Source organism: Martinezella lusitana (assembly GCF_900094565.1).
Taxonomy (GTDB): domain Bacteria; phylum Pseudomonadota; class Alphaproteobacteria; order Rhizobiales; family Rhizobiaceae; genus Rhizobium; species Rhizobium lusitanum.
In genome coordinates this window covers 37,444-95,114 of record NZ_FMAF01000009.1, presented here as the reverse complement: position 1 = coordinate 95,114, position 57,671 = coordinate 37,444, and the positions used below count along the sequence as shown (strand labels likewise).

43 protein-coding genes and 3 pseudogenes (1 of these 46 running past the window's edge) are annotated in these 57,671 nt (G+C 58.8%); 27 read left to right on the top strand and 19 right to left on the bottom strand.

Translation table 11 applies throughout. From position 1 onward, the window contains the following. The 8 genes from dhaL to GA0061101_RS19515 all read right to left on the bottom strand — a co-directional run. Nucleotides 1-212 carry the 5' end (the start) of a dihydroxyacetone kinase subunit DhaL gene (dhaL, locus tag GA0061101_RS19550; RefSeq protein ID WP_037198059.1) on the bottom strand. 403 nt of this gene lie to the left of the window's left edge, so only the first 212 of its 615 coding nucleotides appear in the window; the start codon lies at nucleotides 210-212; its stop codon lies beyond the left edge, outside the window. A gap of 27 nt (nucleotides 213-239) precedes the next feature. Beyond that, nucleotides 240-1,877 carry a dihydroxyacetone kinase subunit DhaK gene (locus GA0061101_RS19545; protein ID WP_092574561.1) on the bottom strand — a complete coding sequence of 546 codons (1,638 nt, stop codon included), beginning with the start codon at nucleotides 1,875-1,877 and terminating at the stop codon, nucleotides 240-242. A gap of 48 nt (nucleotides 1,878-1,925) precedes the next feature. Further along, nucleotides 1,926-2,933: an ABC transporter ATP-binding protein gene (locus GA0061101_RS19540; protein WP_037198063.1), complete on the bottom strand. Its 1,008-nt coding sequence runs from the start codon at nucleotides 2,931-2,933 to the stop codon at nucleotides 1,926-1,928. Between the two features lies 1 nt (nucleotide 2,934). Then, complete coding sequence (locus GA0061101_RS19535) at nucleotides 2,935-4,023, bottom strand: ABC transporter ATP-binding protein (RefSeq protein WP_037198065.1); 1,089 nt, start codon at nucleotides 4,021-4,023, stop codon at nucleotides 2,935-2,937. A 3-nt stretch (nucleotides 4,024-4,026) separates the two neighbouring features. Next, complete coding sequence (locus GA0061101_RS19530; RefSeq protein WP_037198067.1) at nucleotides 4,027-4,239, bottom strand: hypothetical protein; 213 nt, start codon at nucleotides 4,237-4,239, stop codon at nucleotides 4,027-4,029. Further along, nucleotides 4,236-5,189, bottom strand: a complete 954-nt coding sequence (locus GA0061101_RS19525) for a carbohydrate ABC transporter permease (protein WP_037198072.1) — start codon at nucleotides 5,187-5,189, stop codon at nucleotides 4,236-4,238. The genes GA0061101_RS19530 and GA0061101_RS19525 overlap by 4 nt, the downstream gene beginning before the upstream one ends. Next, entirely contained in the window at nucleotides 5,186-6,154 is a 969-nt protein-coding gene (locus tag GA0061101_RS19520; RefSeq protein ID WP_037198175.1) for a carbohydrate ABC transporter permease, read from the bottom strand. Before GA0061101_RS19520 ends, GA0061101_RS19525 begins: the two co-directional genes overlap by 4 nt. 101 nt (nucleotides 6,155-6,255) lie before the next feature. Beyond that, complete coding sequence (locus GA0061101_RS19515) at nucleotides 6,256-7,581, bottom strand: ABC transporter substrate-binding protein (RefSeq protein WP_037198074.1); 1,326 nt, start codon at nucleotides 7,579-7,581, stop codon at nucleotides 6,256-6,258. Nucleotides 7,582-8,018: 437 nt separating this feature from the next. On the opposite strand from GA0061101_RS19515, the gene GA0061101_RS19510 reads away from it, so the two are divergent. The 8 genes and pseudogenes from GA0061101_RS19510 (at nucleotide 8,019) to GA0061101_RS19465 (ending at nucleotide 27,971) form a co-directional block, all read left to right on the top strand. Then, nucleotides 8,019-9,008 carry an AraC family transcriptional regulator gene (locus GA0061101_RS19510; protein ID WP_037198076.1) on the top strand — a complete coding sequence of 330 codons (990 nt, stop codon included), beginning with the start codon at nucleotides 8,019-8,021 and terminating at the stop codon, nucleotides 9,006-9,008. A gap of 58 nt (nucleotides 9,009-9,066) precedes the next feature. Beyond that, nucleotides 9,067-10,275 carry an MFS transporter gene (locus tag GA0061101_RS19505; RefSeq protein WP_037198077.1) on the top strand — a complete coding sequence of 403 codons (1,209 nt, stop codon included), beginning with the start codon at nucleotides 9,067-9,069 and terminating at the stop codon, nucleotides 10,273-10,275. Nucleotides 10,276-10,327: 52 nt separating this feature from the next. Beyond that, a pseudogene (locus GA0061101_RS19500) lies at nucleotides 10,328-10,507 on the top strand (type II toxin-antitoxin system TacA family antitoxin); the annotation flags it as partial. Nucleotides 10,508-10,924: 417 nt separating this feature from the next. Further along, entirely contained in the window at nucleotides 10,925-11,602 is a 678-nt protein-coding gene (locus GA0061101_RS19490; RefSeq protein WP_037198078.1) for an invasion associated locus B family protein, read from the top strand. A gap of 20 nt (nucleotides 11,603-11,622) precedes the next feature. Beyond that, nucleotides 11,623-13,401, top strand: a complete 1,779-nt coding sequence (locus GA0061101_RS19485; protein WP_037198079.1) for a ShlB/FhaC/HecB family hemolysin secretion/activation protein — start codon at nucleotides 11,623-11,625, stop codon at nucleotides 13,399-13,401. A gap of 5 nt (nucleotides 13,402-13,406) precedes the next feature. Continuing rightward, complete coding sequence (locus tag GA0061101_RS19480; protein ID WP_051963754.1) at nucleotides 13,407-14,012, top strand: hypothetical protein; 606 nt, start codon at nucleotides 13,407-13,409, stop codon at nucleotides 14,010-14,012. Nucleotides 14,013-14,100: 88 nt separating this feature from the next. Beyond that, nucleotides 14,101-27,498, top strand: a complete 13,398-nt coding sequence (locus tag GA0061101_RS40905) for a hemagglutinin repeat-containing protein (protein WP_037198080.1) — start codon at nucleotides 14,101-14,103, stop codon at nucleotides 27,496-27,498. Beyond that, nucleotides 27,486-27,971: an Imm26 family immunity protein gene (locus tag GA0061101_RS19465; RefSeq protein WP_052212772.1), complete on the top strand. Its 486-nt coding sequence runs from the start codon at nucleotides 27,486-27,488 to the stop codon at nucleotides 27,969-27,971. The genes GA0061101_RS40905 and GA0061101_RS19465 overlap by 13 nt, the downstream gene beginning before the upstream one ends. A gap of 97 nt (nucleotides 27,972-28,068) precedes the next feature. Here GA0061101_RS19465 and GA0061101_RS19460 read toward each other — a convergent pair. Together GA0061101_RS19460 and GA0061101_RS19455 are read right to left on the bottom strand one after the other, a co-directional pair. Then, nucleotides 28,069-28,592, bottom strand: a pseudogene (locus GA0061101_RS19460) (IS6 family transposase); the annotation flags it as partial. A 31-nt stretch (nucleotides 28,593-28,623) separates the two neighbouring features. After that, nucleotides 28,624-29,499: a LysR family transcriptional regulator gene (locus tag GA0061101_RS19455; RefSeq protein WP_037198089.1), complete on the bottom strand. Its 876-nt coding sequence runs from the start codon at nucleotides 29,497-29,499 to the stop codon at nucleotides 28,624-28,626. 106 nt (nucleotides 29,500-29,605) lie between these two features. Here GA0061101_RS19455 and GA0061101_RS19450 point away from each other — a divergent pair, with 106 nt between their 5' ends. From GA0061101_RS19450 to GA0061101_RS19410, 9 genes are all read left to right on the top strand, one after another. Next, the gene (locus GA0061101_RS19450; protein ID WP_037198179.1) at nucleotides 29,606-30,238 is read left to right on the top strand and encodes a glutathione S-transferase family protein; all 633 of its coding nucleotides are present in this window, start codon (nucleotides 29,606-29,608) and stop codon (nucleotides 30,236-30,238) included. Nucleotides 30,239-30,307: 69 nt separating this feature from the next. Continuing rightward, a complete protein-coding gene (locus GA0061101_RS19445) occupies nucleotides 30,308-31,078 on the top strand; it encodes an enoyl-CoA hydratase/isomerase family protein (protein WP_037198092.1) in 771 nt (256 codons plus the stop codon). A gap of 83 nt (nucleotides 31,079-31,161) precedes the next feature. After that, on the top strand, nucleotides 31,162-31,839 hold the full coding sequence (locus GA0061101_RS19440) for a peroxiredoxin-like family protein (RefSeq protein WP_092574559.1): 678 nt from the start codon (nucleotides 31,162-31,164) through the stop codon (nucleotides 31,837-31,839). A 55-nt stretch (nucleotides 31,840-31,894) separates the two neighbouring features. Next, the gene (locus tag GA0061101_RS19435; protein ID WP_037198098.1) at nucleotides 31,895-32,608 is read left to right on the top strand and encodes an SDR family oxidoreductase; all 714 of its coding nucleotides are present in this window, start codon (nucleotides 31,895-31,897) and stop codon (nucleotides 32,606-32,608) included. Between the two features lie 214 nt (nucleotides 32,609-32,822). Continuing rightward, nucleotides 32,823-33,359 carry a dihydrofolate reductase family protein gene (locus GA0061101_RS19430; protein WP_037198100.1) on the top strand — a complete coding sequence of 179 codons (537 nt, stop codon included), beginning with the start codon at nucleotides 32,823-32,825 and terminating at the stop codon, nucleotides 33,357-33,359. A 44-nt stretch (nucleotides 33,360-33,403) separates the two neighbouring features. Continuing rightward, nucleotides 33,404-33,949 carry a TetR/AcrR family transcriptional regulator gene (locus GA0061101_RS19425; protein WP_245297505.1) on the top strand — a complete coding sequence of 182 codons (546 nt, stop codon included), beginning with the start codon at nucleotides 33,404-33,406 and terminating at the stop codon, nucleotides 33,947-33,949. A 261-nt stretch (nucleotides 33,950-34,210) separates the two neighbouring features. Next, nucleotides 34,211-34,429, top strand: coding sequence for a DUF6500 family protein (locus GA0061101_RS19420; RefSeq protein ID WP_037198180.1), 219 nt, complete (start codon nucleotides 34,211-34,213; stop codon nucleotides 34,427-34,429). Nucleotides 34,430-34,735: 306 nt separating this feature from the next. Beyond that, the gene (locus GA0061101_RS19415; protein WP_037198104.1) at nucleotides 34,736-35,032 is read left to right on the top strand and encodes a type II toxin-antitoxin system TacA family antitoxin; all 297 of its coding nucleotides are present in this window, start codon (nucleotides 34,736-34,738) and stop codon (nucleotides 35,030-35,032) included. Then, nucleotides 35,029-35,526, top strand: a complete 498-nt coding sequence (locus GA0061101_RS19410; RefSeq protein ID WP_037198106.1) for a GNAT family N-acetyltransferase — start codon at nucleotides 35,029-35,031, stop codon at nucleotides 35,524-35,526. The genes GA0061101_RS19415 and GA0061101_RS19410 overlap by 4 nt, the downstream gene beginning before the upstream one ends. 565 nt (nucleotides 35,527-36,091) lie before the next feature. Here GA0061101_RS19410 and GA0061101_RS38735 read toward each other — a convergent pair. Further along, nucleotides 36,092-36,328, bottom strand: a complete 237-nt coding sequence (locus GA0061101_RS38735; RefSeq protein WP_037198109.1) for a hypothetical protein — start codon at nucleotides 36,326-36,328, stop codon at nucleotides 36,092-36,094. Between the two features lie 174 nt (nucleotides 36,329-36,502). Further along, nucleotides 36,503-37,846, bottom strand: a complete 1,344-nt coding sequence (locus GA0061101_RS19400) for an aminotransferase-like domain-containing protein (RefSeq protein WP_197072783.1) — start codon at nucleotides 37,844-37,846, stop codon at nucleotides 36,503-36,505. 398 nt (nucleotides 37,847-38,244) lie between these two features. Here GA0061101_RS19400 and GA0061101_RS19395 point away from each other — a divergent pair, with 398 nt between their 5' ends. From GA0061101_RS19395 to GA0061101_RS19385, 3 genes are all read left to right on the top strand, one after another. Next, nucleotides 38,245-38,796, top strand: coding sequence for a nitroreductase family protein (locus GA0061101_RS19395; protein ID WP_037198116.1), 552 nt, complete (start codon nucleotides 38,245-38,247; stop codon nucleotides 38,794-38,796). Between the two features lie 61 nt (nucleotides 38,797-38,857). Beyond that, nucleotides 38,858-39,742, top strand: a complete 885-nt coding sequence (locus GA0061101_RS19390) for an SDR family NAD(P)-dependent oxidoreductase (protein ID WP_037198118.1) — start codon at nucleotides 38,858-38,860, stop codon at nucleotides 39,740-39,742. 178 nt (nucleotides 39,743-39,920) lie between these two features. Continuing rightward, nucleotides 39,921-41,000, top strand: a complete 1,080-nt coding sequence (locus GA0061101_RS19385; protein WP_051963756.1) for a lysylphosphatidylglycerol synthase transmembrane domain-containing protein — start codon at nucleotides 39,921-39,923, stop codon at nucleotides 40,998-41,000. Nucleotides 41,001-41,204: 204 nt separating this feature from the next. Here the strand turns inward: GA0061101_RS19385 and GA0061101_RS19380 are convergent, their stop codons facing one another. After that, entirely contained in the window at nucleotides 41,205-42,290 is a 1,086-nt protein-coding gene (locus tag GA0061101_RS19380; protein WP_092574558.1) for a sensor histidine kinase, read from the bottom strand. Between the two features lie 530 nt (nucleotides 42,291-42,820). On the opposite strand from GA0061101_RS19380, the pseudogene GA0061101_RS41080 reads away from it, so the two are divergent. Continuing rightward, nucleotides 42,821-42,958 (top strand): annotated as a pseudogene (locus GA0061101_RS41080) (universal stress protein); the annotation flags it as partial. A gap of 135 nt (nucleotides 42,959-43,093) precedes the next feature. On the opposite strand, the gene GA0061101_RS19370 reads toward GA0061101_RS41080, so the two are convergent. Further along, nucleotides 43,094-44,131: a fatty acid desaturase gene (locus GA0061101_RS19370; RefSeq protein WP_037198124.1), complete on the bottom strand. Its 1,038-nt coding sequence runs from the start codon at nucleotides 44,129-44,131 to the stop codon at nucleotides 43,094-43,096. Then, nucleotides 44,131-44,361, bottom strand: a complete 231-nt coding sequence (locus GA0061101_RS40145; RefSeq protein ID WP_234903931.1) for a DUF4167 domain-containing protein — start codon at nucleotides 44,359-44,361, stop codon at nucleotides 44,131-44,133. Before GA0061101_RS40145 ends, GA0061101_RS19370 begins: the two co-directional genes overlap by 1 nt. Before the next feature lie 462 nt (nucleotides 44,362-44,823). Here GA0061101_RS40145 and GA0061101_RS19360 point away from each other — a divergent pair, with 462 nt between their 5' ends. Continuing rightward, a complete protein-coding gene (locus GA0061101_RS19360; protein WP_037198129.1) occupies nucleotides 44,824-45,867 on the top strand; it encodes an IS110 family RNA-guided transposase in 1,044 nt (347 codons plus the stop codon). A 166-nt stretch (nucleotides 45,868-46,033) separates the two neighbouring features. Here GA0061101_RS19360 and GA0061101_RS39860 read toward each other — a convergent pair whose 3' ends face one another. Further along, nucleotides 46,034-46,327 (bottom strand): hypothetical protein, encoded by a 294-nt coding sequence (locus tag GA0061101_RS39860; protein ID WP_208865017.1) that lies wholly within the window; start codon nucleotides 46,325-46,327, stop codon nucleotides 46,034-46,036. Between the two features lie 24 nt (nucleotides 46,328-46,351). Beyond that, nucleotides 46,352-46,972, bottom strand: coding sequence for a DUF1684 domain-containing protein (locus GA0061101_RS19350; protein ID WP_244655203.1), 621 nt, complete (start codon nucleotides 46,970-46,972; stop codon nucleotides 46,352-46,354). 979 nt (nucleotides 46,973-47,951) lie between these two features. On the opposite strand from GA0061101_RS19350, the gene GA0061101_RS19345 reads away from it, so the two are divergent. From GA0061101_RS19345 to GA0061101_RS19330, 4 genes are read left to right on the top strand one after another with little or no spacing between them, the layout of a single operon-like run. Continuing rightward, nucleotides 47,952-49,367 carry a TolC family outer membrane protein gene (locus tag GA0061101_RS19345; RefSeq protein WP_092574556.1) on the top strand — a complete coding sequence of 472 codons (1,416 nt, stop codon included), beginning with the start codon at nucleotides 47,952-47,954 and terminating at the stop codon, nucleotides 49,365-49,367. Nucleotides 49,368-49,396: 29 nt separating this feature from the next. After that, nucleotides 49,397-51,550: a type I secretion system permease/ATPase gene (locus GA0061101_RS19340; protein ID WP_037198133.1), complete on the top strand. Its 2,154-nt coding sequence runs from the start codon at nucleotides 49,397-49,399 to the stop codon at nucleotides 51,548-51,550. Further along, nucleotides 51,550-52,851: an HlyD family type I secretion periplasmic adaptor subunit gene (locus tag GA0061101_RS19335; protein WP_037198183.1), complete on the top strand. Its 1,302-nt coding sequence runs from the start codon at nucleotides 51,550-51,552 to the stop codon at nucleotides 52,849-52,851. The genes GA0061101_RS19340 and GA0061101_RS19335 overlap by 1 nt, the downstream gene beginning before the upstream one ends. A 41-nt stretch (nucleotides 52,852-52,892) precedes the next feature. Further along, nucleotides 52,893-53,513 carry a ribbon-helix-helix domain-containing protein gene (locus GA0061101_RS19330; RefSeq protein WP_234903929.1) on the top strand — a complete coding sequence of 207 codons (621 nt, stop codon included), beginning with the start codon at nucleotides 52,893-52,895 and terminating at the stop codon, nucleotides 53,511-53,513. Between the two features lie 59 nt (nucleotides 53,514-53,572). Here the strand turns inward: GA0061101_RS19330 and GA0061101_RS19325 are convergent, their stop codons facing one another. Both GA0061101_RS19325 and GA0061101_RS19320 read right to left on the bottom strand, forming a co-directional pair. After that, a complete protein-coding gene (locus GA0061101_RS19325) occupies nucleotides 53,573-54,439 on the bottom strand; it encodes a transglutaminase-like cysteine peptidase (RefSeq protein WP_245297504.1) in 867 nt (288 codons plus the stop codon). A gap of 342 nt (nucleotides 54,440-54,781) precedes the next feature. Further along, nucleotides 54,782-55,819, bottom strand: coding sequence for a type 1 periplasmic-binding domain-containing protein (locus tag GA0061101_RS19320; protein ID WP_141694093.1), 1,038 nt, complete (start codon nucleotides 55,817-55,819; stop codon nucleotides 54,782-54,784). A gap of 410 nt (nucleotides 55,820-56,229) precedes the next feature. On the opposite strand from GA0061101_RS19320, the gene GA0061101_RS39470 reads away from it, so the two are divergent. Beyond that, nucleotides 56,230-57,671: DUF5801 repeats-in-toxin domain-containing protein (locus tag GA0061101_RS39470; RefSeq protein ID WP_167669576.1), on the top strand; the 1,442-nt coding region annotated here is incomplete at its 3' end.

The window sequence follows — 57,671 nt, the reverse complement described above, 5'->3', positions numbered from 1 at the left end:
GTCAGGCCTATCCTTTCCAGCGCGTCAGGCAGGGGAAGACTTGAAACCGCTGCCTCTTCGGCGCTAACCGCTTCACAGCCGCGCCGCATATTGGTTCCATGATCGCCGTCACCGATTGCGCGATCCAGCGCGCAGAGATGATCGCTATTTGCCGCAATCGTCGCACGGCAAACTTCAATCAATCCCGCAAGAAGAACTGGTTCTGCCTGCACCTGTTGTCCTCCCTACAGCAGCGCCAGCTATGTCAGCGATGCCGCAACTTTAAATACGTTTGCCACAGCCACCGCGCCTGGATCCGGCACTCCCTCCAGATCCTTCTCTCCAACGTATGAGGCGCGGCCGGCCTTTGCCTTTCGCATTGCCTTCGTCGACTCGGCGCCATCCGCTGCAGCCCTTGCCGCGGCCGCGATGTCACCTGACGTCAAGGCAGAGAGCGCTGGCGCCAGTGCATCGACCATCGTGCGGTCGCCGACGCCCGCGCCTCCATAAAACGTCATCCGATCGAGCCCGGCAAGTAGAGCGACAGCTAAATCAGCCTTGTCCGCCATGGCCTTGGACGCGGCCGTAAAGAAGATCGAGAGCAGCACGCCGCTCGAGCCGCCCATGCTCGTACTCAAGATCTCACCGATCGACGCCATGGTGGCAGCAGGATCCTTCAGCTGCAGCGTGTCGATGCGGGAAAGAATGCTGCGCGCTCCCGTCGCCACGGTGGAACCCGTATCGCCGTCGCCGACGCGGCTGTCCAGGCGATTGAGCTCACTCTCGAGGGAAATCAGATGCTCGCACAGCGCCGTCAATAGGCGACGTATCCGATCGTCGTCGCTGGGAGACGTCGCTGCATGCCGCGCGGATACTCGCGGTGCAGGAACAATAGCGATCTCGTGCCGTTCGGTGGCCGGTAGCCAGGCATGCGGCTCGACCGCAGCCTTCAGTGCGGCTTCGCGAGCAGCATCCAACCGGATCAATGAAAGTGAGAAGCCGTTCATATTGAGCGCGGTCATCATCGGTCCCGGGCCGACAATCAGTCGAACACGGCCGGAAAGAGGTGAGGACAGCACGGCATTGGCGATAACGCCCATCTCAAGCGGTGGCACCGCGCCAAGGTTGTTGATCAGCAGTGCATAATTTTCTGCCTCGCTAACCTTGGCCGCCAACCGATTGGTCATCGTGGTCACCAGATCGGCAACCGGCTGTAGCACAATGCGTTCTACCCCTGGCTCGCCGTGGATGCCAAGGCCGAGCTCTCCTTCCTCGGCGCCAAGCCGATCTTCATGCGCCTGGCCGGGCACGCTGCAGGTCGAAAGCGACATGCCGAGCGAAACGATGTCGCGTGCTGTGGCCGCCGCCTGGGCTGCAACGGTCTCTAGGTCAGCGCCGGCTTCTGCGTGATAGCCGGCGATCTTGTGCACGAACAGCGTACCCGCAACGCCACGCGGCTGGTTGATGCCAGGAATTGCGATGTCGTCGGCAACAATCACCATCTCGACGCCGAACCCTTCGGCACGCGCTTTTTCGGCGGCAAGGCCGAAGTTCAGACGATCACCCGTGTAGTTCTTGACGATCAGGAGAGCGCCCTTGGGGCCGGTGACCGCGCGGATGGCTGTCAGCACCGCATCGACGCTGGGGGAGGCAAAAATCTCGCCGGATACAGCCGCAGTGAGCATGCCCTTGCCGACGAATCCGGCGTGCGAAGGCTCGTGACCGGCTCCGCCGCCGGAGATGATTGCGACCTTTGACTTATCCCAGTCCGCGCGCAGGATCACCTTGATCTCGGGGAAGGTATCCAAGCGGGCAAGTCGACCGGCGCTGCTTGTCAGGAGCAGGCCGTCCAGAGCTTCGGTAACGATGGTTTCGCGGCGATTGAAGAAATGTTTCATGGAGTGATACCCGTCTTTTCGTGCCAGTGCTTTCGTTCGTTCCGTTGCTTATCCGAGGCGTTGGCCGCTGGCGTCGAAATAGAGCGGATCGCGCAGCGTCAGGCTTATTCGATCACCTGGCCGGATCGTAAGATGTGGATCGGCGAGCGTGACGAGTTTATGGTCATGCACCTGAATGTGCAGGTGGTTCTGGTCTCCCAGGTGTTCGATCCAGTCGACTTTGGCATTGGCGTTCGCGTCGACAATGATATCGAGATGCTCTGTTCTTGCGCCGATCGTCTTAGTCCCGGGGGGCGGATTGGCGCCAGGCAAAAGATCGGCGGGCAATAGGTTGATGTGCGGCTGGCCAAGACGAGCAGCGACATGAAGACTGGCAGGATTGCCGTAGATTTCGCGGGGCGTCCCGACCTGCAACAGCCTTCCTCCGGCAACAATACCGATCCGATCCGCCATCGTCATGGCTTCGACCTGGTCGTGGGTTACATAGAGCAACGTCGAGCCGAGCTCCTTCTGGATCCGCTTGAGTTCCAGGCGAAGTTCCGCGCGTAGCTTTGCGTCGAGCGACGAGAGGGGCTCGTCCATGAGATAGATGGCGGGACGGCGCACCAGCGCCCGCCCGATCGCAACGCGTTGCATTTCGCCACCCGACAGTCGTGTCGAACGGTTCTCCAGCTTATGGTCGATCCTGACCATGCGCGCAATTTCCCGCACGCGTCGGTCGATTTCTTCGCTGCTGAGCTTGCGCACTGGCGCTCGTAACGGGAAGGCAAGGTTGTCGTAGACCGTCATGTGCGGATAGAGCGAATATTGCTGGAAGACGAATGCGACGTCCCTGTCGGCTGGAGCTTCGCTTGTGACGTTGCGACTGCCTATCTCGATGCGGCCGCTGTCGGGGCGCTCCAGCCCGGCAATCAGGCGCAGTGTCGTCGTCTTCCCGGCACCCGTTGGCCCGAGCAGGACGACGAACTCACCGTCACGGATCGAGAGGTCCAAATCAGCGAGAGCCTGTGTGTCGCCAAACCGCTTGTTGAGGCCTTTAAGAACGACGTCAGCCATGTCATGCCTCCGAATAAAGTGCCGAAGCAATGGCGCGCCCCGACTTGCACTCGAACAGCGCGAGCTTGGCCGGGTTGAACTCAAGACCAACCGTCTCGCCGATACGAAAGTTGCGATTTGCCGGGACGCGAGCCTTGATGACGCCGCTCGACGTCTCGATTGCTACAACCTGATTGGTCCCGAGATATTCGCTGCCGTAGACCGCTCCACGCAAAGGTGAGGCATCGCTGAAGCGAATATGTTCGGGCCTGATCCCAAGCGCCAGTTCGGCTTCCGCCAAGTCCTGGTGTACCTCGGGAACGCTGACATCGACGCCTTGAAGCGATATCGACCGGGCCCCCGTCCGAAGGCCTGAGGTGAAGCGCATGAAATTCATCGGCGGTGAGCCGATGAAATCCGCGACATACATGCTGGCTGGCTTGCTGTAGATTTCCTGCGGCGTGCCGAATTGCTCGATGACACCATGGTTCATGACCGCGATCTTGTCGGCCATCGCCATGGCTTCGTGTTGATCATGCGTCACGTAAACCGTCGTCGCATGGATGCGGTTGTGCAGTTCGCGCAGTTCGTGGACCATGACTTCGCGGAATTCAGCGTCGAGCGTGCCGAGGGGTTCGTCCATCAGGAAGCACTTCGGGCGGCGCACGATCGCCCGGCCGAGAGCCACGCGCTGACGGTCGCCGCCGGCAAGTCCGGAAACGGATCGGTCGAGGATATGATCGATCTGCAGCAATCGCGCAGTTTCCTCGACGCGCTGGCGGATTTCCCGCTTCGGCATGCCTTGGGAGAGCAGGGGAAAGCCGATGTTCTTGCGCACGTTCATATGCGGATAGAGCGCAAAAAGCTGGAACACGAAGGCTATGTCCCGGGCACTGGCGCGATTGAAGGTGACGTCTTCGTTGGCAAGATGGATCTTGCCGCTGGTCGGAAGTTCAAGTCCGGCAATCATACGAAGTGTCGTCGTCTTTCCGCAGCCAGACGGTCCGAGCAATGCCAGGAATTCGCCATCCTGAACGTGGAAGGTCGAATCCTGCACCGCGACGAAGCTGCCGAATTGCTTGCGGAGATTTTCGATTCTGATGTCCGCCATAGCTCACTCCGGGAACTTCGAGACGATGATGAACATGGCCGTGCCTGCGAGCAGCGTTACCAGTGAATAGGTATAGAGAACCAGCAGGAATGGTTGGAAGAGCATGAGAAAACCGATCGCAATCAGTGTGGTTGCGATGTTTTCCATCGGACCGCGGCGCAGGAAGAAGGGACGCTTAGCGGGGGAAGGGCGCGGTGTTTCGATGAGATGCGTCATTTGCGGACCGCTCCGAAGGTAATGCCACGCAAGAGCTGCTTGCGCAGGAGAATAGTGAAGACGAGGATCGGAATGAGAAAGATCGTCGTTCCCGCCGCGACTGCCGGCCAGTCCTGACCGCCCTCGCCGATGATGGTCGGAATGAAGGGTGGCGCCGTCTGAGCTTCGCCCGATGTCAGCAGGGCAGCAAAGGCATACTCGTTCCAGGCGAAAATCAGGCAGAAGATCGCGGTGGCGGCGATACCCGTGGTCGCCTGCGGCAGGACAACCTTCCAGAAGGCCTGCAGCCGGGTATAGCCGTCGATCATTGCGGCTTCCTCGTATTCCCTCGGGATCTCGTCGATGAAGCCCTTGAGCAACCAGACTGCAAGCGAGACGTTGACAGCCGTGTAGAGCAGGATCATGCCCAGCGCCGTATCTGAAAGGCCAAGCTCGCGGTACATGAGATAGATCGGGATGGCGACGGCGATGGGCGGCATCATTCGCGTCGACAGGATGAAGAATAGCAAGTCGTCGGCAAGCGGCACTCTAAAGCGGGAGAAGCCGTAGGCGGCGAGCGTTCCCAGAAAGACCGCCAGGAACGTCGAGCCGAAGGCAATCACCAGCGAGTTGACGAAACGCGGCAGGAAGTTCGAGGGGCCGGCGATCACCATGTTTCGCTTGCGTGTCACCTCGTCGCATGTACCGGTCGGCACGGGTAGGGAGGCGATGTATTCCGGCGTCTGCCGCGTCCTGGTCGTCAGAAGGTTGCAATAGCCTTCCAGCGTCGGCGTAAAAACGATCTTGGGAGGGTAGCTGATGGAATCCGGCGGCGACTTGATGCTGGTCAGGAAAATCCAGACGAGCGGGATCAGGGTAATCAAGGCGTAAAGGATCACGATAACGCCGGCGATGCGTTTGCTGGTTGGGCTCGGTTCTACGACCGAATGGGCTGAGGTAACGGAGCTCATCGTTGCTTCACCCTGTTGAGTGCTTTGACGTAGATGTTGGCGAGGCCGAACACGGCCACGAAGAGGACAATGGCGAAGGCAGAGGCCCGACCTGTTGCCCAGCTCTCGAAGGCAGCACGCTTCAGCGTGATGGAGGCGACTTCGGTGGTTGAACCCGGGCCACCGCCGGTCAACAGCGTGACCATGTCAAACATCTTGAAGTTTTCGATGCCGCGGAAAAGCACGGCGAGCATGATGAAGGGAAGGGCCATTGGCACGGTGATCGACCAGAACTGACGCCATGCGGAGGCGCGATCGACCTCGGCAGCCTCGTAAATGTAGTCCGGAATTGAGCGCAGACCTGCAAGGCATATCAGCATCACGTAGGGGGTCCACATCCAGGTATCGACGATGATGATCGCCCAGGGTGCCAGCGAGACGCTGCCGAGCATCTGGATGTTGGCTGTCGGGATGCCGGTGAGGAGAGAGACGGCGTAGGCGAAGAGGCCGATCTGTGGCTCGTAGAGGAAGCGCCAGAAGTTGCCGACGACGGCCGGAGACAGCATCATCGGGATCAGGATCAGCGTTGTCCAGAACGCGTGGCCGCGAAACTTGCGGTCGATGAGATAGGCGAGCGTGAAGCCAATCACCGTCTGCAGCAGGATCGTCCAGAAGACGAAGTGCGCTGTCGTCTGCATCGCCTGCCAGATGTCGGGGTCGGTCAGGACACGCTCGTAATTGTTCAATCCGACGTTCAGGACCGGCGCATTCGGACGATTGGCGCGATAGTTCGTAAACGAGAGATAGATGGCCCAGATGAGCGGGAAGATGTTGATGGCGAGAAGAAGGATAATGGTGGGGGCGATGAACACCCAGGCGATCGCTCGGTCGGACAGGCCACGGACGCGGTGAGCGACCGAAGTCGGCGTCGCCCTTGCGGTCGCGTCAGCTGCATTCTCGACCACGGATGAAGAGGAAATGTTCAAGATGTCACCTGGTGTTTGCGTATGTGAGACATCAGGCGGCCCGGCAGTCTTGGCGATCCGGGCCGCCGTTCTGGCAAGGATGTTCCGCGTCAACTTGAACACTAGATCTTGCCGTCGTCCTTGAAGACTTCCGACCAGTCCTTCACCAGCCCATCGAGCGCTTCCTGAGCGGTGCCGTTGCCGGCCACGACATAGTTGTGCACGCGCTTCTGCATATCCTGGAGGAGGGTTGCATAGCTCGGCTCGGCCCAGAAATCCTTGACGATCGCCATCGAGTCCAGGAACGCCTGGGCATAGGGCTGGCTGGAGGCAAAGTCCGGCGCGTTCACGACCGATTTCAGGCAGGAGTAGCCGCCAAGTTTCCACCATTTAGCCTGGACTTCAGGCTGGGCGAACCACTTGATGTACTGCAGAGCGGCGTCCCTCTTGTCGGAATAGGAGACGACGGAGATGCCCTGTCCGCCAAGCTGAGCGAAATGCTTCTTTTCGGCAGGATTGGGGAAGAAGCCGATCTTGTCGCCGCCGACCTTCTCGTCCTTGTAGAGGCCTGGCCAGGTAAAGGCGAAGTTCATCTGCATCGCGACTTGGCCGGATTTGAAGGCATCGGCGGACTCGACCATGTAGACGTTGGAGCTACCGGGCGGGGTGCAGCAATCGTAGAGTGCCTTGTAGAATTCCAGACCTTTTACCGCATCGGGCGAATTGACGAAGCCTTGCATTTGATAGGGCTTGTCCGGGTTGTCGTACTGGAAACCCCAGTCGTACAGCACGTTCGTCACGCCCATGGTGATGCCCTCAGAGCCGCGTTCGGTGTAGATCGACGCCCCATAGACGGTTTTGCCGTCGATTTGACGCTTCTGGAAAAATTCGGCAATCTGCTTCAGCTCGTCGTAGGTCTTCGGCGCCGAGAGATCCCAGCCATACTTTTCCTTGAATTCCTTCTTCAGTTCCGGCCGCTCGAACCAGTCCTTGCGGTAGGTCCAGCCGACCACGTCGCCCATGGCAGGCAGCGCCCAGTAGTTCGGCGTATTCTTCGGCCATTCTGAGTAGCCCACCACCGTCGCCGGCACGAAGTCATCCATCTTGATGCCTTCCTTGTCGAAGAAGTCGTTGAGCTTGACGTAGTGACCGTTTTCCGCCGATCCGCCGATCCACTGGCTGTCACCGATGATCAGGTCGCAGAGTTTTCCGTGGGAGTTCAATTCGTTGAGGAAGCGGTCCGCGTAACTCGTCCAGGGCACGAACTCGAATTTCATTTCGGTGCCGGTCTTGGCAGTGAAATCTTTTGAGAGTTCGACAAGCGCGTTCGCCGGGTCCCAAGCAGCCCAGCAGAGTGTCAGTTGGTCGGCTTTTGCGAGATTGGGCAGCGCTGACGACATGATGAATGCCGAGGCCAACCCGATAAGAGCTTTCGATTTCCTTTGCATAAGTTCCTCCCAGAACTAAAGGCCGGCCGGGTTCCCTGCCGACGTGCAAGCTCACCACTTTCAGAGAATGCCTACATGAGGTCCCCAATCTTCATGTTTAGCAATATGTTTAGTGATAGACATTTTTATAAACATTGCAAGTGGCAATCGTTGTTGCAGTGCACATGTGTACGGGACGCACCCGGCCGTCTTCTTCGGCCGGATCCCAATTGTCGTTGCCGGAGGCGTCTCTCTCCCGCTTGGATTGCTTCCGGCCCTACCGGTGCGTGCGCCTGCAACGGTACGCTCGCCTGAGAACAATCGAGCGGTGCGGTTCTCATCTCGGCGCCAGATAAACGACGAATCGGAAGAGTTTCATATGGAGTTCAACAGCAAGGCGGTGGTGCCAAGTGATTGTCTCTCTTGCCTGTCGGACGTTCGGCGTATATATTGGTAAAATGCCTACCAATTCATCCGAAGCATCTTCACATTCACACATTCCGATGGATGCGCTGAGCGAAGTTTTGCAAGACTTTCGCCTAAGCGGAGTCAGCTATGGTCGCTGCGAGCTGCGACATCCGTGGAACATCGCTTTTCCGCAACAAGCGTTTCTTCGCTTTCACTTTGTCAGCCAAGGTCCATGTTGGATCCATACCGAAGCAGAGGGTTGGCAAGAGTTGCGCGAGGGCGATCTGGTGCTGCTTCCGCAAGGCACCGCTCATCGGCTTGCCAGTGCGCCGGATGTTGTCGGGGACTCGCTCGATGGTTGCCAGGTGACCAATCTGGGGAGCAACGTGTGCGAAGTGGTGAGAGAAGGAACTGGCGCGGCAAGCACTCTTTTCTGCGGCTCCATGGCCCTGGGAGCCTGTGCGCTAAACCCTCTGATCACGCTGATGCCAGCGATCATCAAGGGCTGCGACGTGGCCGGCAATGACCCAATTGTGGGACCCTTGCTAGCGGCTATGACGGCGGAGGCGGCGCAGCCACAAATGGGCAGTGCCACCATCTTGTCACGAATGGCCGACCTGCTGACCGCCCGGCTCATCCGCTGTTGGGTCCATTGCACTGGTGCCTCGACCACGGGCTGGCTTGCCGCCATCCGCGACCCTCATATCGGCCGCGTCCTCGCGGCCATGCACCGAGACCCTGGCCATAACTGGACCCTCGAAAGCCTCGCCGGCTTGGCAGGTCAATCACGCTCGATTTTCGCCGAGCGCTTCAGCGCTATATTGGGGGAAGGACCGGCACGTTATCTCGCGCGTCTTCGCATGCAGCTTGCCGGTGAGTTGTTGGGCCAAAATGGTATGTCGGTTGCCGAGGTCGCAGCCCGTTTGGGTTATGAATCCGAAGCATCCTTCGCTCGCGCGTTCAAGCGCATCACGAACGTCTCGCCGGGTGTTGTGCGTCGCACAAATTCCGGACGAATAGACATTAATTTCGGATTCTAAGATACATTTCATCCGAACGGATTGGTCTATGAAGGTATCCAAACCTTGGAGATCTTCAATGACGGATACAACAATACAGCTTGATGGCGCAGCGGAAGACGTTGATGCTATCGCGCCGGTCGCATGGAGCGCGAATACCTGGTTCGCGGTTCTTTCGCTGGCAGCGACCAGCTTTGCGCTGGTGTCAGCCGAATTTTTGCCGGCAGGCCTGTTGACACCGATGGCGCGCGATCTCGGCATCAGCGAGGGAACCGCCGGGCAGGTCGTCACCGCGACGGCCTCCGTAGGCGCCGTGACGGCCTTGTTGAGCAATGTTCTTATCGGCAGATTGAACCGCAAGACAGTGCTGGTTGGTCTCAGCGGCCTGGCAATCGGCTCCAATATCCTGGCGACGGTGGCGACCGATTTCTGGATACTATTATTGGCCAGAGCGGGGCTGGGTATCGCTATCAGCTCTTTCTGGGCACTTTCAGTTGCAGTCGTCGCGAGACTGGTGGGCGCCAATGCAACAGGTCGGGGCATGGCTATCGTCACCCTCGGCGTCTCACTCGCTACCATCGCTGCACCGTCGATGGGGGCGTTGATCAGTGACTGGTTGGGCTGGCGCAGTGCAATGGCGATTACTGCAGGACTGGCCGCGATTGCCATGCTGCTGCAGCTACTCAGCCTGCCGACTTTGCCTGCAACGACAAGCAACAGTCTTGCCGATGTCTTCAGGCTAACTCGGCGTCGTGGGGTTCAGCTCGGTATGCTTGCTATTCTCATGCTGATGACAGGGCATTTTGCCGGCTCGGTTTATGTCCGCCCCTTCCTCGAACATGTGACCCTCCTCACAACTGGCCCAATTGCTCTGGCGTTGCTCGGATTTGGCATCGCTGCGGTCATCGGTAACATCGCAGGCGGTCGCATGGCCGACGCCAATATCCACATGGCTCTCGCAGTCACGTCCGCATTGATGGCATTTGCGGCGCTCGCATTGGTACTTTGGGGTTCCCACATCGGCGTTGCGTTCGGCTTCGCCACGCTTTGGGGTTTTGCCTTTGGCATGGCTCCTGTGGTGCTGCCAACCAACTTATCCCGCGCAGCGACTGATGCGCTGGAAGCAGCGGGCAGTCTGATGGTCGTTTCCTTCCAAGTCGCTATCACCATCGGCGCCGTTGTCGGCGGTTATGTCGTAGACACTTATGGCGCCACTGGACCCTTGGCTCTAACTGCTGCGCTTGGCGCATCGACCCTGGCGCTGGCGCTGCTACAACCCCGCAGTTGAGCTTAGCTTCCGGCGGAGAAACCAGACGCCAATCTGCATGTCGATGCGCTAAACGGACTTCATGCTAGAGGCTTCAGGGCGCCGCAGCGAGGAGGCGCTGCTTAATCCTACCATATTCACGGTCAGCCCCGAAATCTATGCCGAATACCTTGCCCGACTGGATGCGCCCACGCAGCCCAATGAGCGCTTGAAATGCACCATGTCGACCAAAGCGCCGTGGGATGAGGCGTGACTCTCAGCGCACCCATCCCACTGGCCGGTCATCACGAGCTGGCAGAGTTCAATTCCAACGTGCCTGACCTGGATGACTGGCTGCGTCGCCGCGCTCGCACCAATCAGGCAGGTGGCGCGTCGCGTACCTTTGTCGGGTGTGGGGGAAGCCGCGTCATCGTGTATTACGCACTCAAATTTATTCAATTACTGAACGTTCGTGTTGCAGATTCTACACTCATATCGAAAAACGAGCGTGTGAAGAGCCTATGTGGACGCTACTTTTCGCTGTACTTTTTTAGGAATATGCTATTGAGCGGATTAGGCCCATGATCGGCTACACCGCTTTCAGGTGCATCTTCATGAATTTTGACCGACATGCCGATTGAGCAGGGCGCGCCTTGCTCAAGCGAATGGCTTTGACTTTGGGTAGTTTTGTATGTCCCCCGCGAATAAGTCCCTCTCCTTCAAGACCTTGACATCTGTTGTGTTCCTCTCCTCGACGCTGTTTGCATTTTCCGCAATCGCGCAAGAACAGCCTACACCCGCGGCTGCCAATACGCCTTCAAGTACTGGTTCCGCTGAAGGGACCGCTGCCGCAGCGAGCGAACAACAGCCGGCACCTCAAGCGCGGGTTCAGAAATTCGACGACTGGTATTATCGTTGCATTGATGGAAAAGCTGCGGACGGCTCGGCAACGACGAGCTGCGAAGTCGCGCAAATTGCGACGGTCAAGCAGGGCGACCAGGACGTCAACATATTGACGCTGGCGGTCGCCAAGGCGCCGGCTCCCACCGCAACAGACAAGAAGGCAGCGAAGCAGCCTCCAAACGAGCTGGTTCTGACGACGCTTGTACCGCTCAACATGTATCTGCCTGCCGGCATCGGTATCGATGCAAGTGACAAACTGGTCGTGCAACTAGCTTACCGCAACTGCAACCAGGCTGGCTGTTGGGCGCAACAGAAGCTGGACGGCAAGATGGTGTTAGCACTTGCCAAAGCGACTGATGGCACCGGTCACGTGCAGATGATGAATGGCCAGAAGGTCAACATCAAATTCTCGTTGAAGGGATTGTCTGCGGCGTTGGACGCATTGCAGAAGCCCGCCTCGAAGTAAGCGGACGGCGGGAATCGCTTATGACACTGGCTTTAAGGCCGTCTCCTCTGCAGAGCGGCCAAGGCTTTTCGAAGTCGTCTTTCGTTGTGCCGTTTGCCGTCGCATTGCTGTCGGTAGTCCTGGCTTCGTCCCGGGCTGTCGCGCAGCAATCGCCGAATGACGACTTCGCGCGCCGTCAGGCGCAGGAAGCCGAACAACAGCGGTTGGAGACCTTGGGCCGAATGACGCCGAGGCCCACACAGGCCGAAGCTCAACAACCGGCAACATCAGGCGGCCAGAAGGCCGGTCCATGCTTCGCCATCACCCATGTCGAGGTCGAGGGGGTGAAGCAGTTCCCGGCCACCGCTATCGACAAGGTCACCGCATCTTATGCGAACCGCTGCGTCGGCGTTGGCGAGATCAACGGGCTGTTGCGCGACCTGACGCATCTCTACCTCGACAAGGGATTCGTGAGCTCGCGTGTCTACGTGCCGGCCCAGGACATCGCCAAAACCAAGACGCTGCGCCTGGTCGCCGTCGAGGGCACGCTGTCCGACATCTACATCAACGGTAAACCGGCCCCCGGTTCCGGCGTGCTGGCAACGGCCTTTCCCGGCATGAAGGGTGAGATCACCAATCTGCGCGACATCGAACAGGGTCTCGACCAGATCAACCGCCTCTCGTCCAACAACGCCAAGACCGCGATGCTGCCGGGCAAGACCGACGGCACCTCGATCCTCAATGTCGAGAACAAGCCGGACCACCGGTGGCATCTCTCCTTCGGCAACAGCAATCTCGGGCAGGAACAGACGGGGTATTCCAAGTCCTCGGCCACGGTTGGCTATGACAATCTGTTCGGCATCAACGATCAATGGAACTTTTCGTACGAGCATAGCGGCCCGGATTATCCCTGGCGGAACGATGGCGTGGGCAGGAGTAACAGCTATTCCGGCAATGTCAGCGTGCCCTATGGCTACTGGACATTGTCGCTGAATGGTTCCTGGTATGGCTATGACAGTTCGGTTCCCGGCAATTTCGGGCCGCTGAAAACGTCTGGTACCAGCAAACAGGTTGGCATCGGCGCCGATCGCGTGATCTTCCGTGACAAGGATTCGATCACCACCCTGAACACAGGCTTGACCTACAAGGAAACCAACAATTTCCTGCTCGGCAACAGAATAGAGGTCGGCAGCCGCAAGTACACGGTCGGCGATCTCGGCATCTCCCATTCCCGCCGCATGCTGGGCGGGCTTTGGGTCTTCGATCTCTCCTATAGCCAGGGGCTCGATCTCTTTGATGCGGTCGCGCCCGGCGATGTCGGGGCTGGAGACGCCGATCCTCGCTTCTCCAAGTTCACCGGCACGATCACCATGACCCGGCCGTTCGAGCTCGCCAGCCAGCGCTTCGAGATCAACTCGATCGTCACCGGGCAATATTCGCCCGATAATATGTTCGGGGCCGAGCAGATCTCGGTCGGTGGCTATTCCTCTGTGCGCGGCACGCGCGAGACCATGCTTTACGGCAATAACGGCTTCTTCGTCCGCAACGATCTCGTCTGGCGCACGCAACCTTTTTCCGAGAATGCTGAGCTTGCGAAGATCCTCGGCGAGTTCCGCCCCTATCTGGGTCTCGATTATGGGCGGATCGCACGGCAAGCTCGCTACCAGATCGCAGGTGGCGACATGTTCGGTTGGACGGTCGGCGCCAAGCTCGCCGGCGGCAATGTCAACTTCGATATGGGTTATTCGGATGTCTTTGGCGGCACGGTTAACCGCCGCGACTCCGGGCTTCTGTTTGTCAGTACGTCAGTGAGGTGGTGAAGGAGATGGTGAGTCACGTGTCAATAATTGTATTCAAAAATACCCCAAAGCGGTTTGTGCACAACGTGAAGCTGCTTGCGGTTTTCGCGCTGGCGGCGATCGTCAGCGCCTGCCAGACCGCGGATCCTCGGCTGGTGACGGCATTGCGGAGTTCGTCCATCACGCAGATTCAGCTCGAGACTGCTCCAGACGTCAACATGGGCGGATTCTTTGACAAGAAGAAGCCCGATCCGCAGCTGTCGAAAGTGGTGCAGACCCTCGAGGCTTCGCTAAATCGTGAACTTAAAGGTCTGCCCGGTGGAAAAACACCCGGGAAGCTTATCGTGACATTGGGCATGGTCGATCTCGCCAGCAATGCCGGCCGTATCATCCTGGATAACCACAGCAGTATGTCGGGATCAGTCCGCCTTCAGGATGCAAAGACTGGACGTCTCATAGCCGAAACGACTGTCTATGTTTCGGAGAAGGGCGTGCGTGGCGAAGGGAACATCGGCGTCTTTGTCGCCATGGCAATTAACGCGGCACAGGTTTCCCGGCAGAAGGATGCTCTCGCCCATGAGCTCTCCGACAAGTTCGTCAGCAGCGTAAAGACGTGGCTCATGCAGAAGTAGGAAATTCTGTCGTCGCAAGGGACACCCGATAAGGGCAAGACCACAGTGCCAGGAAGTGGACGAGAAGATGAGCAACGGAAGACACGGATTGTCGAAAAAGATTGATCAACCGGGTAGACTCACCCGGCAATCGCTTGCGACGGTGCTGAGTGCGTTGCTTGTCTTCCAGCCGATACTGGCGAATGCCCAGTCTGTCTCTGCGGCTGGATCGGCACCATTAGCCAATCAGCCGAGCGTCGGCGCGGCGCCGAATGGCGTGCCGCTGGTCGATATCGTCGCGCCGAACGCGGCGGGCCTGTCGCACAACAAGTATGACAACTTTAATGTCGGTGCGCCGGGCCTAATCCTAAATAATTTCAACGGTGAAGTTGGCACGTCGAACCTCGGCGGGGCCACGCCCGGAAACCCAAACCTCAACAACTCCAACCCGGCCTCAGTGATCCTGAACGAGGTCACCAGCGGCAATCGCTCGGCGCTGAACGGCCCCACCGAAGTCTTCGGGGGAAAAGCCGACGTCATCATAGCGAACCCCAACGGAATCACATGCGCCGGCTGCGGCTTCATCAACACGCCGCATGCGACGCTGACGACGGGCGTCCCCAATATCGGCGCCGATGGCAGCCTGACCGGCTTTACCGTCAACGGCGGCGATGTAACGTTCGAGGGGGCAGGGGGGAATTTTGCAGCCGCTCCGGGTGCTGTCGACCTCTTCGACGTCGTCTCGCGCAACATTCATGTGAATGCGCCGATCTACGGCAAAACCATCCGGCTGACGGGTGGCGCCAGCCAATATAACTATGCCACCGGCGAGGCCACCGCGCTGACCGCGACCTCTGGCACACCGGAATATGCGATCGACGGCTCAGCCCTCGGTGCTATGCAGGCAGATCGTATCAAGGTCGTCGTCACCGAGAAGGGTGCCGGCGTCAAGATGAGCGGCGACATGGCCGCCAATGCCGGGGAATTGACGCTATCGGCGGATGGCAAGATCTCGATCGGGAATGCGTCCGGTCGCGATGGCGTGAGCATCACCTCGAAGCGCATGGTTACTGCTGCCAAGGTGACGTCGAAGCAAAAGGCGGCGGTCCAGGCCGATCAAGGCATAACGCTGCAATCAGTTGCTGCCGACAGTGACATTGTTCTGACAAGTGGTGCTGGTCTCTTGAGCGTGTCAGGCGACATCAACAGCGGCACCACCGTGCAGATGAGTTCGGGCGGCGGCATTGCGGCTGGCAGCGTGACGGCTGGTAACGGTGCAGCGGCGCTTGTCGCCACCTCCGGTGATATCGCGATAGCGGGCGCGGCCAACAGCACCGGCGACCTCACTCTGACCGCCACGGCCGGTTCGATCTCGGCTGCTTCGCTGCTAAGCAACCAGACGATCACCTTGAATGCCGGCCTCGACATTGCTGTTGCCGGTAACGTACTGGCGCAAGGCAATGTCAGCGCCAGCGGCCGGTCGGTGTCCACCGGCATGGTCGTCGCGGGCATCAATATTGCTGCCACCAGCGCCGACCCGAGCGGCAATGTCGTGCTCGGCTCGGCCGGGAATCTCAGCCTGACGGCGACGGGCGGCAATATTACTACCGGTAATCTGCTGTCGGCTGAAAGACTCAACACGAGTGCGACCGGCAATATGGTGGCCGGTAACATCCAGACTACCGGTGATTTCACGGCGACCGCAGCCTCGCTGACATCAAGCAACATCACGTCGCATGGGGCGATCACTGTCAACGCATCGACCAACGCGAGCGGCCAGATCCTCGGCGCCGGCAATATCCTGATCTCTGGGGCTGCCATTCAGGCAAGCGCCATCGCCTCCGGCGTTGACTTCGCCGCCACCAATGCGGCTGGCGGTACCCTCGCTGTCGGTCCGGTCGGCACGCTCGATTTGACCGCCACGACCGGCAATATCGTCGTCGGCACGCTCCTGTCGGCCGGTGATCTGAATGTTCGGGCAGCACTGCTACAGGCAAACACTCTGACAGGTCACGGGAATGTCGGCGTAGATGGTGGCGTCCGTGTCGCCAACCAATTGCTCGGAGCCGGCAACATCACCATCAACGGCAACGCCAATGGCGTCAGTGCCGGTCTTCTTGCGTCCGGCGTTGACTTTGCAGCGACCAAGGCGGCTGGCGGCAATATCGTGGTGGCGAGTAGCGGCGATCTGAGGATCAACGACAGCGCTGGCGCGATTCAGGCAGGCACCATCTTGGCGGCCGGCGCGATCAATTCCACCGGCCAGACCATCACCGCCGATAGCATCACCGGCCATAAGAACATCACGCTTTCCGGCGCCACTGCCGTTACCGGCCAGATCCTCGGCGCCGGCAACGTCAGCGTCTCCGGCCCGACTATCGCGGCCGACGCCATCGTCTCGGGTGTCGACATCGCTGCCACCGATGCGGCGGGCGGCCGCATTGCCCTTGGCCCGGCGGCAACAGGAACCGGCAATCTGACGCTCGCCGCCTCTGGCCTGCTCAGCGCCGGCACGCTGCTGTCGGCAGGCAATCTAGATGCCAGCGGCGCGACCATCACCGCCGGCAATGTCTCGTCGCATGGTGATCTGACGCTTAAAGGCGCCTCCGGCACGACGACCGCGAGCGGTCGCGTGGATGTCAGTGGCCAGATCCTTGGCGCTGGCAATGTGTTGATCAGCGGCCAGAGCCTGTCGGCCCAGACGGTCGTCGCCGGCCTCGACTTTGATGCCACCAATGCGGCAGGGGGCAATATCGTTCTTGGTCAGTCCGGTGACTTGACCATCGCGGTCAATGGCGCCCTTGCTGTGCCGACCATACAGGCAGCCGGTATCATCGACGCCCATGCGGCATCGATCTCCGCCAACGCGGTCACCGGTCACAAGAACATTGCCCTTTCCGGCGCAACCAGTGGCGTGGACATCGATAGTCAAGTCCTTGGTGGCGGCGATATCAGTGTTTCCGGCTCCAGCATCAAGGCCGGTACCATCGTCTCCGGTGTCGATTTCGACAGAATGGCAGCGGCGAACGGAACCATCGTTCAGGCGTTAAGTGGCGATCTGACACTTGCTTCAAGCGGATCCATCGACGCCCGCACGCTGCTGTCGGCTGGCGATCTCTCTGCCAGCGGTGCGACCGTGGCCGCCAACACTGTCACGTCCCATGGCGATGTCACCCTTGACGGTGCGACCGGCACGACGACCGCAAGCGGTCGCGTGGATGTCAGCGGCCAGATTCTCGGCGCTGGCAATGTGCTGATCACTGGTCAAAGCCTGTCCGCCCAGACGATCGTCTCCGGCATCGACTTCGACGCCACCAATGGGGCCGACGGCAATATTGTTCTCGGCCAATCCGGGGATCTGACTGTGTCAGTGAACGGTGCGGTTACGGCGCCGACCATACAGGCGGCCGGCGCCATTGATATCAGTGGCGCGACCATCACTGCCGATGCCATTACCGGCCATAAGGATGTCACCCTTGCCGGTGCCACGACAATTGATCGCCAGATCCTTGGTGGAGGGGATGTCAACATCTCCGGACCAAGCATCAAGGCTGGGACGATCGTCTCCGGCGTCGATTTCCTCGGCACGGCCGCCGCCAACGGCAACATCGTCCAGACGACAAGCGGCGATGTTTCGTTGACGTCTTCGGGTAATATTACCGTCGGTACGCTTTTGTCGGCCGACGATCTCAGTGCCGCCGGTTCGACCATCAGCGCTGATGGCGTCACGGCCCATGGCGACGTCAGCCTTGATGGTGCAACCAACGTCAGCGGCCAAATCCTTGGGGCCCGGAATGTTCTTATCACGGGCCAGAGCCTGTCCGCCCAGACGGTCGTTGGTGGCATCGACTTCGACGCCACCAACGCGGCCAGTGGCAATATCGTTCTCGGCCAGGCCGGCGACTTGACTGTGTCAGTCAATGGCGCTGTTGCGGCGTCGACCCTGCAGGCAGCTGGTGCCATCGATGTAAAGGCCGGGAATATCTCTGCCAACACCATTTCCGGCCACAAGAATATTGCACTTTCCGGCACCACCGCAGTTGACGGTCAAATTCTCGGTGCAAATGACGTCAGCATCTCCGGCTCGAGCATCAAGGCCGGCGCCGTCGTCTCCGGCGTCGATTTTGCAAGAACAGCCGCAGCCAACGGCAACATCGTACAGACGACAAGCGGCAATGTTTCGTTGACCTCTTCCGGCAAGGTCGATGCTGGCACGCTGCTCTCGGCTGGCGATCTCAGTGCCGCCGGTTCGACTATTAGCGCTGACAGCGTCACGGCGCACGGCGCTGTCACGCTCGATGGCGCGACCACCGTTGCCGGTCAAATTCTCGGTGCGGGGAATGTCCTGATCACCGGTCAGAGCCTGTCCGCCCAGACGGTCGTCTCCGGCATCGACTTTGCCGCCACCAATGCCGCCGGAGGCAATATTGTTCTCGGTCAGGCTGGCGATTTGACGGTATCAGTCAGTGGCGGTGCGGCGGCTTCAAGCTTGCAGGCGGCCGGCAATCTCAATGCCAGCGGGACATCGATCGCCGCAGATGCAGTCACCGGCCATAAGAAGATCACGCTTTCCAGCACGGATGCCGGCGGCGTAGATGTGAGCGGCCAGATTCTTGGCGGTAACGATATTGCCATTTCGGGCCAAAGCATCACCGCCGGCACCATCGTCTCCGGTGTCGACTTTGCCAGAACAGCAGCTGCCAATGGCAACATCGTCCAGACGGTAAGCGGTGACGTCTCGCTGATCTCCACGGGCGATATCACCGTCGGCACACTGCTGTCGGCCGGTGGTCTCACCGCCGAGGGCGCCAATCTCAAGGCGGCCAGCTTGACCGCCCATGGCGCAACTGATCTCAAGGCCAGCGGCCCTGGCGCAAGCGGTCGAGTTGATATCAGTGGCCAGGTGCTTTCGGCCGGCGATCTCGCGATCAACGCAAACAGCCTCAATGCCGGCCTTCTCGTTTCCGGCGTTGATTTTGCGGCGACCGAGGCGAATGGCGGCAATATCAAGCTTGCCAGCTCCGGCGACACGTATCTCACCATCTCCGGCAACACCACTGCCGGCACGATACTGTCGGCGGGCGATGTCACGGCGAAGGCGGCCAATCTCACGGCCGATAGCATCACCAGTCACGGTAACGTCGGCATTACCGGCGACGTCGATGTGACGAGCCAGATCCTGGCTGCAGGCGACCTTACTCTCAATGGCGCCAGCATCAGCGCACCTGTTCTGATCTCGGGCATCGACTTTGCCGCCACCAATGCCGCGGGCGGCAATATCGTGCTCGGCCGGACCGCCGCCCTCAACCTGACCGCCTCCGGCAATATCGTCTCTCAGACGATGCTTTCGGCCGGCGATGTTGCGATCCGCGCGGCTAGTCTGAAGGCTGACAGCCTCACTGGGCATGGCAAAGTCGGCATTATCGGCAATGTCGATGTGAACAATCAGATCCTTGCCGCAGGCAATCTCACGATAAACGGCGGCAGCATCAGTGCGCCTGTCCTGATCTCCGGCATCGACTTTGCCGCGACCAATGCCGCCGGTGGCAGCATCGTGCTCGGATCGTCCGGCGGCATGAACCTTGCCGCCACTGCAGAAATTGCCACGCAGACCCTATTGTCTGCCGGCAGCATCGATGCGCAAGCCGCGACCATCGCAGCCAACGCCGTTACAGCACATGGCGATATCACCCTAGCCGGCAGCAGCAGCGTCAACGTCACGGGCCAGCTCCTCGGCGCCAACGACGTCTCGATCTCCGGCCAGACCGTCCAGGTGGGTCAAGCCATTACCGGTGTCGACTTTGCTGCCACCGCGCAATCATCAAACGGCGCCATCGCCCTTCGAGCAAGCGGCGATCTCGACATCAATGCAGGAAGTGCCACTGCCGGCACTCTGATCGTCGCCGGCAATCTCGATGTGGTGGCAAGTGTGTTCACAGCAGGCAATATTACAGGCCACGGCGCCGTTTCGGTCGGCTCGTCCGCAAATCCCGGCGCGGTTGCGATCAACGGCCAGCTTCTCGGCGCAAGCAATGTCTCGATCACCGGATCGGGTATTAGCGGCAACGTCATCGTCGCCGGCGTCGATTTTGCCGCGACCAGCCAGTCCGCCACCGGTAATATCGTCCTCGGTCAGTCAGGCGATCTCAGTCTCATAGCCACGTCCGGCAACGTGGCCGTCAACAGCCTGATGGCGGCCGGCAGCATCACGGCCAACGCTGCCAACAATGTCAGCTCCAATGCGGTCGCCCATGGCGACCTGACGATCGCCGCCGGCAATGCGATCACGCTTACCGGCCAGTCGCTTGCCAACCGCAATGCCAATCTGTCCGCCCGGTCGATGACGATCGATACGTTGGTTTCCGGCGTCGACTTTGCCGCCACCAATGCCGCGGCTGGCGGAAGCCTGATGCTGCAGCGCTCGGGCACGATGATGCTTGCCGCCTCCAACGGCAGCATCAACGCCAACTCGTTGCTGTCAGGCGGCAATCTTGCCGCCAGTGCAACGCAGAACATCGGCTATTCCAGCCTGCAGAGCCTTGGCAACGCCACGCTCACGGCGCCTGGCGCCATTGCTTACACGAGCACTACCCGCGTCGGCGGTAATCTGACGCTTAACACCGGTGCGCTGGATCTGTCGGGCACCAGAGGCAGCCGCATCGCCGGCGGCGGCACGCTGATCGTCAACGCGTCCTCGGCCAACCTGTCGGGCAGCAATCTCGTCTTCGGCGGCCTGGCGCTCAACCTCTCCGGCAGTGCCGATCTCTCCAACGCGCAAGTCAGCACTGTTACCAATGCGGGTGGTTCCGGCGATATCGCTATCTCCGCCGCTGGATTGACGACAAACGCCAACACCGCATTACTTGCCGCGCATGACCTGACGCTCAGCCTGCCGTCGCTTGCCAATACCGGTCAGCTCGCTGCCAGCAACAGCCTTACCTTCAACGTATCAGGCGATTTCTACAACAGCCCTTCCGGCCTCGTCTTCGCCGGCAACAACGCCAACCTCTTCGTCGGCGGCATACTCACCAACGACCAGGGCGCTATTGTCGCCAATGGTGGGTTGACCATCCAGGGAGCCACCGCCGGTCAGCGCAATGCTGCGGTCACCAATGTGTCCGGTCTCATTCAATCCGGTGGTGACATGTCGATCCTCACCGCGAATCTCACCAACCGGCGGTCGGCCACGCCAAGCTGGGTGACAGGCCAGTTGGTTTCCTCCGGCGCGGTTGTCGGCACCTTCGTGCTGAATCCAGCGATCGCCGGCCAGCCCTTCGCCTATCTGGAATCGACCGATCAGAATATGTTCCAGCTCTATGCGGGCGTCGATCCGGGGCAGTTTTCCGACTACCAGCCGCTGTTGTATTCGGTCGCAACCCTTGCCGACGGCACCTCCTATCACGCCTGGACCTGGGTCAGCGGCAATGGCCCGACAGAGGTGCGGCCGATCTTTGACTGGATCAAGGCTCGCGTACCCAAGGATGCCAACGGCAATCCTATTCTCGATCCCAACAATCCCTCGCGCTATTTCATTGTCGACGAAGTAATCAACGGCGGCTCCGATGCCAGCACTACCTATAGCTGGGACGGCGGCGCCAATATTAGCCAATCTGTATATGAGGATCGGTTCACGGCACCGCTGAGCGCGGAGGCCGTGATCCGGGCCGGCGGCAATCTCACAATCGATGCCAAGAACCTCACGAATTCCTACAGCTCGATCGAGGCCGGCGGTAATGCAACACTGAAGGGATCGACGCTTACCAACGAGGGCGTTGCGCTTTATCGCACGACCACGCTGACCTGCAGCGCCGAAAGCGCGTGCACCGCCTACAATGCCAATGGCTCCGCCGATCCATCGCGCAATATTGCCAATGGCACCTCGATCGTCTCAAGTTCGCAGGTGATTGGCGGCGCGTCGGGCAATATCAAGGCGGCCGGTGCACTCAGTCTCGCGTTCGGTGCAATCAACAACAGCTCCGCATCGGGGTCGGTGTCGGGAGGGGCGGGCTTTGCCGCCCTCAGCAATCCTGGGAATCCGCTTTCGGCACTCAATGGCATGACGGCGGGCGGCGCCCTGTTCGACGTCAATGCCGCGCTGGCGGGGGTCGCGGCCAATGGCGGTGCCAGCGTCGCAAACGGCCTGGCGATCGCAGATGGCACCACAACTATCGGCAACGGACCAACGATCAACGGCAACGGCCTGACGGCAAGTGGCGGCACGTCGATCAGCGGCAATAATTTATCGGCAGCCGTCGGCGCTTCGGTGAGCGGCAACGGCGTGACGCTCGCCAGCGGCCCTTCGATCAGCTCGAATACCCTGACCGCCGGCGGCGCCGTGATCAATCCGAACAGCTTGATGGGCAAGCTCACCGCAGCTCTCGGCAACAGCGGCAATCTTGCCCAGGTGCTGCAGGTCAACGGCGCGGAGCTCGCCTCGCTTGCCAAGCCGCAATCGGGCGGTGTCGGCGGCACGGTGCCGGGCCAGGTCTTCCTGTTCGAGACACGGGCGGCTTTCCTCGACGTATCGAAGTTCTACGGCTCGAGTTATTTCATCGACCGTGTCGGCTATACGCCGGAGACCAAGGTTCCCTTCCTCGGCGACGCCTATTTCGACAATCAGCTCGTCGACGAGCAGATGCGGCAATTGGTCGGCGACGGCCTGGGCGCGGGCTCCTTCATCCCCGGCAACAACGCCACCGACCAGATGAAGACGCTGCTCGACAATGGCGTGGCCTACGCCGAGGCCAATGGTCTTGCTCTCGGGCAGGCACTGACGCCCGAGCAGGCCGCATCGCTGACCCAGTCGATGGTGATTTACCAGACGCAGATCGTCGACGGCGCGCAGGTACTGGTGCCGGTCGTCTATCTCTCGGCCGCCGATAAGGCGAAGGTCAACGCAGGCGGCGCCGTCATCGCCGGCAACAGCGTCAGCATCGATGCCGGCTCCGTCAACAATTCCGGTGCGATTGCCGCTGCGGATGGCATGACCATCAATGCGACCGAGATCAAAGCCAATGGCGGCACCTTCCTGGCCGGTGGCAACATGAATCTCAATGCCACCAATGGCATTACACTTGCCGCACAGACGATGACCATCGGTGGTCAGAATGTCGTCAACACCAATGCCGGCGTGTCGGCTGGCGGCAACCTGCAGATCGCCGCGGGCGGCACGTTGAGTTCACAGGGCGCCAAGATCGCCGCCGGCGGCTCAGCCCAGCTTTCCGGCAACAATGTCACTCTTGCTGCTGTCAAGGTCGACAATGGCAGCCAGCAGAATGCGACTGGCACGCGCGTCACCGCCAGCGGCAATCTTACCATTGCCGCCAACAACGACGTCAACATCATCGGTTCCTCCGCAAAGTCGGGCGGCGATCTCAACGTCAAGGCCTCGAATGGTGCCGTCAACATCGTCTCGATCGATGTCGCCCGACGCACCGATGACGGCTACACCAAGACATCAGGTACCGATCAGCAGGCGTCGCAGCTCTCGGCCGACGGCAACCTTCAGGTCAATGCCAATACCGGTGTTCTGATCTCAGGCTCGGATCTGACAGCCAAGGGTGATGTCGGCCTCACTTCGAACGGTGATATTAACGTCACCACATCGCAGGACCAGTCGAAGTCGAGCTTCGGTAAAAACGCCTCATCCGAGCTGACGCATAATGGCTCGACCATTACGGCCGGTGGCGATCTCGTCGCGAAATCCAAGAACGATATCAACGTCATCGGTTCGACGATGGATGCCGACGGAAAGCTTGGCTTGCAGGCCGGTAAGAACGTCACGATCGCTGAAGCGACCGATAGCGCTACCCTCGACGTCAAGAGCTCCAGCAAGAAGAGCGGGTTCTTTGGTTCGACGAAGGAGAATGCCTCCGGCCATCTGGAAACCACGACGGCGGCTGGCTCGTCCCTCTCCGGCAAGGACGGCGTGACGATCATTTCCGGCGGCGACACTACGGTCTCCGCCTCGAAGGTGACGGCGGGTGACGATACGCATGTCGCAGACCTGAATGTCCAGACCGGCGGCAATCTGATCGTCACCGCTGGTAAGGACACCGAGACCGAGCATGATAGCGCCAAGCGCAAGGGTTTCCTGCGCAGCGGCAGCTCGAGCTATGACGGCTATAACGAGACGACCATCGGGTCGCAGCTTTCAGCCTCGGGCGATGTCAATCTGGATGCCGGCAAGGCGGCAGCCATTGTCGGCTCGAAGGTCAATGCCGATGGCTCGCTGAATGTCTCCGGCGAGAGCGTCAGCATCATCGGCGCGCAGGAAAACCACCAGTCCGACAGTAAGCGCAAGGATTCCGGCCTCTTCGTTGGCTCGGGCGGCGGCTTTATCTCGCTCTACGGCAAGAACGAAAAGCAGGGCCAGCAATCTTCCACGGATAACGTCGGCTCACAGCTTACGGCCGGGAAGGACGTTAACCTGACTGCGAGGGCAACTGATCTCAACATCATGGGATCGTCGGTCAATGCCGATCGCGACATCAATCTCTCGGCGGCGCGAGACGTCAATGTCACCCCGGGCGCTGAAAGCTCGTCACAGTCCGAACAGCAGAAGAAGTCCGGCTTCGGTCTTGCACTTTCCGCCGGCAATGGCGGCTTCTCGATCGGGATTGGCGCGCAGTCGACCAAGGACAGCAAGGCGCAGCAGTCCGATACCAATGCGGTATCGACATTGGTGGCGGGCCGCGATCTCAACATCTCGGCAGGCAACAATGTTAACCTGCAGGCGACCAGCGCTTCTGGCGAGCGCGACGTCAATCTCTTTGCCAAGAACGATATCAATCTGCTCTCGGCCAACGACGTCACCAATTACGAGGAGGTGCATGAGAAGACCTTTGCCGGTGTGACCATCTCGGTGACAAGCCAGATCGGCAAGGCGGCTGAGAGCATCATGAACTCGGCCGAGCGCCTTTCGGACAGCGGCGGAGTCAATGCGGTGACAAATACCGCCATTGCCGGCCTCGGTTTCTACGAGGGCTTCAAGGGGCTGAAGGGCGCATATGAGGGGCTTACCAGCGCGGATCCGAAGGTTGGAACCGGTCTTTCCTTCAGCATCGGCATCAACGCCGGCGTCAGCCATCAGGAAAACAGCTGGTCCTCGTCGTCCTCGACCCCGGTCGTGACGAATATTCGCGCGGGTCGCTCCATTACCATGGAGGCCGAGAAGGGCTCCATCACCAGCGATGGCGCGCAGATCCTCGCCGGCTACGACAAGAACGGCATCCCGACGATCTCGGGCGACCCGCTGACCGGCGATATCTTCCTGTCGGCAGCGAATGGCGACATCAACCTCAATGCCGCCACGGGCACGTCGGATTCGACCAGCTCGAACAAATCTTGGAGCGCCGGCGTCGGCGTCAACTTCGGCTGCACTACAAAAAATGGCTGCGCGGAGACCGGCATCGGGGTCAACGCTTCCTATGGCAAGGGCGGTTCGGAAACCTCCGGCACCAGCCATACGAACACGCATGTGAATGGCACTGGCGATGTCACCATCGTCACCAACGATCTCGCGCTGAAGGGGGCGACGGTTGTCGGCAATTCGGTTGCGATCGACGTCAAGAACCTGACGATCGAAAGCCAGCTGGATACGCAGAAGGCCGAGGCCGATCAGTTCAATGTCTCCGGGCAGATCGGGTTTGGCAATACCGGCGCCTCCGGCACCGTGCAGAAGGCCAAGGGCGACGCGGTGCTCGTCTCCGAACAGTCAGGCATTCATGCAGGCACCGGCGGCCTCAACATCGATGTCGGCGGCCAGACCTCGCTTGTCGGCGGGCTGATTACCAGCCAAGCGACGGCGGACAAGAACTCCTTCTCCACCGGCACCCTGACGGTTGCGGATATCGACACGCATTCGACCTGGAAGGCCGAAACCTATGGCGGCGGAATCGGCACCGGCGGGCTCACCATCGCTCCACCCGTCAAGGCCGGCGAGAAGGAGACCGGCAAGGCCTATTCGGCCATCGGCGGCAATATCGGCATCACGATTACCGATCCCGCGCATCAGACGCAGGACATCGGCACGATCCGCCGCGATACCGAGAACACCAACACCTCGCTGCCCGGCCTGCCGGATCTGCAGAATATCCTGCGCCAGCAGTACAAGACCCAGGCCGATCTGCAGGCGGCGCAGGCCACCATGGCAGGGCTGGTGGGCGATATTGCCAGTGAATTCTACCGGCAGGCTGCGGAGGGCCGCGACCAGGCTGGAATGGATTATTGGAAGGAGGGTGGAGCCGGCCGCGTGCTGCTGCACACGATCGGCGCCGGCATTCTCGGCGGCGTCAATGGCTGGGAGGGTGCGCTCAAGGGGGCTGCCGGTGCTGCAACCTCAGCCTTGCTGACACCGGCTATAGCCGATCTCGTCAAGGGCATGCTGAAGGACAGCACCTTGTCCGCTCAGGACAAGCAGACGCTTGCCGCCCTGCTCGGCGAGAGCCTGTCTGCCCTGGCGGCAGGCGCTGTCGGCGGCGGCGAAGGTGCCTCCTATGGGGCTGCACAGTATCAGTACAATTATCTGACGCATAAAGAGCGTGAGGAGTTCGCTCGCACACTGGCCGCTTGTGAGGAGTCCGGTGATCCTGGCTCTCCAGCTTGTAAGCACAAAGAAGAGCTCCAAACTCTATCGGTTAATCGTGACAAGAAGCTGTCCGATTGCGTCGGAAATTCCTCGGCCGACTGCGTCAAGGCTCGCACCGATCTGCGGATAGCTGCGGCCGAGTATCTCGACGCCGCCCTCGCAGGGAATGGCGAGCCCGATGAGATGTCGCTTCTCGATCGACATATGGTGTTCCTGGACGCCTGGAAATACGCAGACAGCAATGATGCGCAAAACGGTCAGGACTTCGGTGATATAGAGTCCACGCTGAAGAGCGATGCAGCCAAAGCCCTGCTGACAGGTTCGAAAGCTCAAATAGCCAGCATCATTCGCGATCCGATCATGCTCGGCGCCATCGCCTGGGGTGGCTGGGGCAATGCCAAGACCATTATTGGAGACATTGCGGGCATCTTGCCGGATAGCGTCGCTGGCCTGCCTGAAAAATATGTTCGTGTCATCGACAATGCGGGCAACGTCGTCATCGTTGGTCCAAATGGTGAAATCTATCGCGATATTGCCGCCGCACAGCGAGCGTCTATCGGCACTGATGCCATAAATACAGTAACGATAGGCGGCAAAACCTGCGTTTATAGCTGTGTTGTTGACGGAACCACGCGGTACGTTGGAATTACCGATGATGTAGCCCGTAGAGGCGCCGAGCATCTACGGACGAAAGGAATCCGCATTGAGCAAATCGATGGCCTCGATAATCTGTCGCGTTCGGATGCGAGAGCCGTTGAGCAAACCCTGATCAATTACTACGGACTAGGCAAAGACGGTGGAACGTTGCTGAATAAGATCAATTCGATATCCGCGACGAAAAACCCAACAACCTATGAACAATCGCTTATTCGTGGCAAAGAGTTGCTCGATAGTGTCGACTACCAATGGGCGAAATAGCTATGTTGAATCGGAAAACTGTAAAGATCGGCGATATATTTCAAATTTTGACATCCGAAGGAATTTGTTACGGCCAAGTGACTCACACACATCCAAAATGGAAATTCGTCGTAGCCATTTTTCGGGAATTCTTTCCTAAACCTCCGAAGGATTTCACAGAAATTGTCGCCAAGGAGCCGCAGTTCATTACGACCTTTCTGATACAGGATGCAGTTCGGCAAGGGTTATTCCAGCTTGTTGCGAACGTCGCCGTTTCTGAGCACCTAGCTGCGTTTCCAACCTTTCGGTCGACGAACAATCTTAAGGGTGATGAAACGATGTGGTTTTTCTGGGCTGGCGGAACGCAATGGAAGGTGCACCGCCCGTTGACCAAAGGAGAGAAGAAGTACCCAAGAGGGCCGTCATTACCAAGTGCGCCGCTCTTAATTGAGATGATCGAGAAGAATTATCGAGTTGAGCGCGACTACATTTAGTCTCAGAGACATATAGCTAATATTTCCCTGCCGCTTGAGCGGTATCGTAAACTTAAGGGTCACAAGACAAGAGCGGATGACGGGTTTCTGTGGTCCATCATGCCGGGGTGATTTTAACCCATAGGTCCATTGTGCCGGCGCGCAGCTCGCGATGACGGCTGGAGGTGATGTCATGGCATGGGATATGGAACAGGTTGGCTATCGGATCGTGGGTAGAGTCGAAGCGTTGCAGGTTGCCTCGTGACTTGAAGCGCGGCATGGTCCGCTCTCCTCGCCGGACCGGCTGGTGAGAATTCTCTGCCGATTGTCGAGGCCTTTGTGAGATCGGTGTTCGACACCTGGCATGATCTCGGTCTTTGCAGCGTCATAAGAGCGAAGCTTGTCGGTGATCATCACCCGTGGCGAACGGCCTTGCCCCTTCGACAGCTTGCGCATCAGACGTTTGGCCGCCCTGGCGTTGCGGCGGCTTTGCACCAGAACATCGAGAACGAAACCGTCCTGATCAACGGCGTGCCACGGCCAGTGCCTCTTCCCACGGATCGAAACGACGGCTTCGTCGAGATGCGATTTGTCGCCTAGCCGCCCAGATAAGGGCTGGAGGATCTCGTTGGCGAAGGTTCGCACGGCAAATCCGCCCCGATGGGGATTCAACTTACCCGACCACCTGCTCCACGAAGTCAGCGAACGCCCGCGCCTTGGCGCTGGCGAGGCGTCCCGTTGGGAAGACCGCCCAGAGGTGAATGTTCGGAAGCTCCCAATCTTCAAGCACGCGCGCGACCTCGCCGCTTAGCAGTTCGGGCCAGAACATCCAGTCCGAAGTGACGGCGAGCCCCATGTCGGCCTTAACCGCGGCGCGAATACCTTCGGCTGCGGTGACTTGAACCCGCCCGGAGACCGCGACGGACGCTTCGGTTCCAGCCCTGCGGAAGGTCCAGCTACGGCCGAGCTGAGTATAGACCACCGCCTGATGCGCGGAGATATCGGCAGGCACCAGGGGTACGCCATGTCTTTCAAGATAGGCAGGTGTCGCCACCACCGACCGCCGACCAGTCGCCAGACGGCGGGCTACGGCCGACGAGTCTGCGAGATCACCCATGCGCAGCGCGATGTCGATGCCTTCGGACACGAGATCGATCACCCGATCGTCGAGAACGATATCCACGTCGAGATCGGGATGCATCGCCAAGAACTCCGGCAGGCGCGGAATGACCATGAGCCTCGCAAACGTGGTGGCGGCGCAGATGCGAAGTCGGCCCGACAGCCCGGCACCGGCCCCCTTGGCTTCCAGCTCCGCCTCGTCCGCTGCATGGATCGCCGCCTTCGCTCGTTCATAGAAGCGAACTCCGGCGTCGGTTGGCGAGAGGCCGTGCGTCGACCGGATGAGCAGGCGAACCTGAAGTCGCTCCTCCAATTGCGCAATCGTCTTCGAGATGGCGGGCTGGCCGACGCCGATCTGGCGGGCGGCCTGTGAGAACGATCCCGTTTCCACGACACGCACGAAAGCGGTCATCGCCTGCAATCTGTCCATCACTCATTCTCCATTGGAATAAGCATTATCGCCTCAAGAAGTCTGCCGCAAGTATCCAGGAATGGTCATAACTCTCTCCAGCGAACACAATCCGATGGAGACGAACGTGATTGAAGTCTACGCCTTTGCCACCCCCAACAGCGTCAAGGTGCCGATCGTGCTTGAGGAACTCGGCCTTCCCTATGAGCTGAAGGCGGTCAATGTCCGCAAGGGTGAGCAGAAGGAAGACGCATTTCTCTCGCTCAATCCGAACGGCAAGGTGCCTGTTCTGGTGGACGATGGCTTCGTGCTGACGGAGAGCGCCGCGATCCTTGTTCACCTTGCGGAAAAGACCGGCAAATTGCTGCCAAGCGACGGCGAGGCCCGCGCCCGTGTCTTCGAACAGCTCTTCTTTCACGCCTCGGCCCTGAGCCCCGCTTTCGGCAATGCCGGTTTCTTCATGCGCTCATCGCCGGCACCGCAGCCGATCGCCGAAGCGCGTTTCGCAAAGGAAGCCGAACGCATCCTCGGCATCCTCGACCGCAAGCTGGCGGGTCAATCTTTCATGGCCGATGACGCCTTCACCATCGCCGACATTGCCCATTTCGGCTGGCTGTGGCGCCGGCAATTCCCCGGCCTGACGCTCGACGAGCGCCCGAACCTTTCCCGTTGGTACGAGACCGTGGCCGCCCGCCCCGCCGTCCAGCGCGCCATAGCCCGCGTCGAGGCGCTGGCCGAAGCCCCGACTTCTGTGGCCTGACCCATGCGCTCCCTGTCCCGCTTCTTCTTCAACCCCGACCGCAAGACCCCAACACAAAGGAGTATCCCCATGTCCCGTTTCGACACCTACAAGAACAGCTTCCCGAATGCCCGCCTGACCCGTTCGCCAAGCGGCGTCCTCGAAATCGCCTTCCATACCGACGGCGGCAAGCTCGTCTTCAACGGCCACACCCATGAGCAGTTCGTCGATCTCTTCCACCAGGTCGGTTCCGACGCCGACAACCGCGTCGTCATCCTGACCGGCTCGGGCGATGCCTTCATGGATGCGATCAATCCCGATGGCTTCGATTTCTTCTCGCCGCGCGGCTACGACAAGATCCTGCGCGAAGGCAAAAAGGTCCTCATGAACATCCTTGACATCGAGGTGCCGATGATCACCGCGCTGAACGGTCCCGTCCTCCTGCATTCGGAATATGCGCTGCTCACGGACATCATCCTCGCCACACCGGAAACGGTCTTCCAGGACAAGCCGCATTTCGACTTCGGCATCGTGCCGGGGGACGGCGTCAACCTGCTCTGGCCGGAAGTGATCGGCAGTATCCGCGGCCGCCATTTCATCCTCACCCGCCAGGTGCTTGATGCACAGACTGCGAAGGACTGGGGTGCAGTCAACGAGATCGTTCCTGCCGATCGCCTTCTGGCCCGTGCCCATGAGATCGCCGAGGGTCTTGCCGCCCTGCCGCCGCTGACCAGCCGCTACACCCGCATCGCCCTGACGCAGAAGCTGCGCCGGATCATCGACGAAGGCGCGGGCTATGGTCTGGCGCTTGAAGGCATCAGTGCTGCCGAGGTCGCCCGCTCCGTGGCCGCCAATAGCTGATCACTCCCTCATCCATCGCCGAGCTTCAGGGCGACCCCTGAAGCTCGGCACGCTCAAAGTTCAGAACTCATTGGAGAATGACGATGACGCTGCAGTCCAAGCTTGATGCCTTCAAGGCTGACTTCGAAGCCGGCAAGCCGCCTTACAACGTTCCCTATTCGGTGATCGAGACGATGCACCGCGCCACCGCCGAACTAATCGCCTCCGGCGCGGCCGAGCAGGCCCTTAAGGCGGGCGACACGCTGCCGGCCTTCAGCCTCGCCGATCCCGAGGGCAACACCGTTTCCTCGACCGATCTTCTGGCACGCGGCCCGCTCGTGGTCACTTTCTACCGCGGCGTCTGGTGTCCTTATTGCAACATGGAGCTCCAGGCGCTCCAGGAAACGCTGCCACAGTTCGAGGCGCTCGGCGCGAAACTCGTCGCCATCTCGCCGCAGAACCATGTCAACAGCCGCAAGTCGATGCGCCAGAACAACCTGACCTTCCCGATTCTGTCGGACCCACACAACGACGTGGCCGCCGCCTTCGGCCTGCGCTTCGAAATGCAGGATTACCTGGTCGAGCTCTACAAGTCGCTGAAAAACGACCTTCCGGCCTTCAACGGTGATCCGAGCTGGACCTTGCCGATGCCGGCCCGCTACGTCGTCGGCCAAGATGGCGTCATCCTCTACGCGGAGGTGAACCCGGACTACACCCGCCGTCCGGAACCGGAAGACATGCTGCCGGCGCTCCGCCTCGCAGCCAGCCGCGCCGCCGCCTGATCCATTCGACCCATGACACCCTGCTTCCTTGAGGCAGGGTCAGAGGATTTTCCCGATGAAGAGAACCTTTCTGATCACCGGCGCCAGCAAGGGCATCGGTCTCGCCCTGGCCCATCGTCTTGCCACCCGTGGCCACACCGTCATCGGCATTGCCCGCAACCCGACAGACGCCTTTCCTGGCCCGCTGCATACTCTCGATCTTTCCGAGCGCAGTGCCAACGGCGAACTGGCCAGGATCGTCAAGGAAAGCAACGTCGATGGCGTGGTCAACAATGTCGGGCTGGTCAGGGCCGCTCCGCTTGGCGACATCGCCATTGAAACCCTTGAAGAGGTGATGCGCGTCAATCTGCATCCTGCTCTTATGTCCATACAGTCCGCATTGCCCGGCATGCGCACACGCGGCTGGGGCCGCATCGTCAATATTTCCAGTCTCACCGTTCTCGGCAGCGTACAGCGGACAAGCTATGCCGCTGCCAAGGCCGCACTCGTCAGCTTTACGCGAAGCTGGGCGCTTGAACTCGCCCAGACCGGCATCACGGTCAACGCCGTCTCGCCCGGGCCGACCGAAACGGAACTGTTTCGGGCGAACAATCCGATCGGCAGCGAAGGTGAGGCGCGATACCTATCCGGTGTTCCCATGGGGCGGTTCGGCCAACCTGACGAGCTCGCCGCGGCGATTGAATTTCTGCTGTCGGACGACGCCGCGTTCATCACTGGGCAGACGCTGCATGTCGATGGCGGGGCGTCGATCGGTAGGTCTTCACTGTAGGGCAGCAGCAATCGGTCCAGCGCCTCATCTGGACCAGCCCGCGTTTCGAGTTATCCCAGGAGAGCCATTCTATTTAGGTCATAGCGATGTCGTTGTCGGGGGTGGTTAGCCGTCGGTCAGCTTTCCGGGCGGTACGGGCAAGAGTGGACCGTCGAGCGCGTTGACATTGGTCAGAGGTCCATTATTTATACGATGTATAATTATGGAGGCGACGATGGTCACCGGACACGTATTTATCGCAACAAGCCTTGATGGATTTATCGCCCGCGAAAGTGGCGACATCGATTGGTTGCTAAAGCACGACCAAACTGGCGAGGATCATGGGTATAACGATTTCATAAGCGATATCGACGTTATCGTAATGGGGCGAGGCACTTATGAGGCGGTCCGAGGCATGGGAGACTGGTTCTATACCCGTCCGGTCCTGGTTTTGTCGGCGCAGCTTGCACGACAGGCAGTGCCCTCCGAGCTCGAAGGAAAAGTGCGCTTTTCGGCAGAGTCACCTGAACAAGCGATGGCGACGCTTCAATACGAGGGAGCACGACATGCCTATGTGGATGGGGGACGCATCATTCAATCTTTCCTCGCGCTCGACATGATCAGCGACATGGTGATCACGAGGGTGCCAATCTTGCTCGGTGCTGGCCGCCCTCTTTTTGGCGGCGGTCAGCGGGATGTGGCGCTTGCGCACAAGGGCACAAGGTCTTTCCCTTCCGGATTGGTCCAATCTCATTATGAAGTCTTGCTATGACAGCGAGGGGGCGAGGTCGGCCACCAGCCGGCGGAAAGGCCGTTTTGCCGGAGAGCATTCTTTCCGAGGCTTTGAGCATCCTCAATGCCGACGGCCTCGACGGCTTGAGCATGCGCGCTTTGGCAACACGTGTGGGCATCAATCCCATGACGATCTATCACCACTTCAAGGATCGGGATGGGCTGATCAAGTCGCTAGCGGAGTGGGTATATGCGGACGTCGCGGCACCTGAAACGGGCGATGCACACGCACGCGCCCGCAGTCTCCTCACAGCCTACTACGCCAAGGTGGTGCTCTATCCCGCTCTGACCTTGGCGATCTTTGCCCGGCCAGCCGTTTTCCCCGATCACGCCATGAGGATAACCCGTGAGTTGATGATCTTCTTGAGCGAAGGCAATCACTCCTCACAGCGCTCGTTGCGTTGGACGCATATCCTTGTTGACTACACTCATGGTGCCGCCTTGGCTGTGGCTACCCAGGATGGAAGCATAGGGCGGCCCCCAAGGGGAGCAATGCTGGATGATTTTGAAAGCGGACTTGACGAGCTACTGGAGGCGTTCAGGCGTTCTTCCGATCACCCGAGCGTGTAGATCAAGTTTTTCAGCATTTAAGGTGTCCCTTTGCGTGCACAGAAAGAAGGCGATCTATCTAGCGAAAAGCGCGCAGACCACAGACCTTTCCATTGTATCGAGGTGACTGATTTTAAGGGGTGTCGCAAATGCCACGAACGACCGCAATGGGGTCGAGAGCAGGCATTGCTCTCGCAATTCGATCTGTCCACGGGTCTCAGTATTTCCGTAGCGAGAAAGGCATGGTAGCTCGAAGGTGAGTTGCGAAGTATGAGGCACACAATGAGACTAACCCTAAGGGCGAAAGCCATTTCAGTCTGCGACGACAAAATCGCAAAAAAGGGTGAAGGCGTTGGCCTGTCATTCTATGCATTCTTTGCAAACAAGAACGACGACCCCGACCTCCTTATGGAAGCCGCCGAGTGGTGGATCAAAACCCATGCTCTCGATCATTTCGAGAAGGCGACTAAAATTCGTGAGATGATTAGATCTGGGCAGTAGGTGACGACCGCTTTCAGGATCGTGCCTGTCTGCGTTTAACACCTGCAATGGGGTCGGAAGCAGTCATTGAGGCTACCCTAGGCTTTATGGCCCCTTTTTCATCCTCGGCTCCCGGCCCCAGATCGGTCATTTCGCCAAGGCCGAGCCGGTATCCGCTTCTGGAGAATTTGAAAGAGATGGATTTTGTAATAACGGGGCCAGCGGTTCGCATCCTTTCGAGAGCAGTTACCAGTGTAACGTGTCAGCATACAGCTCCGTAACGACACCATCGTTACGTTATATAGCAATATCGCATTTGAGTTACCCATGCCGACGTCACATACGAGCAAAAAAGTGGACGCAAGCGTTCCACTGAATATCCATATCAAACCCGCGACGCGCAATCTTATCGACCGTGCAACTGAACTGCTTGGCAAGACACGCACAGATTTCATGCTGGAGGCCTCGGAACGCCGCGCCGAGGAAGTGCTGCTTGACCGTACCGTCATCACGGTAAGCCCCGAGGTGTATGCCGAATACCTTGCCCGGCTCGATGCGCCCGCGCAGTCGAATGAGCGTCTGAAACGCACAATGTCGACCAAAGCTCCATGGGATGAGGTGTGACCCTCACTTCCCCTGCTCCTTTGGCGGAGCATCATGAGCTTGTCGAGTTTGATTCCGGCGTTCCAGAACTGGATGATTGGCTGCGTCGACGAGCGCGAGCCAATCAGGCGGGCGGTGCGTCTCGTACTTTCGTGGTCTGCGAGGGAAATCGTGTAGTTGCCTATTACGCTCTCGCCTTCGGCGCGGTGAGGATACTAGAAGCACCAGGCCGCTTTAAGCGAAACATGCCAGATCCGATCCCAGTCGCTGTACCTGGTCGACTGGCTATCGACCGGACCTATCAGGGCCGCGGTATCGGTCGGGCGTTGGTGCGTGATGCCGGTCTGCGCCTGCTCAATGCCGCCGAAATACTCGGTATCCGTGGCGTGCTGGTGCATGCGATTTCCGATGACGCGCGTGCCTTCTATGAGGCTGTTGGATTTCTGCCATCTCTGTCCGACCCGATGATGCTGATGATTGGATTGAAAGATCTCAGCAACGCGCTGAGCGCGTAGACGGTGTCATCGAGCGTTCGTTTTCAGCAGAAGCTAAGCGCTATCGTTCGGCGTGGCGTTCATTCCGTGCGGAAGGAGCAGGTTGAACAGCACATGTGCCGCAATTAGCCGGCGAAGGAAGCGCTGCGAGATGGAGAACGAATTCGGGCCGCGGGCGTTCAAAGCTTGTCTTTCGGACTGTATGTCAGCGACTGCAGTGATTTAAATACGAAAGAGCCGACGTGCGCCTGAAAGGTTGTTGAAGGGCCGGCGTATCGCATTGGCAGCTCTTAATCCGAGGCTCGCAGCTGTCCAGACCTTGTGTCGATAAAATCCGAGCGAGTTCACTATCTTAGGATAAACCAATACCGGGTCGTTGGTTCGCATCCCATCAAGGCGTTGCATACATGCAAGCCGCTTGGTGCGAACTTGAGTAGGTTAAAACCTGGCGGCCGATCGCTACTACGCAGAGCCGGGCGACATCTTCAATGGCATGTTTGCCGCGTCATAGATGCCGTCGACCTCACCCTGCGAAAGAGGCAAAGGTCGAGATTGATGACGTTGGTTCCGAGCTTCTGCTTCCGTTTCAATTAAAGTTTAAACCGGCAGGAAGGAAATCGAGATAGTCTAGTAAGCCGTAGATCAGCGCCAACACGATCACCACCACCAGGATATAGCAAGCGCACTCCAACGTGACTTTGATAATGTCAGTCGGGTTGGACGAGGTCCCTTGATCGTGATGCCACTTGATGGCGAAGAACATGCCCGTGCCTAACACGAGAACCTTGAACGCAATGAAGACTATAGGGAACCAATCCATCATTTTGAATATTTCCAGGCTATTATTTGACACTATCTATCGTGAGGAGCACGACCGCAAAACTGCTGCTTCAGCAGCTTTGTTATTTTGTTCAAACCATCGTTGAATCTAACGTCGATCATAACCCTCCCATCACGCGGCATAAGTCAGCTTGCCCCATGTTTCCGGATAGGTTGTTTAGACGATCACCCGAGCAAGCAGTGCCGGCTGGGTGACAAGACCGGCAAGTTGGTTCAATCCGTCCTCGAGCTCACTGCGGTCGGACGCGACGCCGAGGGAAATTCGCACCGCTTCCGTCGTACACTTCCCGACCGCAAAGGTAGAGCTTGGAACGATGAGCAGGCCCGCGCGTACCGCAGCCTCAACCAGGTCGTCAGCGCGCTGGCCGCTGGGCAACCGAAGCCAGAGGTGGTGGCCAAACATGTTAGCGGAGCGATCGAAGGCGCTGAGCAGCGACGATGCGAGTATCTGCCTTGTCAGCGTTTCGCGTCTGATGGCCGCGGTCACTTCCGCCAGTGTTCCATCTATTATCCAACTGCTTGCGAGTGCTGACATGAGCGGAGGCGCCATCAATATCATGGCTCTGGTAACAGATGCGAGTTGCAGGGCGTGTGCTGCCTTGGGCACGAGGACGTAGGCAACCCGCAACGCCGGTGTCGCACACTTGGAAAGTGTCGAAATATGCCAGGTCGCCTCCGGCATGAGATCCGCAAAGGTGCGGCTCGGCCCCTCAAGCAGCGGACCGTAAGGATCATCCTCCACGATCATCACGCCGCAGCGGCGCGCAATTTCCACAATAGCCGCACGTCGCGGTTCGGGCATCGTCGCGGCCGTCGGGTTGTCGATATTGGGAATCACATACAGAAACTTTGGCGGCCTGGTCCGGCAACTGCGCTCGAAATCCTCAGGTAGCAGTCCCTCGCCATCCATTGCGATCGGATCGATTACCAAGCGCATTTGAGCTGCGACAGCCTTCAAACCGGGATAGGTAAATTCGCCGGCGGCGATGACGTCACCTCGAGACAGCAAAAGCTCGCAAATGGAAAAAAGTGCACTCTGGGCGCCAGCCGCAACAACGATACGATCGAAATCGGCGTTCTCGATACGTTGCTTGAGCCATCGGGTCGCCGCTTGCCTATCCGGCTCTGCACCAGCGCTATCCTGATAGTGCAAGTTCAGCAGCCCCTTGCCGTTCGCGAGCACCGCAGCAACCCCTTTGGGCATCAACTGCCGAAAATCGACGCCCTCCGGCTGGCATGGAATGTTCATGCTGAGATCGAGTGCCGCGGGGCGAGCCTTCGAGGTACGCTCGCTCGAATAGTCCCTCACGAAGGTACCCCTGCCGATTTGCGCTTCAATAAGCCCCCGGCGGTGCGCTTCATTGAAGGCCCGGGTCACCGTTGTCAGGTCGACGCCAAGCGCTTCGGCAATGGATCGCTGCGGTGGCAACCGGTCACCCGCAGCAATGATACCAGCCTGGATGTCCTGTTCCAGAGCATCCGCCAAGCCAAGATATTTCATTCGGCCACCGCCGACAATTCGCGCTTTCCACATAAACCTAACCGATATTGTATGGCTGTGTATCCATACATTTCGCATACCATCCATACATTCGAAAATGAAGCCTAATTCGGGAACTCGCGCGAAATGTCGCAGGCCGCGGCAGATCCCAAGCAAAGCTCTGAAGCGTTTCCGGACCCGTTTGTGCCCAACACTGTCGCTCCACGATCGACAAGATCCCTTCACCTCAGCGGTAAATCTATGGAAAGCTAGGGGCGACAAGTTCGCCCATGGTGGTCGCCTGGATCCACGCGCCAAGGCTCGGCCTGTTGTCTGGGGCGCTCGTTCCAAGATGACTCAAATCAATGCTGTCGTCATCAAGCTCTGCGATCCATGGGCAAACAGTAGGAGCGATCCCGATGGAACTGATGGAAGCGATCTTTGGCCGGCGCGCCACACGAGCCTTCACGGCGGAACCGGTCGACAGGCCGGTGCTCGAACGACTAGTTGAAGCTGCTATCCAGGCGCCAAGCGCCATCAACGAGCAGCCGTGGGATTTTACAGTCGTCCGCAACAAACCGCTGCTCGACCGGATTTCGGTCGCGGCCAAGGCTCATGCGCTGAAGAAAAGGGACGCCATTCCGTCCCATCTGCGCCAGCACCTCGAAGATCCCGGGTTTCATATCTTCTATCAGGCCCCGGCGCTGATCGTCATTTCCGCCGGAAGTCGCGACTGGGCTGTAGAAGATGCAGCACTCGCGGCAGAAAACCTGATGCTGGCGGCCTATGCCCAGGGTCTCGGCTCCTGCTGGATCGGCTTTGCCCAGCGCTGGCTGGAGACGGAGGAGGGCCGGAGGGCTATCGGGGTGCCGGAGGGTTTCGTGCCGGTTGCGCCGATCATCGTCGGCCATCCGGCCGCGCCTGTGCCTCCGGTGCCACGCAGTTCCGCACACGTGCGCTGGCTGGATTGATACCAAACCTGCGCTCCATCGGTACGATGGGCGTTCGATCGTCGCAATAGCAGGAAAGGGCATGCCCATGCGCCTGAAGGACAAGATTGCCATCGTCACCGGCGGCGGAACGGGCATCGGCGAAGCCATTTGCCATAAGTTCGCGCACGAGGGCGCAAAACTCTTCATCGCCGGCCTGCCGGGCGATCCGGTGGAAGACGTCGCCGCGGCGATCGTCGGACACGGCGGCTCGGCCGTCAGCTATCTCGGCGACCTTTCCGAAACCGACGAGGCGGCGGCGTGCGTCGCTCTCGCCGTTGAGACCTATGGCCGGCTCGATATCCTCATCAACAATGCCGGGGTCTTCATTGCCAATGCCGAGACCGACGCCTATCGGATCGAGGATTTCGACCGAACCTACAAAAACAACATCCGTACCGCCTTCCTGATGACCAAGTTCGCGCTGCCGCATCTGCAGAAGACGCGCGGCAACATCGTCTTCACCGGCTCCGAGGCGGGGTTCAACGGTTCGCCGAACTTCACGCCCTATGGCGGCAGCAAGGGGTTTCTGCATGCCTTTGCGAAGGGGGTGGCGCTCGAACAGGCGGCTTACGGCGTGCGTGCCAATTGCGTCTGCCCGGGCGCGATCGATACTGCCTGGACGCGCGGTGCCGACAGCCCGATCCCGCTGACTGCGCAGGAGGGGATCGGCATGGGAATACCGCTCGGCCGCCGCGGTACGCCGGAAGAAATGGCGAATATCTTCGCCTTTCTGGTATCCGAAGAGGCAAGCTACGTCACCGGTGCACTGTGGTTGGCCGACGGCGGCGTGACGCCGGCCAAAGGCCTCACGAACGTACCGCCGTCGCTCCGCGAGGCGCCTGCCGGCACGCTGGATCTCCATCATTCGCATGATGGTTTACGCGGGAAATTCGTATTCCGGGCACCATCAACCCCAAAAGGATGAAACCGATGAAGGTGGCAGCGGACTGCGAGTTTCTCGATCTTACGGACGCTGCTTGCCGGTTTATCAGAGCAAATCCGATCCGGGGTTCTTTGGAAGGCTCTTATAAACGTCCATGAATTTAAGGATGACAGCAGCCTCCCACGAGATGGAGCCTGTGTCTTTGTGGGTGGCTTATCGGATGGATGACACGAAAGGCGCGGAAGCGCCATTATCGACGACCAAGGAAGATTCACTACCCGCCGAGCTTTTGAAGGCTGCGACGCCCGGAGCAAGTATGAAATTCGGCGTCCTCACCGGCTGGGCGCTCGGTTTTCTGGCGCTGGGCGGGCTCATCCTCTTTGTTCTTCATTTCAGCGACTTCAGGGCGTTCACAACCACGCTGATGGCCGCCGACCCGATCTGGCTTGTTGCCGCCGCCCTGTGTCAGGTCCTGACCTACATCTCTGCCGCGGCCGTTTGGGCGCGGGTTCTCAAACGCGCCGGATCCGCTATCGGGATGCCAAGCCTCTTGAGACTAGCGCTGCTCGAACTTTTCGCCAATCAGGCGATACCCACAGGCGGCCTCAGCGGCAGCATTATCGTCGTTCGTGGCCTGATCCATCGTGGCGTGGCATCCTCCGTCGCCGTTACTGCCCTGCTGGTTGCGGCGCTTTCCTACTACGCGGCCTATCTGCTCGTCGGTTTGCTTGCCTTTGTGCTGCTGTGGAACATGGCCGACCTCAGCCGTGCCTTGATGTCGATCTCCGCCATATTCCTCGGCGTCATCGTCCTGTTGGCTGGCGCGGTGATCGCGTTGACGCGATCTCGCGGCCGCTTCATCCCTAAGGCTGCGCTGGGATGGAAGCCGGTGGCGCGGATGGTGGCGATGTTTGCCAATATACGCGCCGACATTTTCTACGACGGTCGCCTAATCTTCGAAACCATCGCATTGCAGACCGCGATATTCCTGCTCGATGCGGCCACCCTCTGGTGTGCGGCGAAAGCGGTCAGTCTTTCCATCGAGCCGCCAAAAGTCTTTATCAGTTTCATGATGGGCTCGGTCGTATCAACGCTCTCGCCTGTGCCGATGGGGCTTGGAACCTTCGAGGCGACTTGCACGGCAATGCTGCATTTTCTCGGCGGCACGGTCGAAGCTAGCCTTGCCGCCACGCTGGTCCTGCGCGGCTTCACGCTCTGGCTCCCGATGCTGCCGGGCTTGTGGTTCATGCGACACGAGGCAAAGTTAGCGTCTGAACCGCATGTCCAGACTATTGGCTAAAGCCCAGGAACAAATCATTAAAAGCGTCTATCATCGAAGACGTTCGACGGCGGTGTGCAGCAACGCAACTTCGCGTTCAGTGAGTGGGCGTTCCGGGTGCTGCATATGTTATCCAGTGGAGCCCGAGCTGCGCGATCGAAAGAAATAGCGCCATGCCTGATCGCATAAATAACCGAATGCAGAGGCCAGCTCAACTTAAGTGCTTTATTCGGGGTGAGAGAGAATAGAAGATGGGGCATTCAGGTTCCAGGACATGCCGATCGGAGTGAAGGCGAGATCCGCAGTCCCACCGCAAGCTGCGGGAACGATCGATTTGAGAATGACGGAGCCGAAGCCCTGCCGCTCCGACGGAGCGACCGGCGGCCCGTTGCGCTCGGCCCAATGGAACTGAAAAAGCTTTGCCGCCTCGTCCACTGACCAATGGATATAGACCTTCCCGGTCGGCACAGTAAGCGCTCCATGTTTGACCGCATTTGTCGCAAGTTCATGGATTGCCAATGCGAGATATTCAGCCGGCGCCGGTTGCAGCCGGACATCCGGGCCGGCAATCTCTATTTGAGGCGTATCCTGTCTTACCACGAATGAAATTTGAGATCGAACGAGGTCGTTTATCAGGGCCGCCTTCCACTTCTCCTTCTCGAAAACCTGATATGATATAGACAGGCAACGAAGACGTTGCTCCAAAGATGCCTGGAAATCGGCAACAGAAGCAGTGTTTTTGGCAATCTGGCGAGAAATGGCCCCGATAATCGCGAACATGTTCCTGGCGCGATGCGTCAGTTCGTTGACGAAAAGCTCGGCAACCTCCGCCCGTTCACGAGCGGGATTTTCTAAGATCGAAACGAGGACGGCGGTTTCAGATGTTTCCAGCGAAATCGGACTTAGCGCAATGTCGACCAATACGTCGGTGCCATCGCGCTTTCGCGCGGTCAGCCTTCGCCCTTCTGCCATTGGGCGCGACCTGGCATGTGACATGAAATCCATTCTGAGCCGTTCGTGGCGCTGTCTGATATCCCTTGGCACCAGTATCTCGATCGGCTCGTCAACCAACGTCTCTTTCGTGTAACCGAACAATTGTTCAGCAGCGCTGTTGACGTGGCGTATCTTCCCGGCCTGATCGACCATGAGCATTGCCGCTGGAGCATGCTCGAATATAGCTCTTGCCACGAGTGTGGTCGGCTCCGAATACTGAGCGGCTTCCCTGCCGGACCCGGTAGTCGCCAGGCTGCTCTCCGTGACATCTGGATTAGCTTGCGGTTCCGTAGCTCCAAGGGTGTCTTTTTCGCCCATGATTCTCCGTCTCGTTTTCTGGATCCCCGAAATCCCAAGCGGGCATGAGAACATGACTATCGATTGGAAGTCAGCCTGAAAGCCTTGAGCACCTCTCGAGGCCCCGGCTATGGGATAGGGCGTTGAGCCTGTGTTCGACTATATTTTGCTCTGAAGCGTAGCTCGTTAATCCCGGCGTTTGACGATCCCCGCAGCGACCGCGTTAAGATGTCTTGCTACGAACAAAACAATCACAAACTGAAATAGATATTTTTTATTTGCCGAAAACCAGCATTGACGGAGATCAATCTAATCCGCGTGCGAGTGCACTATATTAACAGGTGCGGGCTGGAGTGGTCGGCTTGGCGTTAGCCGGGCTGGGATGGCACCTTTTCGCTACGACGAGGTCCGCTTGAAAACAAGTAGCAGTCAGGAATGAGCTGCCTTCTGTACCTCCGCTTTGTTGTTGAGCCGTTGTCTGGCGCGAAGGCGGATTTTTCGAATCAAGCCGAGGGTAGGGTAGCGAGGCTCCCGACCAACAGGAAGTTGAGGATGAGACCCCTGACGTGGTCGTTTGCGGCGCAAGAGGTCTCTCCAGCCTTTCGCAACTCATCCTTGGCAGCGTGTCGACAAAGATCGCCCATCGATGCCCTGTGACCTGCATAACCGTTCATCGACCCACCGCATGAGGCCCGACGACTGGTTGCGACCGCCATCAGGGAACACTGTGCGCCATCCGTTGGTGAAGCTGATTTCCATAACCTTTTCGCGTTTTCAGCGAACCAGGTCGTTCACCAATGTCCATTGATCTTGAAAGCAGGTCGCTAACCCGCGCCTGTGATCCTGGCAGCCTCGCGAAACGAAACCAACCTTCGACTGCGGTCGTCCCATAGAACCAGCTTCACGCAGCGCAGGCTTTGCCACAGCGTGATCCTGCCGATGTCGCCGAGTTCCGGATGGTTTCGCAACACTTCCGGCAGCCGATAATAGGGGATCCGGCTGGAGAGATGGTGCACATGGTGAATGCCGATATTGCCGGTTAACCACCGCAGGATGAGCGGGAGATCATAGTGGGAGGCGCCATGCAAGGCAGCTTTCGGAAACTGCCATTCCGGTTCTTTCGACCAGTGCGTCTCCTCGAACTGATGTTGCACGTAGAAGAGCCAGACCCCGACAGCCGCAGCCAACAGAACGATCGGCAGGTGGATGAGGAGAAAAGACCCGAGGCCGATTGCCCAGATCATCAGGGCTGCGATCGCCGCCACCGCGACGTTGGTGGCCATGGTCGACATCCAGGGGAGGACACCGTCGCGCATCATACCGACTGGCAGGCGTTGTTGGAACAGGAAGAGCCAGGCGGGTCCAATGCCGAACATCACCAAGGGATGTCGATAGAGACGATATCGAATCCGCCCCCATCGGGAGCGTGCGTTGTATTCGCCCACGGTGAGCGTGGTTATGTCGCCGACGCCGCGCTCGTCGAGATTTCCGGCGGAGGCATGATGCGCTGCATGTGCCTTGCGCCAGTAATCGTAAGGGGTGAGAGTGAGGACGCCAAGAACACGCCCCGTCCAATCGTCGAAGCGACGGCGCGCGAAGAAGGAGCCGTGGCCACAATCGTGCTGGATCATGAACAGGCGCAGCAAAAATGCTGCGGCAGGAACAATCAGGATCAGGCCCCACCAGAAGTCATAATGCACTGCCAACCAGGTCAGCATCCAGAAGACGACGAAGGGAACGGCAGTTATCAGCAGTTCGAAGGTGCTGCGGCCTGTATGCGGCGTGCGGTATTTCGCGAGGATTTTCAGCCAGGCTTTTTCGTCCGAACCGTCGGCAGACTGGGGTAATAACGGTGTGCTCATTATCCGCGACCTGCCTTCTGCGCGGCAGCCATGCGGTAGTAATGTTCGGCGTGCTGGTAGAGGTTCTCGGCCTCGATCCGGTCGCCGGCCTGGGCGCTTTCGCGCGCCAGGAGCATATATTGCTCATATCGTCGTTTGAGATCCCCGGAGATCGTGTGCGCTGCGGGAGCGGCAAGCGCGCGGGCCGGCTTATGTCCTGGGCCGCGGGAATTATAGCGTGGTGAATTCAAGTAACAGTTCAAGCCTCGATAAGGCTTGCTCCTCAAAGGTCGTAAATCGGGAATGATTGACAGCGACTGATGCCGGCTTTCGCCAATGATATCACCGCCTGTGGCGCGACGTCGCGGCCTTGTATTATACATAAGTCGCCAGGTGAGCCGTTTCAAGTCACGCTAGGCAGCTATCCGCGTGAGAGGTGTGGGGCCGAAGATGGTTGCTCGCAAATGCCGCAGGCAACCAGGAACGGCTATTGCTTCGGAACCTGATCGATGATGCGCGACGCGATGCGGTGCTGCGCAGCCGGAATGGCTCCGCACCGCAACCCGCCGCTACCGCTCTGAATACAGCAACCCAAAACCGCTGGAGCGAACTCAAAAATGGATAAAACTTGATGTGGTGGAACGGCCCGCTCCACAGCATCAACGTGCTAGAACGTGGTCGTTGTTCGAACGCCACAAAGGAGGGACCGTTCCGTGAAACAGGTTATCACCATTGGATTGGATCTGGCCAAGCACGTTTTCCAGGTTCACGGCGCGGATGCGGATGGCTCGCCCGTATTCAACCGGAAGCTGCGGCGCAGCGAAGTTATGCGCTTCTTCGAAAAGCTGCCACCATGCCTGGTGGGTATGGAAGCATGCGGTAGCGCCCACTATTGGGCGCGCGCGATAACGGCTCTCGGCCATGACGTCAGACTGATTCCGCCAGCTTATGTGAAACCCTTCGTCAAGCGAGGTAAAACGGATGCGGCGGACGCGGAGGCCATCAGCGAAGCGGTAATCCGAAAGACCATGCGCTTCGTCCCGATCAAGACGGCCGAGCAGCAGGCTGCCGCAATGGTGCTGAAGACCCGCGCTCTTCTGGTGCGGCAGCGAACGCAGGCGGTCAACGCCCTGCGCGCGCATCTGGCCGAATTAGGCATCATCGCCACCGCCGGCCTGGCAAAGGTTGAGGCGCTGGTTTCGATCGTGCGGGATGAGACCGATGCTCGCCTACCCGCAGCAGCACGCTTCGCTCTGATGGCTATTGCCGATGTGATCGAAGCTTCGGCCGACCAGATCGATAGGCTCGAGCGCGCAATTGTCATGGAGGCCAAACGCGACGAGGACATGCGCCGGTTGACCACGATTCCTGGCGTGGGCGCTATTACCGCGGCGACCATCAAGGCGCTTGTGCCGGATCCCGGCGGATTCAAGTCAGCTCGCCACTTTGCCGCCTGGCTCGGATTGACACCGCGGTCTCATTCAAGCGGAGGCAAGGAGCGACTGGGCCGAATATCGAAGATGGGAAATCCGGACCTCCGCGCTCTCCTCGTCGTCGGGGCAACCGCCGTCTTGAGGGTTGCCCGAAACGACGCTCGGACGCGGCCGTGGTTGAAGGCGATTCTCGCCAGGAGGCCCTTCAAGGTTGCAGCGGTCGCGCAGGCCAACAAGACGGCTCGGATTATCTGGGCGCTTCTGAACCAGGGCGGGACTTATCGGCGTGCCGCTCCACTGGCGATTACCGCGGCCGCTGTCTGATGGACGCAGTGACCGCCAAAATGATCTGACCGGCGCAGGGCTGGCAGAGGGCAAGGTGCAATAACAGGCGATGAACCATGGGACGAAATCCCGAAACGAGTGAAGCTACTGCCCCCAATGCGCTCAAGCGCGTAAACTTGATTCAGCTCCTCGTTCGCGGATCTCATCAAGGCCAGCGGCCATGTGCCGCGCGCAAAGGCCGGACATATGACCGCACCGTTCCAATGTATGAAATCGACTGAAAAAGCTCTTGCCATGCGGGCCGTTCCACATATGGGGGCAAGGTCAGTCGGTCTGGACATGCGCGGATTGTTTCCTCCATGCATGTTGGAAGAACATTGACCTGGCGCTTGCCGAGCACCAGGGGAAAATCAATCGCGTCCGTTCGGGGGTGTGGATTTCGTCCCTTACCAAAATCACCGGCTTCCTTCGCGACCTCGGAATGGCCGAATACGAACATTCAGGCTCCCGGCCCTGACACCTATCATGTCGAGATAGGAAGCCGTTCCCCGGCTCTGACTGCGCCTTTCAGTCGATTGCCTGATGGCGCCAATGGGCAGACATAGCGGGACGAATAGGCACACGAAGGAAAATAGCAAAAGTTGAAATCGAGCACTAGTGTGCCGCCTGGACTGACAACTCCGAGATCCGCTCCCTTGATGGTGTCAAGGAGATATCGGCCACCGCCATAGGTCTCGGTCCCGGAGGTCGCGTCGACAAACGGCAGGAATACGCCACCGCCGTACCCCTCAATCCAGTAGAGCGTCAATTCTCCGCCCAATCTGGCCCCCAGTCCGCTCGTCCGGGCGAACGTATACATCGAGAGGTCACCGTCGTCTCCTGTTGCGACGGTTATCCGTTCCGACGTCACCGGAACGAGCTGAACCATCAGGCGCAACGAGGGATCATAAGGAAATGTAGTGGGTCCCTCAAACGTCTTGCGGTCCGCCGATTCAATTGGCGACTGAGGATGGTCGCGAAACATGGTCGAACGGGTGTCACACCAAAGCCGCCAGGCAGCAGCCGCGTCTGGGTTGGAACGGACCTCGTAATAGAGATTTGCGATCTTCTCGCGCCACTCCCACAGTTGTAGTGTTTCGTTCAAATCATTTCCTCCCATGTCGGAAATTACGTCGCTCGTTTATCGAAGCGCACGCCCAACCATCTCGGCGTAACTATTTATTTGCCGGTTTGCTGTGGCTACGTGACTACTTACGACGCGTATTTGGGGCGGCATGTCAGCAAGGACCAGACCACAGCTAAAAATCTTCCAGCATATTGAAGGCGAGTTCGACCGTATCTTCAACGACGATGGCCATGGCCGTGAAAAAGCATCCAAGGGTGACCCCGTGGACACCGCATTTTAGCCATTGAAAAATATTCTGTTCTTTCGGAATTTAGCGGTCATATCGGCGTCGCCCATCGCGCCATGGACGTTCCATTTTTCCTAATGATTTCAAATTGTTGCGGGGCACCTCGACGGGGTCATTTTTCAGAGCCGGTACACGGACGATGAATTTGCAGCTTTGAAAAAGCCATGGCGATTCTTCGCTCAAGCCTAAATTAGCTCAAGAAGAATTTATCGGCGCTGCCATTTACCCTTTATCGACCCGCCTCGGCCCTCTGCAGACGGTCTGCGGTTGCGCTCTGGTTGCAGAACCGTGCGAGGCAGCGAGTCATGCGAGAGACCCGAAGTAACAGTCGTCAGAACATCCCAACTCCTGGGCGCATTTGCGCGCCGATGAGCGGTTTCTAATATTTCCAGTCTTAAGATCGTTTTAAATTGATTTTTCGCGCGTATCGCTAGCTAAAAACCATGTACATTCTCTGTATGGCTGAATATTAGTATTGTTGCGATCATGCGACACATTGCGCTAACAGTGTTAATAACCAAAAATAGTCAATAGATTGATGCCATAAAGGCTTGCACTCCCCGACATTAACTGTTTCAGGAGATTGCATCGAAATCTATTTTACAAGTAGATGTGATGTCGTCTACGCTTGTAGGTGAATAAGATTTATAAAATGTATCTTTGAAGTATAATTTGGGGAAGGGCGTGGTTTTGGCTTATAAGATGCGATTGATGGCGGCAATCGGGATTTCGATGGCCGTGACTTCTTTATCAAGTGGTTCTGCTGGCGCTATGACATTGCAGCAGGCAATTGAAAAGACAATGAAAACCAATCCGCAAATCATGCAAGCGGCGCAGAATCGGGAAGCAACCGAGTTTCAATTACGTCAGGCGAGGGGGCTTTACTTGCCGTCTGTCGATCTCGAGTCCGGTTATGGTCGGAGGAGACTGTCGGATGTCACATCAGGAGCTTTGTCGCGCACCAATGAGTACCTGAATCCTGCTGACGTAAGCTTGACTATTACGCAGACTTTATTTGACGGCGGCGACCGCAAGGCGCAGAAGGACAAGCAGGCGGCCCGTGTCGACGGTGCATCCTTCCGCGTCCAACAGCGGTCGGAAGCTTTGGCGCTGGAAGTAACTCAGGATTATCTTGAATATCTGCTGCAGACGGAGATCGTCGCGGCTGCTGCAAAGAACGTCGCCTTCCACAAACAGATGGTCGGCAATATCGAGGATAGCATCAAGGGCGGGGCCCTCACCGACGCCGATCGTCTTCAGGGCCGTGAACGCCTGCAGGCAGCTGATGCTCGCCTTCAGGAAGCAAAGAAGGAGCTCGACGCGACGAAGATCCGTTTTCTCCAGGTTGTCGGCGAGTCGATCAGCAATGCGGATCGCCCGGCTTCCGTCGCGCGATACCTGCCCAAGACGTTGGATGACGCGGTCTTCATCGCTCAAAAGAACAATCCACAGATCTCATCGGCCAAAGCTGATGTCAATGCTGCGGATGCCGACGTGCGCGGTTCCAAGTCCGCATTCCTGCCGCGGCTGGACCTTGTCGGCAGCGCCCGTATTGGTGACGATGTCGACGGCAACAAAGGTAACACAAGCGACGTCCAGGTGGGGGTCGTGGCCAAATGGAACCTGTATCATGGTGGCATAGATACGGCCCATCAACAGGAGCTGGTTCGTCGCGCCTCCGAACAGCGTTTTGCGCTGAGCCAGACCTACCGCGAGGTCGACGAGTCCGTCCGCTCCGCTTGGAACGAGCGTACCAACCAAGGTCAGCTGGCGCATATCCTGGATGGGCAGGAAAAGACAAACGCTCAGCTCGTCACGTCCTATCGCGAGCAATTCAAGGTCGGTCAGCGCTCGCTGCTTGATCTACTGGATGCCCAGAACACCCGCTTCAACACCGAGGTTTTGGCCAAGACGGCGGAAGTGGCGTCACTCTTTGCAGAATACAAGATCCTTGCCGCATCGGGCAGCCTGCTGTCGACGATGAAGCTGAAGCCGGTCGATCAGGCGACGCCTTATGCCCGTGATCAGTTCGCTGTTTCGTCGAATACGGCCGATCCTGGATATCCCAAATACGACTCGCACCAGAAGCCCGGCCTGCCGATGGATCTGCTCGAGCCGATTCGTTAATTGTTACAATCCGCATTGGATAGTACGTCATGTTGAACGTAGCACCTGGCGTATCTGCGAGCGTATCGCTGCTGACATTCAAATCGGCATTTAAATCTGTCGCTGCGTTTTACGGTCGTCCGAACTCGGATACTGTGCTGTTTTCGGGCGTCCCGGATGAAATTCTGGAAGCCATGGATTTGGACGATATCGAACGGCTGTCTGAGCGCGTCGGTCTGCAGGTCCTGAAGCATACGGAACGAGATTGTCGGCTGGGCAATTTCGAGTGTCCGGCCATCGTCATCTTTGCTGATGGCGGTGTTCTGCCGTTGCTCGAAACTACCGAAAGTGGTTCTTACATTACTGAACTCACGCCCCTCGTCGGGACAGTGACCTGCCTGACGCAGGACGAACTCACGGCGCTCAACCCGCGATCGGCATTCGCCTTCACACTCTACTATCAAAACTCTTCGGACGATGCGCGCGTCGGCCACGCTATGGAGATCGAGAAACGGCACTGGTTGGCAACGGCGCTGGTACCTTATTGGCGCACCTATGCCCGCGTCATGTTAGCGGCACTGTTCATCAACGTCATCGCACTGGCATCGCCGCTTTTCACCATGAATGTCTATGACCGGGTCCTGCCGAACAAGGCATTTCCAACGCTCTGGGTCCTGACCGCCGGCATCTCATTGGCCTATCTTTTCGATTTTCTGCTGAAGACAGCCCGAGCGTCGCTGATCGACTATGCAGGCCGCAAGGCGGATCTGCGGCTGTCGCAGTTGATCTTCGACAAGATTCTCAACTCGACGCTGGCGTCCCGCCCGCTGTCGACTGGAGAATATGCCAATCGCGTAACGCAATATGAATTCGTGCGCGAGTTCTTCACCTCGAACACGATCGGGGTGTTGATCGATAGCCTCTTCGTCGTGATCTTCCTTGTCGTCATCTATTTGATCGCCGGCTGGCTCGTGATCATTCCGGCCGTTGCTTTCATCCTTTCGGTGGCAATCGGCCTCGTGGCACAGGCCCAAATTGGCAAGCGCATGGCAACGGCAACGAACGAAGCCTCACGCCGCCAGTCGCTGCTTGTGGAGACGATTTCGACGATCGAGACATTGAAGAGCCTCCGCGCCGAGGCGACGATGCTGCGCCGCTGGCAGGAGCTGACGAAATATTCGAGCCGGACCAGCGAGGATATTAAGCACATCTCGTCGAACGCCATGAACATGACGATGTTTTTGCAACAAATGGTCAGCGTATTCATCGTCATTGCGGGTACGTATGAATTTGCCGACGGAAAAATCGCCATGGGCGCGATCGTTGCAACCGTCATGCTGGCGAGTCGCGCCGGCGCGCCCTTCGGGCAGATCGCCATGACGCTGGCGCGCTTCCGCCAGGCCACCATGTCGCTGCGCATTCTCGACAAGATCATGGAGCAGCCTGATGACCGCCCGTCGACCGCCGGCTTTGTCAACCGGCAGATCAGTAGCGGCGGATTCAGCTTCCAGAATGTTTCCTTCCAATATCCGGGCTCTGACCAGGCGGTCCTTAATCAGCTGTCCTTCACAGTTGCACCTGGCGAAAAGATCGGGATCATTGGCCGCATCGGTTCGGGCAAGACGACCCTGGGCAGGCTCCTTGACGGTCTGTTTCAGCCGGTCAGCGGCCGCGTGCTGATCGATGGGGTCGATATACGCCAGTATCATGTGGCGGAGGTGCGTGCCGCCGTCGCTGTCGCTGGCCAGTCGTCGGACCTGTTCTCCGGCACCGTAAAAGAGAACCTGCTGCTCGGCCGGGCCGATGCCACCGATGACGAGCTTCTGGCGGTATCACGAATGACCGGCGTTGAGGAGTTCGTCTCCGTACACCCCCGCGGTTTCGATATGCCGGTTGGCGAGCGCGGTGCAAACCTGTCGAACGGCCAGAAGCAGGCATTGACTATCGCGCGCCTGCTCCTGACCCGCCCGAGGATCGTCTTCCTGGATGAGCCGTCGGGCGCGATGGACCTGGCGAGCGAACGCCACCTTATCAGCAAGCTGAGCAATGCGTTCGGCCCGCAAACGACGCTGCTAGTTGCGACCCATCGTCATAGCATGTTGGAGCTGGTCGACAGGCTGATCGTCATCGACAAGGGCCGCATCATCGCCGATGGGCCCAAAAATGCAGTCATCGAGGCGATGCAGCGCAAGGCAGTGCAATGATGCGTGCCTCTCACCGCAATATCCATGACAATCCCCCATTCTTTGCCCGTCTGATCCTTGGCCTCTGTGCCTTGATGATCGTCGCTTTTGTTGCCTGGGCGGCCTTTGCCGACATCGACGAGATCGCGCGCGGCGAGGGGAAGGTGATACCGGTATCGAAGACGCAAATTATACAATCCTCTGAGCCCGGTATCGTCCAACAGATCAATGTCAATCTCGGACAGGTCGTCCACAAGGGCGATATGCTGGTCCAGCTCGACAATACAACGACGGCATCGACGCTCGGCGAATCGGTTGCCAAGGCTCGCTCGCTTGGCGCCAAAGTAGAGCGCCTGGCCCTGGAGGAGGCGGGTGCCTTCGACGCGCAGTTCGTCTGCCCGGCCGATATTCTTGCTACCGCAAAAACTGTCTGCGATAACGAAGAAAAGCTCTTCGAGGCAGATCGCGCTTCCTACAAGAACAAGCTTGATGTTCTCCATCAGCGTCTGAAGCAACATCAGAACGAGCTGGACGAAGCCCGCGCCAACATAGACCGCTTGACGCAGAATATTGTCGGCGCCCAAAAGCAATATGATCTGCTGAGGCCGCTCGGTGAGAAAAAGCTCGTTGCTCAAACGGAGGTCCTCAAGGTCCAGCGAGACCTTGTCGACCTGCAAGGGCAGCTTAAAGTCTATGTCGAAAGTCTCGATCGTCTGCACGCGGCCATAAATGAGGCGACATTACAGGTCGCCGATCTAGGGTTGCAGCTACGACAGCAGGCCCTTACCGACAAGGGACAAGCACTGTCGGAACTTTCCGTCGTCGACGAGACAATCCGCGGGGCGTCCGATCGGGTCAAGCATACGGATATCCGTTCTCCGGTCGACGGCATCGTCAATACGTTGGAGGTCAACACGATCGGCGCATATGTCGACGCCGGCAAGGTCATCGCCGGCGTCGTCCCGACAGCGGACATTCTGTTGATCGAGGCGAAGATTTCGCCACGCGACGTTGCTTTCGTGCGCATCGGCCAGCCGGCGGTCATCAAGATCTCGGCCTATGATTTCTCGATCTTCGGCGCTCTGGACGGTAAGGTCGTCAACATCTCCGCCGATAGCCTTGTCGAAAAGGACAAGAACGAAACCTATTACCTCGTGCGCATCAAGACCGACAAATCGGCGCTGGAACGCGACGGCAAGCACTATCCGATTATCCCAGGCATGGTGGCTTCGGCCGAGATCATGACCGGTCGCAAAACGATCCTGGCCTATCTGATGAAGCCGATTAACAAGGCGCGCTCCGAAGCGCTGACGGAACGGTGAGGACAGTCATGCGCAAAGGAGGCGGGAAGGAAGACGCTGCTATGATAGTCCGGGAGGAAGCCCTTCCATCGGTTGACGGTGATGAACTGGAGCCACGCTTCCGCGCCATAACCGGTGGCGGCGAGCGTCGTGGCATTCGACTGGAGGGAATCTATTGGGATGGCCTCGGACGAATGTCGGAGGCCGGCGGCATCAGCATCGGTGACCTGGTTTCCAACACGGCGGCAGAAATGCCAGAGACTGGCAATCTCACGTCCTTACTGCGGGTGCTGAGCTTTAAATGGGCGTTAAGTCGCCTCAATGCCGTCGAAGATATCGCATCGCTAACCAATCTCAACGCCGTCCTTCAGGCGTCGCCGACACCCGCAGTGGTACTGACGCAAGAGCGAGGGATCAAGCTCTTCAACGATGCCTTCTTGAAGATGCTGCGTCATCGCCTGCCGCTGATCGATGATGTTCAGCAGACGGCGCGCACGCTACGCCTGTCGATTGACACCCAGATCCAAGAGGTCCTTTCCATCCTATCGGTCAATCGTGGCAAGACGGTGAACACCGGCTTCAAGATCGGCTTCGGTTCGCAATCGCTGAAGGGCCAGATCAGTCTGGCGTTGGCGCCGACGCACGAGGCGTTGATGCTGATCGGCTATCTTTCCGTCTACTGAGAATGCCATCGCTTTGTTATGCGCAAAGCTTGCTTCGGAAGGCCTGGAAGCGTGTTCGGCTAGTGAACCTCGCCTTCGCCGGGGACCACCTTCGTGAGCGGCACTGCGGCGACAACCCCTTGTGCACGAGGATCGCGCGAGCCGTGCAGATAGCCGCGACCGGTAACGATCGAATAGAGAGGCAGATATCCTGCAATCCGTTTGTCGGACAAGACCTCGTCGCGCATGTTGTCGAGGATAAGATTATTACCGCTGACGGAGACCGACAGGACGGCGTGGTAGAAATGCCGCTGCTGGTCGAATAGGACGACCAGTGTCATTTGGTCGAGATCGACGCCAGCCTCATAGAGTGCGGCCATCTTCAAGATAGCGTAGTCCTCGCAGTCGCCCTGCTGATGCGACAGTGCTTCACTTGGTTTCGCCCAGTAATCTGCCACATGATAGGTGTCCATGTCGCTGGCGTAGCGGATGGCATGGTTAACCGTGTAATTGACGGTATTAATCTTGTCGCGGATCGACGCGCCGGCAATCCTTGTTTCAGCCTCAGCGATGGCGCTTTCGGCTGCATTGCATCCACCTGCAGCGCAATCGAGTGATTTGCCGGACCGGATTTCCGCGAGCGGGCCGGCGAAATTGTCAAGCGCGGCAAGATGTTTGAACGGAATGGCGACGGTGCCGAACACTGAGTTGCCCAAAGGAGCGTTGCTCGGCTTTGTGGGAGGTACCGGCTCAGACGCAGTCCGGTCATTGTGCGGAAGGCCGCCCGGCGCAACCGCGAGGCTCTTGTTCAATGCCGCGGCGTCGATGCCGCTGATGGCCTTTGCCGCGTTTCTGAAGGTTGGCGCGAAGAGATCGATGGCAGTATCGACCAGTGGGTCCTGGAAAAGCTTGACAACGGGGCTGACGGTATCGTCGGTCGCTGCCATGCTAATGGTCGGTGACGAAAGACCGAAGGCAAAGGAAGCTGCGGTAAGTGCTGAAAGTATATTTTTCCTGTTCTTGTGTGCCATTAGCGCTCAACTCTCCCTGATTGAGAGAATATTGCGCGATATTCCTGAATATGACGTTCGAATACATGGATAAATTAAGTATAAATTAAGGGATCAAATAAGTATAAAATTGTACGGAATGCAATGGAAAATCATTAAGCATGATCTCGACAGGGGTAACGAAGTGACCCACCCTGACGCAAGAGTGGATAACGCAGCTCTGCCGTCATGGTGACAGCGGGTCTCAGTATCTATTATGCTCAATGAAGCCTGTCTGCTTCAGAACGACTGTGAGGGTTGTGTGGAAACCTTCAGCTTGCCATCGTTGATCGTATTGATCACCATTCTGCGCTCCACCTGACCGGTGGCATTGAAGCGGAAGAGCCCGGTCGTGCCACGGAAGCCGACCTTGTTCCTCAAATTGCCTGCGGTGATGGCTTGCGGCCCCTGGGAACGGATGAGGCCCGAGGCGATCGCCATGGCGTCGTAACCATAGGAGCCGTAGGTCGTCAGCGGGCGATTGAAATGGCGCTGGTAGCGCTCGGCGATGAGCCCGCTGCTTTGCGTGTCGTCCGTCGCGATAAAGGCGCCGGTCACAGCCGGCGTCGCATAGACCGATTGCGGCCAGTTGTTGGTACCGACCAGCGCCTGGCCGGGAATGGCTGCGCTGCGCGCGGCGCTTGCCACCGCGCCGATTTCCGGGGTGTTGCCGAGAATGACCACGATTTCGGCCGACTGAATGAGCGGTCGATTCTTGGTGAAGATATCGGCGGACTGATCACTTGCGCCGTAACGGCCAAGGCCCATGAAGGTGTTGCCACTGTTCCAGAGGGCGTTGCCCAATCTCGTAGCGTCGGATTGGGAAAAATCAGCAGGCACCAGCGCCGAAACCTTTTTGTGGCCTGCAGGTGCTGCCGCCTTCACGCCCTCCGTCGCGCTGTCGATTTCATCCGAGGCCAAATTGAAGACGTCTCCGCCGGTTGCTGCACTCGCAAGGTTAAGCAATGGGGGACGCTGGGCGGGTGGAATGGCAGCGATGGAAGCCGTCTCGGCCGGCGGCAGATAACTGACGATCAGGGCTGCATTCCGACCCTTGGCCGCCGTGACCTGTGCGACAACGCCGGCAAGTCCCGGGCCGACATTCTTAACGCGCAGCCGAACTTGATTGTTGCCGAGTTCACCGACGCCAAGCACTGCCCCGTCGCGAACATCGCGGGCCGGACCTTCATAGAGACCGGCGGCACCCTTGCGCAGCAATAGCGTGATTTCCGCGCCGCTGTCGCCGCCATAGGTCTCTTCAATGGCAGTGGACGGCATTTTTATCTCGTCCTTCTTGCCGTTGTTCTCCAATCCGACGCCGTCCATCTGACAGCCGGCGAGGCCGGCACAGAGGATGAAGGTTGCACTGTGTGCTGGTCGCCCATGCGGTCTTCGCTGCAGCCACTCGGACAAAAAACTTAACGAAAGGCTGATCGCAAACGGCACAACTACTCCCCCCGATTCTCAACGTCAGACTGCAACAGCCTATAACGTCGCATTAGCACACCGCGGCTGACGTAAAGTCAAGCAGTACACTTAACAAGGTGTTCTTTAGGTGAGTTAACCATCGGTAAAATAATTCTGCGACGGTGCATAACCGGCTATATCAGCGAGGTTAACGAAGTATTGCAATCAACCGGTTCCCGTAATTGATTGCGGCACATTACGAAACACCGGGAACCAGATCCATGGACGACTTGCGCATTTCGACCGTAGACCACGAAGCTGCTTCGCATGATTTCGCATCAGGTGGCCGGGATGCGAGCGTTGCAGCCGATATCAGCTCCGATCATTTGCTGCCGTTGTCGCAGAATGCTGATGTCGCTGCGTTCGAGGTGGCACAAACCGAGGAGCAGCAGGCGAATGGCAAGACGGGGCGCCTGAGCGCCAACGACCCACAAAACGCCGTCGCTCGTCAGCCGGTCCAGATCGTGCCCGACAATGGCAATGTGGTCCATCTGCCGCCGAATACCTCCATCGACGACATTCATGTCGAGGGACGTAATCTTGTTCTCGTCCAGGCTGACGGTACGCGCATTATCATTATCAATGGAGCGCTGCACGTTCCAACCTTCCTGATCGGTGAAGTCACACTGCCGCAGCAGGCCGTCGTCGCCGCACTGCAGCAGCAGGGTATCAACGTTGCTGAAGGTCCCGACGGTTCGGTTCACGCCGGCAATAGCACGGATTCCGGCCACCAGTTCACGGACAGCCAGGCTGGGAATGCCCGTACGCCGCTTAACCTGATTGGCCTTCTCGGTCCCGGCGACATAATCGGCGGCGGTAACGGCGCCAATCTGTCCGGCACCCAGACTCGTGTTCCGTTCATCGATCAGCAGGCGACCGAAACGGCTTCGCTGATCGAAAGCGGCAGCAGCACTGGCGCCTTCCTTACGACCAGCAGTACCGGCCGCTTCGGCTTCGGCGGCAATAATGCCGCGATCACGACCGTCACGCTGGTCGGAGAGGCAGAAATCACCGGCAGCGGCACGCAGCAGCTGTCGGGTCTAACCTCCGGCGGCATTCCCGTTGTCGTCACCCAGAGCGGACAGACCGTCACCGGCGTCGCCAATGGCCTCACCGTCTTCACGCTGGTATTCAACGCTTCGACCGGCGACTATACTTTTACCCAGCTCGCTGCCCTGGACCATCCTCGGGGTGCCAATGCGTCGAGCGATGTGCTTCAGCTTCAATTCCGGTATACGGTCTCCGACACGAGCGGCCATACGGTTGCGTCAGTCGCGAGTGTCGACATTACAGACAGCGTGCCGGTTGCGGCCGCAGGGACTGCGGGTTCGGTCACCGAGGCGGCCCTGGCTTCTGGCAACGCAGCCCTAAGCCATGACACAGGCGCAGCGGCGGCCACCGGCTCGCTTAACATTTCCTGGGGCGCAGACAGCTCAAATAGCAACCAGTCAGGCCTCGGCGATCGCTCGGTTGCCTTCACCAGTGCAACGGTCGCGGCGCAGGGCCAGGATGGTGAAGCGCTGAGCTCGCATGGTCTTGCCGTCCATACGGCGCTGCTGGCCGACGGCACTCTGGTTGGCTATACCGGCGAGACCGCTCCGACGACGATCTCCGCATCCAACGTCGTCTTCTACGCGACGGTGTCGGACACCGACAACGGCCA

What these genes read in the sequence shown, in the direction of transcription:
- GA0061101_RS19370 (WP_037198124.1), bottom strand. Translation starts at nt 44,131, where the DNA reads ATGAGCACACCGTTATTACCCCAGTCTGCCGACGGTTCGGACGAAAAA.
- GA0061101_RS19535 (WP_037198065.1), bottom strand. Translation starts at nt 4,023, where the DNA reads ATGGCGGACATCAGAATCGAAAATCTCCGCAAGCAATTCGGCAGCTTC.
- GA0061101_RS19345 (WP_092574556.1), top strand. Translation starts at nt 47,952, where the DNA reads ATGGCGGCAATCGGGATTTCGATGGCCGTGACTTCTTTATCAAGTGGT.
- GA0061101_RS19385 (WP_051963756.1), top strand. Translation starts at nt 39,921, where the DNA reads ATGGATGACACGAAAGGCGCGGAAGCGCCATTATCGACGACCAAGGAA.
- GA0061101_RS19540 (WP_037198063.1), bottom strand. Translation starts at nt 2,933, where the DNA reads ATGGCTGACGTCGTTCTTAAAGGCCTCAACAAGCGGTTTGGCGACACA.
- GA0061101_RS19505 (WP_037198077.1), top strand. Translation starts at nt 9,067, where the DNA reads ATGACGGATACAACAATACAGCTTGATGGCGCAGCGGAAGACGTTGAT.
- GA0061101_RS19485 (WP_037198079.1), top strand. Translation starts at nt 11,623, where the DNA reads ATGACACTGGCTTTAAGGCCGTCTCCTCTGCAGAGCGGCCAAGGCTTT.
- GA0061101_RS19465 (WP_052212772.1), top strand. Translation starts at nt 27,486, where the DNA reads ATGGGCGAAATAGCTATGTTGAATCGGAAAACTGTAAAGATCGGCGAT.
- GA0061101_RS19530 (WP_037198067.1), bottom strand. Translation starts at nt 4,239, where the DNA reads ATGACGCATCTCATCGAAACACCGCGCCCTTCCCCCGCTAAGCGTCCC.
- GA0061101_RS19395 (WP_037198116.1), top strand. Translation starts at nt 38,245, where the DNA reads ATGGAACTGATGGAAGCGATCTTTGGCCGGCGCGCCACACGAGCCTTC.
- GA0061101_RS19545 (WP_092574561.1), bottom strand. Translation starts at nt 1,877, where the DNA reads ATGAAACATTTCTTCAATCGCCGCGAAACCATCGTTACCGAAGCTCTG.
- GA0061101_RS19415 (WP_037198104.1), top strand. Translation starts at nt 34,736, where the DNA reads ATGCCGACGTCACATACGAGCAAAAAAGTGGACGCAAGCGTTCCACTG.
- GA0061101_RS38735 (WP_037198109.1), bottom strand. Translation starts at nt 36,328, where the DNA reads ATGATGGATTGGTTCCCTATAGTCTTCATTGCGTTCAAGGTTCTCGTG.
- GA0061101_RS19335 (WP_037198183.1), top strand. Translation starts at nt 51,550, where the DNA reads ATGCGTGCCTCTCACCGCAATATCCATGACAATCCCCCATTCTTTGCC.
- GA0061101_RS19320 (WP_141694093.1), bottom strand. Translation starts at nt 55,819, where the DNA reads ATGCCGTCCACTGCCATTGAAGAGACCTATGGCGGCGACAGCGGCGCG.
- GA0061101_RS19435 (WP_037198098.1), top strand. Translation starts at nt 31,895, where the DNA reads ATGAAGAGAACCTTTCTGATCACCGGCGCCAGCAAGGGCATCGGTCTC.
- GA0061101_RS19340 (WP_037198133.1), top strand. Translation starts at nt 49,397, where the DNA reads ATGTTGAACGTAGCACCTGGCGTATCTGCGAGCGTATCGCTGCTGACA.
- GA0061101_RS19445 (WP_037198092.1), top strand. Translation starts at nt 30,308, where the DNA reads ATGTCCCGTTTCGACACCTACAAGAACAGCTTCCCGAATGCCCGCCTG.
- GA0061101_RS19490 (WP_037198078.1), top strand. Translation starts at nt 10,925, where the DNA reads ATGTCCCCCGCGAATAAGTCCCTCTCCTTCAAGACCTTGACATCTGTT.
- GA0061101_RS19380 (WP_092574558.1), bottom strand. Translation starts at nt 42,290, where the DNA reads ATGGGCGAAAAAGACACCCTTGGAGCTACGGAACCGCAAGCTAATCCA.
- GA0061101_RS19525 (WP_037198072.1), bottom strand. Translation starts at nt 5,189, where the DNA reads ATGAGCTCCGTTACCTCAGCCCATTCGGTCGTAGAACCGAGCCCAACC.
- GA0061101_RS19515 (WP_037198074.1), bottom strand. Translation starts at nt 7,581, where the DNA reads ATGCAAAGGAAATCGAAAGCTCTTATCGGGTTGGCCTCGGCATTCATC.
- GA0061101_RS19510 (WP_037198076.1), top strand. Translation starts at nt 8,019, where the DNA reads ATGCCTACCAATTCATCCGAAGCATCTTCACATTCACACATTCCGATG.
- GA0061101_RS19330 (WP_234903929.1), top strand. Translation starts at nt 52,893, where the DNA reads ATGATAGTCCGGGAGGAAGCCCTTCCATCGGTTGACGGTGATGAACTG.
- GA0061101_RS19440 (WP_092574559.1), top strand. Translation starts at nt 31,162, where the DNA reads ATGACGCTGCAGTCCAAGCTTGATGCCTTCAAGGCTGACTTCGAAGCC.
- GA0061101_RS19390 (WP_037198118.1), top strand. Translation starts at nt 38,858, where the DNA reads ATGCCCATGCGCCTGAAGGACAAGATTGCCATCGTCACCGGCGGCGGA.
- GA0061101_RS19325 (WP_245297504.1), bottom strand. Translation starts at nt 54,439, where the DNA reads ATGGCAGCGACCGACGATACCGTCAGCCCCGTTGTCAAGCTTTTCCAG.
- GA0061101_RS19480 (WP_051963754.1), top strand. Translation starts at nt 13,407, where the DNA reads ATGGTGAGTCACGTGTCAATAATTGTATTCAAAAATACCCCAAAGCGG.
- GA0061101_RS39860 (WP_208865017.1), bottom strand. Translation starts at nt 46,327, where the DNA reads ATGTTCGTATTCGGCCATTCCGAGGTCGCGAAGGAAGCCGGTGATTTT.
- GA0061101_RS19455 (WP_037198089.1), bottom strand. Translation starts at nt 29,499, where the DNA reads ATGGACAGATTGCAGGCGATGACCGCTTTCGTGCGTGTCGTGGAAACG.
- GA0061101_RS19430 (WP_037198100.1), top strand. Translation starts at nt 32,823, where the DNA reads ATGGTCACCGGACACGTATTTATCGCAACAAGCCTTGATGGATTTATC.
- GA0061101_RS19420 (WP_037198180.1), top strand. Translation starts at nt 34,211, where the DNA reads ATGAGACTAACCCTAAGGGCGAAAGCCATTTCAGTCTGCGACGACAAA.
- GA0061101_RS19400 (WP_197072783.1), bottom strand. Translation starts at nt 37,846, where the DNA reads ATGAAATATCTTGGCTTGGCGGATGCTCTGGAACAGGACATCCAGGCT.